General features: G+C 41.6%; 44 protein-coding genes and 2 pseudogenes (1 of these 46 cut by a window edge). 11 read left to right on the top strand and 35 right to left on the bottom strand.

Annotated features, from left to right (window positions below):
- Positions 1 to 171 (bottom strand): IS200/IS605 family transposase (gene tnpA / locus T497_RS16360; RefSeq protein ID WP_037324698.1); only part of this gene is annotated, 171 nt, incomplete at its 3' end.
- 181 nt (positions 172 to 352) lie between these two features.
- The gene (locus tag T497_RS0108730) at positions 353 to 4,948 is read right to left on the bottom strand and encodes a leucine-rich repeat protein (protein WP_028515281.1); all 4,596 of its coding nucleotides are present in this window, start codon (positions 4,946 to 4,948) and stop codon (positions 353 to 355) included.
- A gap of 319 nt (positions 4,949 to 5,267) precedes the next feature.
- Between T497_RS0108730 and T497_RS16355 the strand changes: the two genes are divergently transcribed.
- Complete coding sequence (locus T497_RS16355) at positions 5,268 to 7,259, top strand: serpin family protein (protein ID WP_051530596.1); 1,992 nt, start codon at positions 5,268 to 5,270, stop codon at positions 7,257 to 7,259.
- A gap of 151 nt (positions 7,260 to 7,410) precedes the next feature.
- Here T497_RS16355 and T497_RS0108720 read toward each other — a convergent pair whose 3' ends face one another.
- The 11 genes from T497_RS0108720 to T497_RS0108670 form a co-directional block, all read right to left on the bottom strand.
- Entirely contained in the window at positions 7,411 to 8,100 is a 690-nt protein-coding gene (locus tag T497_RS0108720; RefSeq protein ID WP_028515280.1) for a hypothetical protein, read from the bottom strand.
- A 3-nt stretch (positions 8,101 to 8,103) separates the two neighbouring features.
- Positions 8,104 to 8,412, bottom strand: coding sequence for a hypothetical protein (locus tag T497_RS0108715; protein WP_028515279.1), 309 nt, complete (start codon positions 8,410 to 8,412; stop codon positions 8,104 to 8,106).
- Positions 8,412 to 8,552, bottom strand: coding sequence for a hypothetical protein (locus T497_RS18295; protein WP_155266879.1), 141 nt, complete (start codon positions 8,550 to 8,552; stop codon positions 8,412 to 8,414). The genes T497_RS0108715 and T497_RS18295 overlap by 1 nt, the downstream gene beginning before the upstream one ends.
- Before the next feature lie 343 nt (positions 8,553 to 8,895).
- On the bottom strand, positions 8,896 to 9,846 hold the full coding sequence (locus T497_RS0108705; protein WP_028515278.1) for an alpha/beta hydrolase: 951 nt from the start codon (positions 9,844 to 9,846) through the stop codon (positions 8,896 to 8,898).
- Positions 9,847 to 9,907: 61 nt separating this feature from the next.
- The gene (locus T497_RS0108700; protein WP_028515277.1) at positions 9,908 to 10,114 is read right to left on the bottom strand and encodes a hypothetical protein; all 207 of its coding nucleotides are present in this window, start codon (positions 10,112 to 10,114) and stop codon (positions 9,908 to 9,910) included.
- 5 nt (positions 10,115 to 10,119) lie between these two features.
- A complete protein-coding gene (locus tag T497_RS0108695; protein ID WP_028515276.1) occupies positions 10,120 to 10,998 on the bottom strand; it encodes a DUF4097 family beta strand repeat-containing protein in 879 nt (292 codons plus the stop codon).
- Complete coding sequence (locus T497_RS0108690; protein ID WP_028515275.1) at positions 10,991 to 11,614, bottom strand: DUF1700 domain-containing protein; 624 nt, start codon at positions 11,612 to 11,614, stop codon at positions 10,991 to 10,993. The genes T497_RS0108695 and T497_RS0108690 overlap by 8 nt, the downstream gene beginning before the upstream one ends.
- On the bottom strand, positions 11,601 to 11,933 hold the full coding sequence (locus T497_RS0108685; protein WP_024860438.1) for a PadR family transcriptional regulator: 333 nt from the start codon (positions 11,931 to 11,933) through the stop codon (positions 11,601 to 11,603). Before T497_RS0108685 ends, T497_RS0108690 begins: the two co-directional genes overlap by 14 nt.
- A gap of 414 nt (positions 11,934 to 12,347) precedes the next feature.
- A complete protein-coding gene (locus tag T497_RS0108680) occupies positions 12,348 to 13,835 on the bottom strand; it encodes a PASTA domain-containing protein (RefSeq protein ID WP_028515274.1) in 1,488 nt (495 codons plus the stop codon).
- A 5-nt stretch (positions 13,836 to 13,840) separates the two neighbouring features.
- Positions 13,841 to 14,407 (bottom strand): RNA polymerase sigma factor, encoded by a 567-nt coding sequence (locus T497_RS0108675; protein WP_028515273.1) that lies wholly within the window; start codon positions 14,405 to 14,407, stop codon positions 13,841 to 13,843.
- Between the two features lie 191 nt (positions 14,408 to 14,598).
- Positions 14,599 to 16,677, bottom strand: a complete 2,079-nt coding sequence (locus T497_RS0108670) for an EAL domain-containing protein (protein ID WP_028515272.1) — start codon at positions 16,675 to 16,677, stop codon at positions 14,599 to 14,601.
- A gap of 985 nt (positions 16,678 to 17,662) precedes the next feature.
- Here T497_RS0108670 and T497_RS0108665 point away from each other — a divergent pair.
- Positions 17,663 to 19,084, top strand: coding sequence for an alanine/glycine:cation symporter family protein (locus tag T497_RS0108665; protein ID WP_028515271.1), 1,422 nt, complete (start codon positions 17,663 to 17,665; stop codon positions 19,082 to 19,084).
- A gap of 79 nt (positions 19,085 to 19,163) precedes the next feature.
- Here the strand turns inward: T497_RS0108665 and T497_RS0108660 are convergent, their stop codons facing one another.
- From T497_RS0108660 to T497_RS0108625, 8 genes are all read right to left on the bottom strand, one after another.
- Positions 19,164 to 19,784: a dockerin type I domain-containing protein gene (locus tag T497_RS0108660; protein ID WP_155266878.1), complete on the bottom strand. Its 621-nt coding sequence runs from the start codon at positions 19,782 to 19,784 to the stop codon at positions 19,164 to 19,166.
- A gap of 112 nt (positions 19,785 to 19,896) precedes the next feature.
- Positions 19,897 to 20,538 carry a hypothetical protein gene (locus T497_RS16350; RefSeq protein ID WP_051530595.1) on the bottom strand — a complete coding sequence of 214 codons (642 nt, stop codon included), beginning with the start codon at positions 20,536 to 20,538 and terminating at the stop codon, positions 19,897 to 19,899.
- Positions 20,539 to 20,706: 168 nt separating this feature from the next.
- Positions 20,707 to 21,066, bottom strand: coding sequence for a hypothetical protein (locus T497_RS16345; RefSeq protein WP_051530594.1), 360 nt, complete (start codon positions 21,064 to 21,066; stop codon positions 20,707 to 20,709).
- 144 nt (positions 21,067 to 21,210) lie between these two features.
- The gene (locus tag T497_RS0108645; RefSeq protein WP_028515269.1) at positions 21,211 to 21,555 is read right to left on the bottom strand and encodes a YolD-like family protein; all 345 of its coding nucleotides are present in this window, start codon (positions 21,553 to 21,555) and stop codon (positions 21,211 to 21,213) included.
- On the bottom strand, positions 21,548 to 22,801 hold the full coding sequence (locus tag T497_RS0108640) for a DNA repair protein (protein WP_028515268.1): 1,254 nt from the start codon (positions 22,799 to 22,801) through the stop codon (positions 21,548 to 21,550). Before T497_RS0108640 ends, T497_RS0108645 begins: the two co-directional genes overlap by 8 nt.
- Positions 22,802 to 23,085: 284 nt before the next feature.
- A complete protein-coding gene (locus tag T497_RS0108635; protein ID WP_028515267.1) occupies positions 23,086 to 25,197 on the bottom strand; it encodes an AlwI family type II restriction endonuclease in 2,112 nt (703 codons plus the stop codon).
- Between the two features lie 14 nt (positions 25,198 to 25,211).
- Positions 25,212 to 26,123 (bottom strand): Dam family site-specific DNA-(adenine-N6)-methyltransferase, encoded by a 912-nt coding sequence (locus T497_RS0108630; protein WP_037324695.1) that lies wholly within the window; start codon positions 26,121 to 26,123, stop codon positions 25,212 to 25,214.
- A gap of 5 nt (positions 26,124 to 26,128) precedes the next feature.
- Positions 26,129 to 27,364 (bottom strand): DNA adenine methylase, encoded by a 1,236-nt coding sequence (locus T497_RS0108625; RefSeq protein WP_196243030.1) that lies wholly within the window; start codon positions 27,362 to 27,364, stop codon positions 26,129 to 26,131.
- A 387-nt stretch (positions 27,365 to 27,751) separates the two neighbouring features.
- Between T497_RS0108625 and T497_RS0108620 the strand changes: the two genes are divergently transcribed.
- Entirely contained in the window at positions 27,752 to 30,784 is a 3,033-nt protein-coding gene (locus T497_RS0108620; protein ID WP_028515264.1) for a DUF4268 domain-containing protein, read from the top strand.
- A gap of 54 nt (positions 30,785 to 30,838) precedes the next feature.
- Here T497_RS0108620 and T497_RS17510 read toward each other — a convergent pair whose 3' ends face one another.
- From T497_RS17510 to T497_RS0108600, 5 genes and pseudogenes are all read right to left on the bottom strand, one after another.
- Entirely contained in the window at positions 30,839 to 31,738 is a 900-nt protein-coding gene (locus T497_RS17510) for a hypothetical protein (RefSeq protein WP_051530593.1), read from the bottom strand.
- A 55-nt stretch (positions 31,739 to 31,793) separates the two neighbouring features.
- A complete protein-coding gene (locus T497_RS18035; protein ID WP_196243031.1) occupies positions 31,794 to 32,363 on the bottom strand; it encodes an O-acetyl-ADP-ribose deacetylase in 570 nt (189 codons plus the stop codon).
- Positions 32,355 to 32,747 (bottom strand): annotated as a pseudogene (locus T497_RS18815) (SseB family protein); the annotation flags it as partial. The gene T497_RS18035 and the pseudogene T497_RS18815, both read right to left, overlap by 9 nt.
- Before the next feature lie 80 nt (positions 32,748 to 32,827).
- The gene (locus tag T497_RS16335) at positions 32,828 to 33,622 is read right to left on the bottom strand and encodes a macro domain-containing protein (RefSeq protein WP_037324725.1); all 795 of its coding nucleotides are present in this window, start codon (positions 33,620 to 33,622) and stop codon (positions 32,828 to 32,830) included.
- Between the two features lie 236 nt (positions 33,623 to 33,858).
- On the bottom strand, positions 33,859 to 34,494 hold the full coding sequence (locus T497_RS0108600; RefSeq protein WP_028515263.1) for a nuclease-related domain-containing protein: 636 nt from the start codon (positions 34,492 to 34,494) through the stop codon (positions 33,859 to 33,861).
- Positions 34,495 to 34,828: 334 nt separating this feature from the next.
- On the opposite strand from T497_RS0108600, the gene T497_RS0108595 reads away from it, so the two are divergent.
- From T497_RS0108595 to T497_RS16330, 4 genes are read left to right on the top strand one after another with little or no spacing between them, the layout of a single operon-like run.
- Positions 34,829 to 35,113: a DUF960 domain-containing protein gene (locus T497_RS0108595; RefSeq protein WP_028515262.1), complete on the top strand. Its 285-nt coding sequence runs from the start codon at positions 34,829 to 34,831 to the stop codon at positions 35,111 to 35,113.
- A 55-nt stretch (positions 35,114 to 35,168) separates the two neighbouring features.
- Positions 35,169 to 36,278 (top strand): amidoligase family protein, encoded by a 1,110-nt coding sequence (locus tag T497_RS0108590; protein WP_028515261.1) that lies wholly within the window; start codon positions 35,169 to 35,171, stop codon positions 36,276 to 36,278.
- Positions 36,278 to 36,421 carry a hypothetical protein gene (locus tag T497_RS18290; protein WP_155266877.1) on the top strand — a complete coding sequence of 48 codons (144 nt, stop codon included), beginning with the start codon at positions 36,278 to 36,280 and terminating at the stop codon, positions 36,419 to 36,421. The genes T497_RS0108590 and T497_RS18290 overlap by 1 nt, the downstream gene beginning before the upstream one ends.
- A 3-nt stretch (positions 36,422 to 36,424) precedes the next feature.
- Positions 36,425 to 37,003, top strand: coding sequence for a class II glutamine amidotransferase (locus T497_RS16330; RefSeq protein WP_242839994.1), 579 nt, complete (start codon positions 36,425 to 36,427; stop codon positions 37,001 to 37,003).
- Between the two features lie 191 nt (positions 37,004 to 37,194).
- On the opposite strand, the gene T497_RS18285 is transcribed toward T497_RS16330, so the two are convergent.
- On the bottom strand, positions 37,195 to 37,344 hold the full coding sequence (locus T497_RS18285) for a hypothetical protein (RefSeq protein WP_155266876.1): 150 nt from the start codon (positions 37,342 to 37,344) through the stop codon (positions 37,195 to 37,197).
- A gap of 234 nt (positions 37,345 to 37,578) precedes the next feature.
- Here T497_RS18285 and T497_RS0108575 point away from each other — a divergent pair, with 234 nt between their 5' ends.
- Together T497_RS0108575 and T497_RS0108570 are read left to right on the top strand one after the other, a co-directional pair.
- Positions 37,579 to 37,926 (top strand): hypothetical protein, encoded by a 348-nt coding sequence (locus tag T497_RS0108575; RefSeq protein WP_028515260.1) that lies wholly within the window; start codon positions 37,579 to 37,581, stop codon positions 37,924 to 37,926.
- Positions 37,919 to 38,416 carry a methylated-DNA--[protein]-cysteine S-methyltransferase gene (locus T497_RS0108570; protein WP_028515259.1) on the top strand — a complete coding sequence of 166 codons (498 nt, stop codon included), beginning with the start codon at positions 37,919 to 37,921 and terminating at the stop codon, positions 38,414 to 38,416. Before T497_RS0108575 ends, T497_RS0108570 begins: the two co-directional genes overlap by 8 nt.
- A gap of 27 nt (positions 38,417 to 38,443) precedes the next feature.
- Here T497_RS0108570 and T497_RS0108565 read toward each other — a convergent pair whose 3' ends face one another.
- Positions 38,444 to 38,803, bottom strand: a complete 360-nt coding sequence (locus tag T497_RS0108565; protein ID WP_028515258.1) for a hypothetical protein — start codon at positions 38,801 to 38,803, stop codon at positions 38,444 to 38,446.
- A gap of 570 nt (positions 38,804 to 39,373) precedes the next feature.
- Here T497_RS0108565 and T497_RS0108560 point away from each other — a divergent pair.
- Positions 39,374 to 40,846: a cache domain-containing protein gene (locus T497_RS0108560; protein ID WP_028515257.1), complete on the top strand. Its 1,473-nt coding sequence runs from the start codon at positions 39,374 to 39,376 to the stop codon at positions 40,844 to 40,846.
- Between the two features lie 18 nt (positions 40,847 to 40,864).
- Positions 40,865 to 42,124 (top strand): ABC transporter substrate-binding protein, encoded by a 1,260-nt coding sequence (locus T497_RS0108555; protein WP_028515256.1) that lies wholly within the window; start codon positions 40,865 to 40,867, stop codon positions 42,122 to 42,124.
- A 127-nt stretch (positions 42,125 to 42,251) separates the two neighbouring features.
- On the opposite strand, the gene T497_RS18810 is transcribed toward T497_RS0108555, so the two are convergent.
- From T497_RS18810 to T497_RS0108520, 7 genes and pseudogenes are all read right to left on the bottom strand, one after another.
- On the bottom strand, positions 42,252 to 42,494 hold the full coding sequence (locus T497_RS18810) for a transposase domain-containing protein (RefSeq protein ID WP_347491689.1): 243 nt from the start codon (positions 42,492 to 42,494) through the stop codon (positions 42,252 to 42,254).
- 12 nt (positions 42,495 to 42,506) lie between these two features.
- Positions 42,507 to 42,572 (bottom strand): annotated as a pseudogene (locus tag T497_RS18805) (hypothetical protein); the annotation flags it as partial.
- Positions 42,544 to 43,218: an IS66 family transposase zinc-finger binding domain-containing protein gene (locus T497_RS0108545; RefSeq protein ID WP_278244734.1), complete on the bottom strand. Its 675-nt coding sequence runs from the start codon at positions 43,216 to 43,218 to the stop codon at positions 42,544 to 42,546. The pseudogene T497_RS18805 and the gene T497_RS0108545, both read right to left, overlap by 29 nt.
- A gap of 508 nt (positions 43,219 to 43,726) precedes the next feature.
- Positions 43,727 to 44,128 carry a hypothetical protein gene (locus T497_RS0108535; protein WP_028515254.1) on the bottom strand — a complete coding sequence of 134 codons (402 nt, stop codon included), beginning with the start codon at positions 44,126 to 44,128 and terminating at the stop codon, positions 43,727 to 43,729.
- On the bottom strand, positions 44,121 to 44,903 hold the full coding sequence (locus T497_RS0108530; RefSeq protein ID WP_028515253.1) for a hypothetical protein: 783 nt from the start codon (positions 44,901 to 44,903) through the stop codon (positions 44,121 to 44,123). The genes T497_RS0108535 and T497_RS0108530 overlap by 8 nt, the downstream gene beginning before the upstream one ends.
- A complete protein-coding gene (locus tag T497_RS16320) occupies positions 44,875 to 46,734 on the bottom strand; it encodes a recombinase family protein (RefSeq protein ID WP_051530591.1) in 1,860 nt (619 codons plus the stop codon). The genes T497_RS0108530 and T497_RS16320 overlap by 29 nt, the downstream gene beginning before the upstream one ends.
- A gap of 20 nt (positions 46,735 to 46,754) precedes the next feature.
- On the bottom strand, positions 46,755 to 47,084 hold the 3' end of the coding sequence (locus T497_RS0108520; protein WP_196243029.1) for an AAA family ATPase. Its footprint extends 654 nt past the window's final position; 330 of the gene's 984 nt are visible here — the last part of the coding sequence; its start codon lies beyond the right edge, outside the window; it ends in the stop codon at positions 46,755 to 46,757.

Here is a 47,084-nt window from a genome sequence, read left to right as displayed (position 1 = left end):
TGCTTCTATTATTTCTACTCCTTTTTGTTCACATAACCTTCTTAGTATCTTTCCTATATCAGTTTTTATCTGACTATAAATCACCATTCGTCTATACTTCGGTGCAAACACTATATGATACTTGCAATTCCACTTGGAATGTGCTAAACTATTTATATCGTCTCGTTTCATGACGATACCTCCTTTGTTATTTTCAGTTTGGTTGGCAGACCATTACCATTATAACATGGGAGGTTTTCTTTTTCTACTCATAGCTAAAGCTTCTTTGAACCCCTGGCAGAGCCAGGGGTTTTCGGAATACAATAAAAAACAGGCATAAAGCTAAGCTTTATGCCTGTTTTGCATTTATGGCTCACTTATCGGACTTGATAAAATCCTTCATGTAATCCGTCATAGACTTTACCTTTTCCTTAGTTGTCTGTGCGTAAGCATAGTAACTGAGGATAAATGAAGCGTCTGTAGCATTAAGTGTGCCGTTTCCGTCAACGTCGCCTGCCGCAAGCTCCTCGGGCTTTACAGCGGCGTCCTTTGTGGTTGAAGCTATAGCGTAGTATGTGAGGACCATTGAAGCGTCAACTGCATTTACCTCTCCGTCGCCTGAGATATCGCCAAGGTCGTACTTGGTTTTCGGAGCTGTAGTAGTTGTGGTCACAGGTGCTGTCGTAGTTGCTGTAGAAGTTCCTGTTACCTTAGTTGCAGAAGTTGTTGGAGGAGTTTTTGTGGTAGTCGTAACAGGCTTTGTTGTGGAAGTTGTTACAGGAGTTTTTGTTGTTGAAGTTGTCTGATTTGCAGTTGTTCCTGTGCCTGTTGCAGTAGTAGTTGTTGCCTTTGTTGTGCGCTGAGTTGTAACGGTAGTAGTTGTGGTCATAGTACCCGTTGGCATAACGTAAGCACCGTCGCTGTTGAGCCACCTTACCTTGCCGTCGATAAGCTCGTTTTTATCACCAACAGTAACATCGTCCCACTTCTCCTTTGTATCAGGGAAGAACACATTTGCAACAGCCTCACAGCCGCTGAATGCACTGCTTCCGATATAGGCGATATTGTTGGGAACTGTGATATCAGTTGCCTGTGAGATATTTGCGAAAGCATAGTTTGGTATTCTTTCGCCGCCTGTGATAGTAATGGACTTGAGAGTCTTTGGAACATATCTTGTATAACCGCTTGGGCTTACAGTCTTATATGTTGAATCTCCTGCGTCGTCATTGAAAAGGTCAATGAGGTATGCGTTTGAGTTCTCCTTGTTTACATCGGTAAGCTTATAGCCTGCAAATGGAAGTGTAACAGCTTCAAGAGATGAACACTTGTTGAACATGAACGCGCCTATCTCATCAACTCCGTCGCTGATGACTGCATTTTTAAGGTTTGAGCATTCTGAGAAAGCATAGTTTCCCACAGTTGATACAGTTGAAGGGATAGTCACATCTGTAAGACCTGTACAGCCTGCAAATGCGCAGTTTCCTATGCTCTTTACGTTTGCGCCGATATAGATATCCTTCATGCCTGTGCACTTTTCAAATGCGTGTTCACCGATACTTGCAACCTTTTCGGTCATCACGTTCTCTTCAAGTGCCGCACAGCCGCTGAATGAGTAATTGCCGAAGCTTGATACGCTGTCGGATATCTCAAAATCCTTTACGCCGCTGAAGCCGAAGAATGCATAGTTGGGCAGCCTGTTTCCGCCTGTTATGACGATAGTTTCCAGCGATTTCGGAACATATCTTGTATAGCCCGAAGCATTTACTGTTTTATATGTTTCGTCACCGCAGTCTTCATCGAACAGGTCAATAACATTGGCGTTGGAATTCTCCTTGTTTACGTCTGTGAGATTATAGCCTGCAAATGGCAGAGTAAGCTTTTCAAGCGACTTGCACTTATTGAAAATAAATGCGCTGAGCTTTATATCCTTGCCCTTTATCTCGGCTGTTTTAAGAGCAGAACAGCTGTCAAATGCGTGTCGGTCCAGTGTCGTAACTGTTTCAGGAACAGTCACCTCGGTCAGAGCTGTACAGCCTGAGAATGCATAACCGCCGACATTTGCGAGCTTCTTGCCGAATACAGCCTTTTTAAGACCTGTACACTCTGAAAATGCATTATCGCCGATAGATGTTATATTATCTGTCATAACATTCTCGGTAAGTGCTGCGCACTTCTGGAACGAGCCAGAGCCGAAGGAAGTAACGCTGTCAGGGATAACGAATTTCTTAACGCCGCTGAAACCGTAGAAAGCATTGTTCGGTATCCTGTTTCCGCCAGTTATGACGATAGTTTCCAGCGATTTCGGAACATATCTTTCATATCCCGAAGCATTTGCTGTTTTATATGTTTCGTCGCCGCTGTCTTCATTGAAAAGGTCAATAACGCAGGTGTTGGAGTTCTCTTTGTTCACATCGGCAAGCTTATAGCCTGCAAAAGGAAGAGTAAGACTTTCAAGAGAAGCGCACTTGTTGAAAACAAATACACCTATACCGTTCTCACCGCCCTCAATAACTGCATTTTTAAGTCCCGAACAGCCGCTGAACGCATAGTTTCCGAGAGTGAGCACATTTGCGGGTATGGTCACATCTGTAAGACCTGTACAGTTCAAATATGCGTATTCTCCGACAGCCGTAACGTTTTCGTTCATGAAAATATCTTTAATAGCCTGACAGTGTGCAAATGCATAATTGCCGGCTGATGTTACGCTGTCTGCTATATCGAAGTTCTCAACGTTTGTAAAGCCGAAGAAAGCGCCGTTAGGAAGTCTTGTACCGCCTGTTATCCTGATAGTCTTGAGAGACTTCGGAACATATCTTGAATAGTTATTAAGATCAGCACTCTTGTATGCAGCGTCGCCGAAATCCTCATTGAAGAGATCGATAAGACAAGCTGTAGAACCTGCCTTTTCGACATCTGCAAGCTTATAGCCTGCATAGGGCAGTGTAATGCTCTCAAGTGAAGCACACTTATCGAAAACAAAAGCGCCTATACCGTCCTCGCAGTTTTCAATAACAGCGCTCTTCAGAGCAGAACAGCCGCTGAACGCGCTTTGTCCTAAAGATGTTACCGATGCGGGAACAGTTACCTCTTTAAGTGCTGTACAGTCTGCAAATGCAGAGGCACCTACAGACTCGAGCTTCTTGCCGAAAACAGCCTTTTTGATGCCTGTACAGCGCATAAACGCTCCGCTGCCGACAGAAGTGATATTATCTGTCATAACATTTTCGGTGAGCGACTGGCAATCGCTGAATGCGTTATTTCCGATCTCTGTAACACTGTCTGGGATAACGAAGCTCTTGACGCCGCTTAAACCATAAAATGCACAGTTAGGCAGTCTTGTACCGCCTGTTATAGTGATCTTCTCAAGAGACTTTGGAACATATCTCGTGTAGTTGCTTGCATTGGTCGATTTGTATGTATAATCGCCGCATTCTTCCTCAAAAAGGTCTATAACATAAGCATTTGAGTTAGCCTTTTCAACTCCCTCAAGTGAATAGCCTGCAAAGGGCAGAGTAAGGCTTTCAAGAGCGATACACTTGTTGAACATAAATGCGCCTATACCCTTTTCGCCGCCTGCAATAACAGCAGTTTTCAGCGCTGAACAGTCATCAAATGCATAGTTTCCTATGGAAGTGACCGTTTTGGCAATATTTATCTCGGTAATTGCTTTACAGCCTGAGAACGCTCTCTCACCTATTGAGCTGAGACTCTTTGGAAGCGGAGCTGATTTCAGTGAAGCACAGTTAAAGAATGCTCTTGCTCCTATAGTTGCAACAGTATCGGGAACTTTTATCGTCTCAACGCCTGACAAGCCATAAAATGCGAAACCAGGGACAACTTTTCCGCCTGTAACGGTGATAGTCTTCAGTGACTTAGGAACATAACGTTTATAGCCGTGGCTGCAGGTCGCAGCGTACATCATTTCTGCGTACTTCTCATCTTCGCTGTTTGTATTGAACAGGTCTGCGATACAGGTATTCTTATCTGCTTTTTCAGCCGAAGCTGCTGTAGTTGCCGCATACGGGAGAGTAAGGCTTTCAAGAGAAGTACACTGCTCAAAGCAGAAATCTCCGATAGTTTCAACTCCCTCTGCAATGACTGCTGTCTTTGCGGAATAGCACCTGCTGAATGCATTTTTTCCTATGGTCTTGACATTTGCAGGTACATTTATAGCAGTAAGACCTGTACAGCCCTCAAATGCGCGGTCACCTAAAGCAGTAACGCTCTCGGGGATAACAAGCTCGGTGAATGCAGCACAGTCCTTGAACGCACCTGCACCTATAGTTGTTACGGAAGCAGGCAGAGTAAGCTGTCCTGCCTCGGAAGGCTTGTCCTTGTTATATGTTATCTGAGCAAGTGACGAACAGCCTTCAAAAGCGCTTGCGCCTACGGTCTCAATGGTCTTAGGTATAGTTACCCCTGTCAGAGCCGTACAGCCCTTGAACAGGTTTACTCTGATATCTGTGATGCCGCCCTCAGCGGAGCCATCGTTCTCGATAACTACGCTTGTGATAGTCTCGGGATTTTTGAAGGGATTGCCCGAGCCCTTCATAGCGCCGTGACCTGTGATTATAACATTTCCCGACGAAAAGCGCTGAAATGTAATGTTCTCGCCGAGTGAGCCTGTCTGCGGAGCTTCTTCGTCCTCCGCAGCAACTGTGTTATAAACTTCGGTCAGCTTTTCTGCCGACGGGAGCTTCTTTACGTTTTCCTTGTCATGTACCTCTGCTGTCTCTGCGGAGACTGGGGACGCAAGCTGAGCGTTAGCCTTATCGTCTTTTTGCGCAGCGTCTGCTATTACTTCTCCGAGGGTATCTGCTGTTTGCAGCCTTGCGTCATAATCGACTGCACTGCTGCTGTCGTTTAGGTCTGTGCTCTGAACAGCTGCGGCAACTGCCGCAGTATTTGGCAGAGCTGCCGATACACACATAACTGTACTGAGTGCAGCGGCAGTAAATCTTTTCAGCATTTTTAAACGCTCCTCCTTAAAAAATTATTATAGGTATATTATAAACTGTAATATACATATAGTCAATCGTCTTTTTGTACAAAAAGTTACTAAGTTAGGCGATTATACCCTCGCAAATAATTAATTAAACTGCAATATTGCTGTTTTTCAGCGGAATATATGAGCTTTTAAGCCGATAGCTCAAAATATTGAGCACAATATGTCAATTTCACTGCTTTTCTATGCAATATAGCCATTTTTCATTGACATAGCCTTATAATAGTGTTATACTGATATTATGGATAATTTTCCAATTTCATTATGGGAGGAGTAATGTACTATGGGAAAAATGAAAAAACTGTCTAAGCTTACCGCAGGTGTTCTCAGCTTTGCACTGGCTATGGGAGCTGCGGGAACATTTCCGCCGTGCGTCAGCAGAAATCAGGCTTTGGCTTCTGCCCCCGGATATGCAAGCGAGACCGCATATGAGGTAACGATACCTGACGCTTATATCAACAGGATATACACCTATGACGATGTTGAAGACCTGTCACAAGCCAGTATTTTAAGGCTTACTGTTATTCCTAAGAAAACAGACTATTACGATTATTACGATGCTATTGAGATATCTATGTACTCTCCTTATATCAGAAGCAATACACTGGACGAGCTTGACAAGGAGTTATATGAAAAATGGGACAGTACTATCAGATACTGTGATATGTTCGGTCAGGACGACATCGTTACGCTGAAATTCACGACCTATGATAAGGAACAGGCTGACGCTTTGCAGGCTGAGCTTGATAAAGAGGGCGGCTACTGGGGCAGTTCTTCATCATCAAGAAAATATGAATTTGAAATGGACTTTATCTCGGGCGTAAGAGGTCTCGGCATACACTATTACGGCGATATCAACGACGACGGAGTTGTGGACAGCTTCGACTCTATCACCTACAGAAAACAGCTTGCAGGAACTCTTAAAACCGAGCTCACAGAAATACAGTTACTCAACGGTGATGTAAATATGAATGACAAGATAGACGAGGAAGACTTTAAAATGGTACAGGACTTCCTCCTCGGAAAAGCCAAGGAGATAAACGGCGCAGGCGAGATAGGCAGTGTCCGTCTTGACAATACCGTTGACGTAAAGGCTTCCGAGGGCAAGACGACCGACGCTGAGTTTGCTGCCGCTGAAATGAAATTCGGCGTGGATATACTGAAAAACAGCTTTGATCCTACAAAAAAGGACGAGGAAAATCTCCTTGTATCGCCAATGTCTATATCAGCTGCCCTTGCTATGACTGCAAACGGCGCTGACGGCGAAACAAAGGCTGAAATGGAAAAAGTCCTCGGCAACGGTCTTACTCTTGACCAGCTAAACGAGTATATGGCTTACTACATAAGCAAGCTGCCTAACGAGAAAAAGCAGAAGGTAATGCTTGCGGATTCTATCTGGTTCAAGGATAAGGAAACCTTCAAGGTATATGACGAGTTCCTTGAAAAGAACAAGAAGTTCTACAATGCAGAGCTTTACAAGGCTGCCTTTGACAATAATACAGTCAAGGACGTAAACAGCTGGGTAAACAGAAACACTCAGGGCATGATACCCTCTCTCCTCAAAAACGGCGACCTTACGCCTACAGATGAAAAGGAAATACTGATGATGCTCATCAATACCCTTTACTTTGAGGCTGAATGGTCTAACCCGTACACGAGTTCAAGAGACGAAAAGTTCACCGACCTTAACGGCGATAAGCACGCCATTAAGGCAATGCACAGCCAGGAGCGCTACTACTACGACCTCGGCGACGCAGACGCTTTCAAGAAGCCCTATGCAGGCGGCAAATACAGCTTCGTAGGTATTATGCCAAAGGAAAAGGACATCGTAAGCTACGTAAAAGACCTTGACGCCGAGAAGCTCTTTGAGGGACTCAAGGAATATGAGGATCCCGAAAAGATAGAGCTCAACGTTATGATACCAAAGTTCAAGTATCAGTACAGCAAATCAATGACTAAGGTACTTATAGATATGGGTATGCCGACTGCATTCGACTGGCGCAATGCTGACTTCTCGAAGATAAACGACCTTTCAGTCGAGGGAGCCGATCCCCTTTACATCGACGATGTTCTCCACAAGACCAAGATAGAAGTCACCGAAAAGGGCACAAAGGCGGCTGCGGTAACAGCTGTTATGATGGCAGCAGGCTGCGCTATGCCGGAGCCAAAGAAGGAGATAAATATCTTCCTCGATAAGCCTTTCGTTTATATGATAGTTGACGAGAACAACGTTCCGCTGTTCATAGGCGCAGCTACTCAGCTTGAAGAAAAATAAGCTGTATCTGAATACCTCTGAGTCAACTTTTATACTGATGTAAATATTTTGTTGAGAGAGCCCCTTTTTCAAAAGGGGCTCTCTCAATAATAAAAATAAACTCTCTACATAGGTATCAAGATCGGCTCAGTGGTGTTTCAGTTATGGCTTATCACTCGTCAAGTGCGAATACCGAGCCGCTCATGCGGTATGGTCTGCCGTTTATGGTAACATCGCCGAAATACCACGATGACACATTTTCGCAAAGAGACTGATAGACGTCCTTTGTAACGAATGCAGAGGCCGTATTGAAAAACGGCACGATATTGGTATTCTTGGCATTGACATTTTGATTTGCGTCCTGAGCAGAAATATTAATAGGCTGAATAACATCACTTGTAAACATTGCGCACTTATTATCTCCTGATGAGGAGCTTGAACCAAGATATATCAGTATCGTTTCCTCGTTCTCTGTATTGGTATTGACTGCGCGGCAGATGATGTATTTATCACAGAGATCAGCCGCAACATTGGAGCTTCCCGAAGCATCGACTCTCCACGCGCTGATTATCAGGGTGTTATCGCCTACCTTTTCAGCCTTGAGCTGGAGCTTTCCAACTGTACTCTGCGGACCTGCAAGGTAATAGTAGCTTGAGCCGAATATAACACCGATAGTAGTATAATTGACATTGCCATTATATACGAATAATCCTATCTTCTTGGCTGCGTCGATGGTGAGCTTAGTTCCTGCCGAAGTCTCCGCGCTGCTTGTCCAGTTCCATAAAGCTCTCAGGTCGGATACTATCGTTGAATATGAACTTGATGAATTTGGATAAACCTTATCTACAACTACTGTTCCCATTTTTTATACCTCCTCAATTTTTCCTGTGACCATAGTCACACTATTGTTCAAAACGGCGGACATATTTCCTGCGGTAAAAGCCATTCCGCCAAGCTCGGCTTCTCCGATATACTGCTTTACCTTGCCTCTTTCATCATAGACAAAGTACACCCTGTCGGCGTCCTTTTCGGCAAGGTCGTCGAAGTCCTCCTTGCTTATCTGCTCAAAGGAAAGACCGTTGAGACGCTCCTCTGAAAATACATCGGAGCTGTCAGCCTTTGCAAGCAGTCTGTCAATTTCAGGACCGCTGTAGGCTCCGCGATAAACTGCCATTATGTTCCCTCCCTTAAAAGATACATCTCGGTGCTGTCAGTGCAGTACCTCTGGTCATCTGTAGTAAAATAGCACCTGCGGATACAGGCTCGGTCAGTCATCAGCTTGACCAGCTTGAACACTTCATAAAGACTGTTCATTTATACTCCTTTCTGTGGTCAATGGTTTGCGGGTTGAATGTGAAGCTTTGGAAACGCTTTCATATATCCCCCCGTAAAGCGCATTTTTTCAACGCGAACACGTTGAATTTCAGAAAAATAATTTTTCGATTCGTATGGATAAACAAAAACGCAGCTGGCAAACCAACTGCGTTTTAGCAAATATAACAAAGATTTTTTGTAGGGGCGGATATTAGGCTGCTCTCCTTAGCGGAAAAAAGTGGGCTACCGAGTCGTAAAGTAACGGCTCATATTTGGTAACCTGCGAATCCGCCAAAGTGGGCTCCCCTTATCCGCCCCTGCTTAGTTTTTCTGTAAATATGATTCAGCTGTCAAGCTCTGCGATAAATTTTCTCATTTCTTCTTCTATCTTTTCAGGTTCGTGTTCTGCTACATTATGTCCGCAGTCAAGCTGTATTACCCTCGAATCTGTAAGGCCGTCTGAATAGTCGTTCATAGCGTCTATCCATAGCTTTCCGCTTGTTTCCTTGCCGTCAGACAGGAAAAGCAATGTAGGGATATCGGGCTTATCAGCGGAATTTATCTCGTCGATAGCGTCAGCAAGATGATCTCCCTCATCTGCTACGTCCTTGTTAGCAAACTTTCTGAAAGCAAGTGCCTTGTATATATCCTTTTCGCGGTCTGAAAAACTCTGACAAACATTCTTGTCTGTAAGAATGAGTCTTCCGACGCCTGATTCCCTGAGGAATTTATAAAAAAGCTCAATACCCTTGTCATCGTCATTAAGGTTTTCTTCCGTATAAGCCTTTGGAGTGCTCATATCCAATCCAACTATCGCTTCAACTTCATCGGGATACTTCTGTGCCCATAAAATAGCTTCTATTCCCGACATAGAGTGCGGACAAAGTACATAGGGAGCTTCTATGCCTGCCTTTTTCAGAGCTTCTCTGTCCTGACGAAGCAATGTGTCAAAATCCCTGTCACCGTCCACAACATCACTGAATCCGTAGCCGAATTTCTCTATGACAGCTATTTTATAGGTATCGCTCAAACGTCTGTACAGCGGACTGTAATCAAGTATCGGCGAGACCATTCCTGCGCCTGCCATAATGACGATAGTGTGTTCACCCTCGCCCTCGGTGTAGATACTCATATTATGCCCGTCTACCTCAACCATTTGTCCCAATGGTTCAAGATACTTCTTCTCTTTGTTAAGCATTATCCTGTGATAAACAAACATTATCAGCAGAAATACCAGAATTATGATAAGCAGACCAAGAAAAAACTTACCTATGATTTTTAACGCTTTTTTCATATTACAATATTCCCTTCAACGTTAAATAATGAACTGTACGCACAGGCAAAACGCCTGTTATTCAATCTATATCATCTATATCATGTTCGTTTGCTTCTGCGCTTTCAAGATTGGCTATCTCAGCGCAGAGCTTTCTTGTAGTCCCGTTGTCAAATTCAATGGTAACTACTGTGTCGCCCCCCAGCGGCAGTGTGTCGGTGACCGTTCCTGTGCCGAATAATCGGTGTCGGACACGGTCGCCTTTTTTTATTTTTGTGTGGTCAAGCATGGCTTTCAGCGTGAAACATTATAGTTTACCGTGTTTGAGCCTACGCCTGTATCTATATCTATTTTGTACTTGCTGCCGCTGCCCACAAAGTCGCTCTCGGGATTTGTGAGGTTTACGACTATCTCGCCTACGCCGCCGTCAATGTCGATATCGCCGTTTACTGTGCCTGTGAAGTTCAGCTCGCCTACGCCCTGATCTGCGTCCAAACCGCCGAGAACAGCGCTCGAAACTACTACCTCGCCTGCTCCGCCGTCGATATTAAGCTTGCTGCTGCACTTGATGCCATTTACAGTTACCTGACCTGCTCCGCACTCCAGATTGCCTTCCTCACAGTCGATATCCTCTAATGTAACATCGCCTGCTCCGCAGTCAACTCTGAATTTGCCGCACTTGAAACCAGCCATATCTGTCTCGCCTGCCCCAAGGTCGAGAACAAAGCTTTCGTACTCCTTATCAGGGAGCTTGATATCTACAACGGCATTGTTGCTATCACTGCCGTTGAGCCAGCTCGGAAGCATATAGAAGTGTATCTTCTTCTCGGAAAACTCAGTTGAGAATGTATCGCCCCTGACGCCTGCTGTAAAGCCCTCGGGCACGTTCTTAGCCTCTACATATATCTTGTCGTCATTGCTCTTGCTGACTGTAAGGTCTGCCCAGCCTATCTCAAGGTTGAACCTCTTTACGTCAGCTGCTCTGTAGCTCTCGCTGAAATCCTTTATCTTTGCGTATTTCTTGACATCGGTATTGTTGAAAAGGATAATTCCGATAACCAGCAGTGCTATGCCTACCAGCACGAATGATATCCATACCCAGTTGCCGCCGCTCTTCTTCTGAGGAGCTGCTGCCTGAACTTCCTGTGTTACCCCATTATTATTCTCATACATTTTCTTTTCCTCCCTTTTTGAATAATCCGCCTACCCATGTGAAAAGCTTCTTTATGCCTCTTCCGCAGGCAGGGATCGCTGCTCCGAATACAGGCTTGCAAAGAAGAATCACAAGTCCTGTGATGATAAGTCCTGCACCTAATGCCATAAGTGCTACTGACGGCGCTTCAAACAGCGCTGCGATACCGCCTACGATAAGACCGATACCTGCTGCGATGAACGCAAATATCAGTGAGAAGAGCACTACGATAATTACGAAAAGCATTACTACTGCCACGATAAGTACAGGCAGCCATATGGGGAATGTGAGCACTCCGATGATAATGCTTGCTGCTATCGCTCCGCCCGAAGGCTTTTTCTTCTGCTGCGGCTGAGGTGCCTGTGCAATGTTCTGCGGTACAGGCGGCGGAGGCGGTGTGATACCGCTCTCGCGGAGTATATTCACTGCTACGTCCTCGGGAGCTCCCATAGAAGCGGCAGTCTCCTCTTCCTTGCCGAAGCCTGCGTCCATGAATACTTCCTCATAATATGTAAGCGCGTCGTTTATATCCTCGACAGGCATTCCGCCTCTTTCAAGGCTGTTCCTTAATCTGGTAAGAAATTCAAGTTTGTTCATTGCTTTCAGCTCCCTCATTCAATAAAATACTGTCTATCTTCTTTTTGTGGCTCCGCCATTCCTCACGGTACTCCTCCAGCGAATCATTGCCCTGCGGCGTTATTCGGTAGTACCGCCTGTTCCTGCCCATGAACTCCTTATCATAAGTTTCAAGGAGCTCGCCTTTCTGCAAGCGTCTGAGGACGGGATACAATGTTGATTCCGAGATGTCCACAGCCTTTCGCAGATACTGGGTTATCTCATAGCCATAGGTGTCATTGTTCTGAACTATTGAAAGCACCATAGCGTCGAGAAGCCCTGCGTTGATAGAAAAACCCATAGTCATTCTCCTTTCATATTCAGTTATGCTGCTTGAACTTGTTTTGCCTGCAATATTTTATTGACTCCAATATTCAAGCTCTGACAATATTATACGTCGTATAATATTGTTTGTCAATACAATATTGTGATTTTTTAGTAACATTGTAGAGTTGCACAGTGAGAAGCTGATTTCGCTGTGCTTCGCATGGTAAATATTAACAAAAAGCAGTAAAAATGTAGGGGCTGGCGTCCCCGACAGCCCGTTAGTCTCACTTTATTTATGGGACGTCGAGGACTTCCAACAGAAGCCGCACCCCTCTGTCCTTCGGACATCTCCCTACACTGTAGGGAGTCACCGTCCCCTACAATGGGGTTATTTCATCGGCGCCCCTATAATGAAAAAAGGAAGCTTTCGCTTCCTTTTTTCTGTGTATTACTTTATCGCTTCAAATGCTCCCTCTATATCCTCTTCTTCTATAGTATATGTGCCATTGTCAAAGTCGAAAATATAGTGTCCAAGCTCTGCACGTTTATTTGTGTTCAGCTCTGAGATGTACGCAATCGCCTTTATACCGCTGCCTTCGCCTTTCAGATTGCAAAGTATAGCTGTTCCCGGGTCTAAGATACCTATCATTTCATTTGATGTATTACCGTTTCCTTCAAAAACAAATTCCACTGTCGAACTACCGTTTACAAATCCTGTATCATGTGGAACTACAAATTTGTAGGTTATTTCACCTGCGGTAAATTCGCCCTTAGAAGTAAATAGGGTTAAATTTTCTCCCGACACTGCCTTAGCTCCTGCTTTCGGATACTGTTCAACTACTGTGCCCTGCGGTTCATTGGAAGGTATCTCATAAGTGTATACCTTAAAGTTCTTGTAGCCTGCCATAACGGAAGCGTCCTCAGCCATTTTTCCGACGTAATCATCTACTGTGACCGAACCTGTGGCATCTGCGCCAAGACTTACATATAATGTCACGGTATCGCCCTTTCTCAGCTCTGTACCTGCTTCGGGCTCTGTTCTGATAACGTAGTTGGGCTGTACCTCATCATTCTTTTCTTTCTTGACCTCGTACTCATATCCGCGCTCTCTCAGCTCCTGCTTTGCAAGCTCAATGTTCTTATTGTACAGATCGGGCACAGAAAATGCTTCTTTGTTACCCACATGTACATATTTCCATATATCACTGCTGTTATTCTTTGCTGACAAATCGCCAATGGCATTTAAGAACTTCTCAGGATCTAATTCTATGGAGTTCAGAAACTGTATTATCTTTTCACTGCCGCTGTAAAGCTTAGTCTCTGTTTTGCCGTCGGCATCTTTACAATACATTATCGAACCGTCCAGCATATTAACTATGAGCAGATACGGATCGTTGTTATTATATATGTGCAGAAGCGAATTTTCGCCCTCGGCAGTCTGCTTATCGCTCAGCTCCTCCCACGGCAGATCGTAAAGCATGGTAACGAGCTCATTCAAATCTTCGCTTTCAAGCTCTATAGCCGCAGGTGCTATTGCAGGGCATAGCATACGCACCCTGTCTATCTCTCCGAATGGGTAATTGCTCACCTTGGACTCCGCATCGGACAGAGTTATATCACCGCCTGCAAACTGACTGTTACCGCCGCTGCGTCTTGCAAGCAAATAGCCGCCTGTGCCCAGTCCCGCAACAAGTGCAAGGGCAGCTGCCGCGGAAACTATCTTGTGCCATATGGGCTTTTTGTATTGCTCAACGCCTGATACTTCATCGGCATGAGCTTCATTACTTTCGTTTGTTCTTTCATTATATATCTTCTGGCTCAACTTGAACATCCTTTCCTTTTCTTCGGGTGAAGCAGGACAGTCAGCAGCAATGCGTTTTATTTCCTCGTCGTCTGCCATTTCAAAAACGTCGAGACCGAGTTCCTTATCATTCATATATTTCACTCCTTTATTCCAAGTTTTTCCAGCTGCTTTCTGAGCTTGTCCAGTGCCCTGCCGCTGCGCACGCGGACGTTTTCGGGCGTCATTGACACAAGCTCGGCTATTTCCTTTGAACTGCGGTCAAAGAAATACTTCTGCATGATTATGGTGGAATCCGGCTCGCCAAGCCGCTCTATACAGCTGAGAAGCGTACTGCGGAGCTCCCTGCGCTCAACGGTCTCCACGGTGTTGTCGGGAGCTTCGATATCCGCGGCTTCTTCGCTGTCGACCGAGACCGCAGGCACAGACCGCCGCGTAATGCGGTTAAAGACGTTTATTGCCTTACGCCGAGCAACAGTTCCCACAAATCCCGAGATATCGCCGTTTCCAGCCTTGTTCTCCTCGTAATATATGTATATGTCCGAGAAAACGTCTCCCACACATTCCTCAATATCCTCGCGGCTTGCACAGCTTCGGAGCTTGCTGAAAATTATGGTATAGACATAGCTGAAATACTGGTCGAATATGGCTCTCTGAGCCTTTTCTTTCGATTCACGGGCTGCATTCTGTAGTTCTTCATTTGTCATAGTTCATCACCTCTTGTAAAGCTTTAGCAATGCATTGTGTTGGCTTTCATACTATCTATTCACTTGCAGCATGGTCTGCGTAACACCTCGGGAAATATTTTTTTGTTTTTACAATAAAAACCGTCCGAACATCGAAAACAGGCATAAAGAAAACCTTTATGCCTGTTTCTGAAATAATTCCGCCCACGGATTTAATAGCCGTCGTTTGCAAGTGTAAGCTTTTCTCCGTTATACACGATATCAAACAGAGTTTTATCTATCATCATACGGTCACGGTCCATATAGTCAAGAATGTTGATATCAGTATCTACCTTTATATGTACCTCGGCTTCGTTATGGTGGATAGTGGTATCCTTTGTAAAGCCGCCTATTCCAAGAGCCTGCTTGCCCGTTACGGTAAGTCCTACAGCTACTCTGTCAAGCGAGGTATTTGTAGAGCCCTCAAGTGCCGCAAGAGCTGAGCAGCGCTCTCCCTTTATGGTTATGAAGCAGCTGGATTCTCTTATGGCAAACTCTGTCTTTTCGCCGTCAAGAGTTCCTATACCCACAAGCTCGGTGCCTGTCATGAATACCTTTATCGAGGTCTTGAAGATAGTGATAAAATCGCTCTTTCCGATAGAACCAATGGCAGCTCCTCTTGCAGAGTTCATCTCCATGCCGATATCACAGTCATGTATCACCATGTCGCTCTCAGCATAAAGAGCTCCGATGCCTACGTTGACGTCGCCCTGTACATTAAGTCGGTACTGACCTGCGTTGATATTGATAACGCCGCCGTTTCCCGAACCTATGGCAACTCCCTTCTCGCCGTCCGCATTGACAGTTATTCTGCCCGACTGCTCAAAGGTTATATCGCCGTGCCACATTCCTGCTCCGTTGCCTATGCCGTAGAATTCTTTGCCGTTTACGTTTATTTCAAGTCTGCCCTCGCCTGCTATGGTGAGCTTTGAGGACTGGGGAACACGTATTCCGCCCGTATCAAGCTTGTTATCACCGCTGAGTACAAGCGTTACTTCGTTGTCCTCTCCGATATCTATGCAGGGCTTGTTCTTTATACTGTTGAACCATGCGTTTTCAATAGTTATCCTGCCGCTGTAGCCCTTCCGCGTTTCTATGCGTATCTGGCTGTCAAGCTCGGAGCTGCCCTCGATACTGATATCGCCGCTGCCGTTTGAGCCGATAACTATGCACTTCATGCCCGACTGCATAAGCCTTTCGAGTATTATGCGCTCGGAAATATCAGCGATATATACCTGCTGTCCGATACCGTCCTCGCGCTCCTGATGATAGCGCTTTATCATCTGCTTGATGTCCTCGGGGATAGAATCAATTATCTCAGGAGACGGTCTTGCCGTAAAATAGCCCTGTATCAGGTCTGCTCCCAGAAGTATGACAGTGTGGAGCTCCTCAGCGGTCTCAACGCCCTCTGCAAGAGCAAGTATATCGTTTTCATGACAGAAGTGGATTATTTCTCTTACGAAATGGCGCTTTTTCGGGCTGTTCTGGATATCAGTCAGCAGCGAACGGTCTATCTTGACAAAATTCGGCATATAGCGCAGAAGATTTCCTGCATTGGAATATCCCGAACCGTAATCGTCAATAGCCATTTTTACGCCCATATTACGGTATCTCTCCTTGAGGAACTCAAGGCTCTCGTCGTCTATCTCAGACTGCTCGGTCATCTCAACTACAGCCGTATCTGAATGCTTGAGAAGCATTTTGGTAACTTTTCTGAAATCCTCTGTGCTCATTTTAGCTTCGGGGATACTGTTTATGAATACCGACTTGCCGAAGAAATCTTCCTTTCTCACGTCTATTATGCCGAGAACATTGAGGAATGTGCCGCGCTCGATGTCGGGAAGTCTGTTGACAAGCGAAGCGTACTTCAATATGTGATAGGGAGTGAGCTTCATATCGCTCTTAGGTCTCATAAGAGCCTCATATGAGTATATCTCGCCGTCCTTTGCGCTTACGATAGGCTGGAAATAGTAATCAAAGAGGTTTTCATCGATAATATGCTCTGTTTCCTGTAATTCTGCCAGTTCAGCCTCGGAAAGATTAGCCAGCTTATGGTCTGTGCCGCTGTTTTTCAGGCGTATGAGCATTTCAGCGAGAGTATCCGCGTCATCAATTACCGCATTCTCTATATCGCCGGTATGTTCGCGGCGGAATCGCTCGATAAGCGCCGTTCTTTCGCCGTCCGTTGAGACGTCTTTGAGCTCGCACAGCAGCTCGTGTATCCACAAGCAGTCATTGCTCTTTTCAGACATGGTACTCCCCCCTTTACTTACAGAATACAGCTTTGTACATATTATATCATTTTTTCTTTTAATTTTCAACCCATTTAAACAAAGTCATCTAAAATTTACAATCATTTAAAATTTTTATTGCGGTATCATGTAAAAGCTGCGCAAATCATTACAAAAAAACAGGCGGTCACGCAAATGCCGTGGACGCCTGTTAATCATTATTCTATTTTGGTGGAGCATAGGGGATTCGCCCCCCTGACCCCCACACTGCCAGAATAGAATGATTTAATTTCATTATGTTGCTTATAATCCGCAATCCCTGATATTTAGCCATTTTCAAACAGCAGCTATTCCATGATTTGTATCAAATACATATCTAATTTTATTGCAATAACGGAAATATAACGGAAACGGTTTTGCAGTAAGAATTCCCGGATTTTCACATTACCTTCACATTATCTAATATTATCATTCATACCATTTTGCACACAGTTTCGGCTGTGAAGATTTTGAGCTTCAGAAAAATAGTTTGCGTGAAAAAAGTGGTAAGAGCAGTACTTTCATTTACCGTGCGATTGTTGAAGGAGATATAATGCGAAGCTATGGTTTTTACTACCATTCTACTTTTATCTTCGTTTTTGAGTAATGGTTTTCAGGAATTGCATATTCGTATTCAACATTTATGTCATTTTTTCGTAATTTAGGTACTGATATTTACAGTGACAGCGAACATAATATGCTGACCAATGTGCTCAATTATTTCTATCAGAATCGTTCAGGTGCAGATATCGAGTCAAAATATATCACATCGGGTGAAAAAGATAAACTCGCACACGCAGGCGTTCATAAGACAGATATGGGCTATGTTCAGAATAAATGGAAAAATGAATATCTGTCAGACTATGGAAATACTACGGACAAAATCCAAGTCTGTACATTTATCCTGTTGACTTTCACGCAAAAGCATGATATAATTTTAACGAAGTTTAAGACAGGAGATGTGTCAATGGATAAGATCAACGATATAATCAGTCAGATCGACAGCTATGTATGGGGACTTCCGCTTATTATCCTCATCATGGCTTGCGGAATATTACTTACATTCAGACTGAGATTTTTGCAGGTACATAAACTTGGCAAGGCATTGAAGTACATGGTGAAGAATGAAGAGGAAGGCAACGGTGAAGTATCAAGCTTCGCGGCACTTTGCACCGCTCTCTCGGCTACCGTCGGAACAGGCAATATAGTCGGAGTCGCAACGGCTATTTCGGCAGGCGGTTCAGGAGCTCTGTTCTGGATGGAGCTTGCCGCATTTTTCGGTATGGCTACAAAATACGCAGAGGGAATGCTTGCGGTAAAATACCGTATCAAGGACGAAAACGGCAATATCCTCGGCGGTCCTTTCTATTATATTGAAAACGGACTCGGAAAGAAATGGAAATGGCTTGGTAAAATGTTTGCAATTTTCGGGCTCCTTGCAGGTATCATGGGAATAGGTACTATAACCCAGATAAACGGTATCACATCAGCTGCAAATAATTTTTTTGACCCGCAGCAAAGTCATACAGTTTCTGTATTCGGCATGGAATACACTTGGACTACCGTAATTGCAGGTGCTGTAATAACTCTGCTGACCGCACTTATCGTTATTGGCGGCATCAAGCGTATTGCCACTGTTTCAGAGATAGTAGTCCCCGTAATGATAATCGCTTATGCAGGCTGCTGTCTTATCATTATTTTCTGCCATATAACAGAGATACCCACGGCATTATCATCTATCATCAAAGGCGCATTCAGCCTTAAAGCTGCCGCAGGCGGTGCGGCTGGAACTGTAATGATGTACGCTATGAAAAGCGGTGTTGCAAGAGGTATCTTCTCAAACGAAGCAGGCCTCGGCTCTGCACCTATTGCAGCCGCTGCCGCCAAAACCAACGAGCCTGTACGTCAAGGTCTTGTTACTATGACAGGTACATTCATCGACACTATCATTGTCTGTACAATGACCGGTCTCGCCATAATCATGTCAGGAAGCCACAATACCTCTGAACTTAAAGGCGTTATGATAACTATGGATGCATTTGACTACGGGCTGCCGTTCAGCGAGAGAATATCCTCGTTCATACTCATGTCCTGTCTTGCAGTGTTTGCGTTTACCACCATACTCGGCTGGAACTATTATTCGGAGCGCTGCCTTTCTTATCTGACAGGCGCTAACAAAAAGATAACAGGAATATATCGCTGGGTGTACATCGCCGCTGTTTTCATAGGTCCTTACCTTGCTGTTGAAGCAGTCTGGAATCTGGCGGACATATTCAACGGTCTTATGGCAATACCTAATGTTGTAGCGATAATCCTGCTCTCGGGAGTAATATCCTCCGAGACAAAAGATTACTTAACAAGACTAAAAGCAGGAAAAGTAAAGGAATAAAAAAGAGACCTCACAGATGAAACTGTGAGGTCTCTTTTTAAGTCATATCCGCATGGAGATAATTTTTGTATGGCTTGTATCAGCCATTAACTGAATTTGATGCGTAAGTTGAGAGTATCTCGGAAGCATCCACACTGTTTACAGCACCGTCTGAATTGATGTCTGCCATATACTCCATATGAGCCACAGTAACATTGCTGATCTCTGCATTTACAGCTGTTTCTGCATAGTAGCTGAGAACATAGCTTGCGTCGATTGCGTTTACACTGCCGTCAAAGTCAACGTCGCCCACTTCCTTGTCCTTGCAGAGCTTCTCGATGTAAGGTCTGATGTCGCTGAGATCTACAAGTCCCTTCTTTTCAAGAAGCTGGAGATAGTAGATATCAAGCTTGTACTGAGGCTGTTCATGTGCCAGACCGACAACACACTGATAGATCATGTAATCGCCGAAGGTTCCCGGAATATTGTCATTGTCAAGCTCTACATTCTGATCGATGAGGTTCCACATATCAGCAGGAAGTATGCTTTCTTCAGCTGTTCTGCCTGCACTGAGGTCGTCAACATATAACTCAAAGACATATGTATCCAGGTAGTTTATCTCGCCGTCCTTGTTTATGTCAAACATGTCATTCTTGAGACCGCCTTTCAAAACAGTCTTTCCATCATTGATCAATGAAATAAAAGCATCATTATCACTCATATAATCGTGATCCTCAATAGCCAAATGGCGCTTCTTCGCCTTCTGCTCATAATTAAAACCTCCGAAGTAGTGTCTCTTCTATTATACACTACTTTGGAGGTTTACACAAATTTTAGGATAGACTCTTTATTTTTAGATCATTATAGAATACACGGTATTCGTTAGTTCTATCTCCATATCTTTTCAATGTAAGATATTCTTTTATGCAAATACCTCCAGTATAAAGATCTCCCCGATAATTGAAGAACTTTTCCATGTGCTTGTCAAATTCTTCCTGCGTTACACTGCTATCGAAGTATTTGGGGAAAGATGTTCCCTTTACAGATTTGACATAGTCCTTAACCATAAAACGGTTGAACATCTTTTTTATCTCATCAACATTAAGACTTTTGCCTTCTGGGAACACTGCCATTCTTGCTGTATCAGTAATAATCTCAGAATAAACATTAGGAAAAATATGAAAATGCTCATACTCGTTCGGAGCGGTTATAAGCGTTATTCCTTTTTCAATCAGCTGAACGTAAAAATTGGTATATATCTCAGGCTTCATCATCCAGCCACGATATATGGCAGTACATGGCTCTGAAATCAGATGATCTAATACGAGCTTTCCTTCATTGAACCACTTATCGTAAGAAAAAAGAACAATGTTAAACAAGCCTGTTTCGGTAGCTGCATCATATTCAGCTTTCAAGTCTTCATCAACATTTCTGATTGAAAAGTAGCTTGAAGGAAATAAAATCGTTTTTATCATATCATCACTTCCTGTCGTTTTTCTCATTATAGCACACGAAACAACCTTTGGCAATATTTTGAATACTATCTCAGAAAAAACTTTTGCGTGAAAAAAGTGGTAAAAGTGGTAAGAACAGGTTTGTATGCTCCCTGTTTTGAATGCATTAGTATATCTCTTATAATGTCATTACTGTTTACTTTCTATGAAATGATTTTTGCAATTACTGCAGTAGAGTTTGATCTGACCGTGATCCCAATTGATTCTGTCCATTTGAACCAGTTTACGTTTTTTTCCCCAACAGACAGCACAGTAGCATGTCTTGGGATTTTCTCCGTCTAATGTTAAATACGGCTGTTCATGCCTTATAAAGCTATTCTCTATATCAGTACCTTTTTTCAACTCCGCATTTTCTTCCCGTAATTTTGCTATCTCTGTCTGCATATCTAAAGCCTGTGAGCTCAAATCAATCAACTGCCTATACAGTTCGATATTGTCAACTTTTTGCGCTATTCCGATTGCGTCTTTTATTCCTTCATATAGTCCCATGGTAATTCTCCTTTCACGTTTTGCGATTGTTGCTTCATTTTTGTATCGACATATTTTCATTTAGTTATGCGTTGCCGCCCCACAAAGGGGCGACTGATCATTTCTTCTATATTATGATTGTATCAGGAGGAAACTGATGATGCTTTAAAAGCATACGTCTTTGCTGAGCATTTCTATTGAATAGATATCATCAAAAGGTATAGTTGTCTTAATAACCTTAAGTCTACGGTACGGAAGATTGATCTCAGTCACTACTCCTTCTATGTTTGTATATGCATCAACGTCGTAGTATCGTATCTTTACAGTTATACCTACTCGCAGTTTGTTAAGTGTACCGGATATTTCTTCAGCCTCATCCTCTCCGAGTTCTTTCTTGGTTTCGGTTATACGCTCCTGCATCCTGACACATTCATAGTACCCTTTAAGAGCCGCAAAGGGAGCGAACTGAACGGCTCTGTCAGCGTGTCGCTGTATATTAGACTTATCCATTATGACCTCCCACCATCGTATTTCGCTTCATACCTGTAGCTTTGTCAAATAGGTTGAATCCTTTTAGCAGGGCATTCTTTCCATATTTATTGCGAATATCAACCATAGCGACCTCCATCTGCTTCTCTTTCTCATCATCCTCAAGATCATCGAAGAAGCTGAGCTGCATATCGGGTTCATATGTCAAATTAGTCAGAGAAATCCCTATCTGACGTATTCCATAGCCTATTCTTACCTTATCTATGAATAGTTTACCGAAAGCTTCCTGTATCTTTTTTATGGAGCAGGTAGCTTGTGTAAGCTTCATAGCTCCGCCTGTTGCAGGTATACAGTCCTTTGAATATCTGATATATAGAGAAATTCCCTTAGCATAGAGGTTTTCTTCAACAAGCTCAAGTACGAGATTTTCTACCATTTCTTTCATTACTATACGAGCGCCGTCCACGTCATAGTCCGAGAATAGTATCTGACTGTTGGATAGTGAACGACTCTTGCCTCTGTAATTATGGATATCTTCCATAGTGCAGGACTCCCGTCCCCAGGCATGGTCTATTATGAATTCAGCATTAACACCAAATTCCTTGTATAGTAGAGCCTCTGGCAGCATGGTGATACCCTGCATATCATAGACTCCGTATTTTGCAAGTCTTGCGGCTTTACCATGTCCAAAGCCCCAGAAATCAGTCAACGGTTGATGATTCCACAGCAGCTTCCTATACAGCTCTTCAGTGAGGATACCGATATGCTCCGGGACATGCTTTGCTACAATATCCATAGCTATCTTGGCAAGATAAAGGTTAGTGCCGATACCTGCAGTAGCGCAGATGCCAGTCTTGTTCATAACTGCGTTCATTAGCATCTTAGCGAAATCTGTAGCTTTGCAGTTATATGTCTTCAAATATGGCGTAGCATCGATAAATACTTCATCGATGGAGTAAACATGGATATCATCAGGAGACAGGAACCGCAGATAGATACCGTAGATTTGAGCAGATACCTCTATGTATTTACGCATCCGAGGCATAGCTATCTCATATTGTATCTGCTTAGGGATCTCAAATATACGGCATCGGTTCTTAACTCCAAGCTCTTTTAATGCAGGAGAAATAGCCAGTGTTATTGCGCCATCGCCTCTTGTCGGATCAGCTACAACAAGAGGAACCTTGAACGGATCATAGCCTCTGGCAATGCATTCAACAGAAGCATAGAACGATTTCAGGTCAATACACAAGTAAACTCGTCCCATATCTTTGCCTCCCTTAAAATGATACCTTCTGTTTGTATCAACAATTCTATCACGAAACAAACGTTCTGTCAATAGCCTAGATGCATTTTCTAAAAACTTCATCATCCTTGACAATGAATACGAACATATTTTCGACAACATAACCAAAACGATATCCCAACTGAGTATAAGAAGATCCGCCCAATGGGCGGATCAAAGACGTATTTTCAGCTTTTGCGTTTTTTAAAGATATATCGCTAATTACTTGGGATAATCAGTAATATGAACAACTTGTTTAGTTAGGTTTATAGAACTGATGCGATGAACTTATCGCGCCAACTTTCGTCAAACTTTGTGATATCCTTTAGGAATAGTTCGCGCACTTGCTTAATAATCTTATGATATTCATGTTTATGCTCTTCCATTAACAAAACTAATTCATTGGTGTTAATGGGCATAATTATTACACTGTCAGTGTACTTAGTTTTGTCGGTTGAAGACTGCAGTGGAACAGACGATATCGCCTTCCAAATATTAATTGTGTTGAAGTCAAATGTATCAGCTACAAAGAATGTTGTGACATCTCTTCCCTCGCCATTTTCTTCTTCAATTTTTAAGTTGACAGAGTGACGGAGTACCGGTTCCCATTCGCCTCGCTTTTGACTGTTGGCGTTCATTAGTGTTGCTTCAAGCATGACAACTTGAGATTTTTCACGTATTACAATATCACCCATTCCACCGCTAGCATGTGTAAGCGGTTCAAAATCTGCTGACAGTGTTAGATTATAGCTATTTAGCAAATCAATTGTCTTGTTTGAAAAGTAATACCAGGCAAGCCCAACAATATATTCATAGATTGTTGGGACAGTAGAGTCTGGACATACTTCTTCTTTTATTGCCTTATCATTGGTGCGGTCAGCAAACATACACATTAATTTTTTTACACGAGTTTCGGGATATTTTTCCTCAATGAAGTGAACAAATTCTTCTTTGCGTTTTTCATTAACAATGTCATGAATTTCCGATATTTCATGTCCTTCAAATTCGTTCTGTACTGCAATGAGTATGTCGCTTATTAGTTCCTCAGAATAGTTAAGGATTGAAATAATCGAATGGTTCGTAAGATAATAGCTATGAGTTTTTTCTTCATAATCTTCTACGTTATTTACGGACTCAATAGAAATATCACCGAATATTTGAGCTTTAACAGAATCTATATTGAAGATGTGCTTACATAACTCTCGACACGTCAGTTCTACATAGCCCTTATCAAAGCTGATTATACCTGTTGCCTTGAATATTCTCATTGTTGTATCAGAATACTCTCGAATGATATCAATTGTCTTGGAACGTACAAAGCGAAGATATATGATAGAATTGAGGTTTCCCTTGAATATGTCAAGATCTTCTTTTTTCAAAAAACTCTCAACACTGGGCCTTTCTCCACGCTTACTCTTAAATATTCCGCTACCATAGCCAAAAGCCTTGCACAGTGCAGACCTATTATCTTCATATGTAGTCAACATTTTATCAAGAGTTGCTACATCTTTCTTGGCAATAAAATCTCTGATGGCCTTGTAAAATTTGTAATAATCTGCAATAGTAGCACTACTTTTTTGATTTTTGAAATGTTTGGAGAATACTTCAAATGAAATGATATCGTCATTATTGATGTCCGCCGGAATATCAAAACTGTATGATTGAATAATTGAGTCTTTTGCATAGTTATCTAAGAATACATCATAGTCATCAATTCTATGATATGGGCTTAAACCTTGTATGATTTCAAAAAACTCATCTTGTGATATACGATCTTTATGTAACAAAGCATAAAGCGCCATACAGAATGGTGAATAGTACTTTACCCCTGCTATATCAAAAATACGCAATTTCAATAATTGCCTCAGATATACTATATTTGTGTCATTCAAAGGAAGCATTGCTTCGAATTCATCTTTATCAAGCGCGACTTTACCGAGAAGGACATCACCGACTATTGAAATATGACGATAATCATCCGTCAAGCCTAATTTAACAAGATTGCTTGTATAGTGTCTTGCTCGTGCCTCAACGCTCTTGTCTAATTCATCAAACCAATCATGATTACTAGTTAGGCAGCCTTCAATTCCTTGGATGTCTTGATTTAATACAGCCTGCTTCAAAACAGGATTCTTATCAAGTTGAGAAATCAGATTATCATATTTATCATGTTTTTGAAACACATCTGGTGAAAGAGCGATTGCCTGCTGATAAAAATTGAGTTGAGAAAAGCTTTCTGGAAGATGGTTCCATGTCATTTTCTTGTTGCGTAATAAATCATCTAATATCGTTAAATACCCTTGCAGAGCATTTATGACATCATTTCTTCGACCATTGGTGTCCATTAGATTGAAGATTTGTTTTTCTTTAACTCTCAAAGTGCAGCTCCTCCTTAATAATTCGTGATTAGCACTTCTTCTGAACTGCTTGATTTGTCCTTCGTCTGATAATTGGAATTGGCATAGTTAAACTTCAGCTGATGTACAGTATATGTTTTCTTGTGTGCTTCAAGCCAATCTATTAGTATTGCATTTTCCTTCCCTTTACTTCGTAGCACATTTGACAATGCACAGCGTATATTCCGTGCAGTCAGCGATTGGATAAATTCAAGCAAGCGCACTTCATCATTCTCATTCCAACCATCTTGCTCGTTGTATGTAGCACAGGTTATCAAATATGGCGGATCTATATATACAAAATCTTCAGATGATAGTGTATCAATATCAAATTTAGCAAAATCAATACTGGTAAACAATGAATCTTGAGTCTTTATTATATCGATGAAAGATAGTAGCTTTTCTTCCATCTTTTTGTTGAAATCACGCTTGCCTACAGGAAGGTTGAACTCACCGTTTCGATTGAAACGGATTTGATTGTTGAACGAGTATATGATTAGTACATATAGTAGTATACAGTGTAAGTAGTTCTCATTCTTATGTAAGTTATAATCATCTCTCATTTTTAGGTACTTTTCCTTGTTATAGCTACTTAGACCTTTGCTACTATTGCAACCGTAGAAATCATACCCATTTTTACTTACAAGAGATAAATCATATTTTTCAATTATTGCATATATGGTTTTAAGTGTTACGTCTTTGTCGTTGCTTTTCAACGCGTTGTAGAGAGAGAGTAAGTAGGTGTTCGTATCATTGTAAATATGATGATTAGCCTTCACATTAATGCCAACATTACAGCCACCACAGAACAAGTCAACAAAGGTATTAATCTTATCAGGAAACAGTGGTAAAAGCTGCGGTAGCAACTTATACTTACCCCCAGTATAGTTAAGTGGGGATTGAATCATAGCTATCACCTATCACATGTGCAGAGAAAGAGTCTCTCTGCATTATCTTTAATGTCAGACTTACCAGCAGAGAACGCCTTGTAACTCTCCTCGAACACCTGCAATCGACCTTTTTTCTGCAATATTTCATTTATCGCCTCGTCCGAAATTTTGGCATTTGAACGATCATTTCCTTTTGTTGCCATGTTGTTGTAAGAGAAAAGAATGTATCGTGCATGAATATTATCAATCAACTCTCGAAAAGCTTGTTCAGCAGAACGAGTGCAATATCGACTTTTCATAAATGTTCTATCCATCTTTTTTGCCACACCGTAGACTTCTGGCTTTTCCCATCGAGCAACATTCTCTAAGAGATGATAGGCGTCACAGTATTGCCGCGAATTATATGGAGGATCAATATACATTAAGTCAACTTCAATTCGCTTTACCAGTTCATTAGCATCCTCATTATAGCATTGATTTAATGGATTATTCAGTTTACTTACATTAGGCATACTCAATGTCAAGTGCTTATCAAATGTACTCCCTTGAATAAAAGCATCATAGTGACCACAAGTGTTCGCAATCCTATCCATTGCATAAAGAAGTGACATAATAAGAATAGCCTTTTCACGTTCATTCAGCTTGTGTTCTTTGTACTTAGTTTCTATATCTTCACGTATATAGCCTATTTTAGCACAGTCTTCACGGCTGAAATAAGTATTTGAAAAATTACGTGTCATATAGTTTTCTTCGGTAATGTTCAAATCATTGTAACCGGCGATAAGCCCTATCAATTTTGAGCAGTCATATGGCTGACTGCTAAACCAAGCATAGTTGCATACAAAATTGCTGTACATCAAGTCATTTGTGATGATCTGCCTATCTGTAAATGCCGAGGCAACTGCACCTGTGCCTGAAAAAATATCAGCAATCGAGACGACATTCTTGCAATGTGAATTAACAACTTCTGTGATGAAAGGTATTAACTTATACTTGTTTCCAAGATAGCGACGATTGTTAATACTGATCGTGCCAACATCATTGAGCATAGGTGCATCATCTGGGGCATAAGTGATCAAATCTCCGTAGTCACATCCGAGCAAGGAACAAATCTTTCCAAGTACTGATAAAGCTACTTCTTCATTTCTGCGTATCTTAGTCATTGTGTTAGGTGCTATTCCTGTATACTTCCGTAAGTCTGCAGCACTCATTTTGTGGTATGAGAGCATATTCCATAAGCCATCATATGTTACAGACATTGTCATCACTCCAATTCATAACTTCATATCTCATATTATACCACATGGCAACAGATTTCGCAAGACCTTAAGACGTTTTTTTAAAATAAAAGAAATATGTGTGTAAAGAGTGTCACTCCATCTTGAACAATGTTTACAGTTTCTTCATTTTTATGAGGCGCAAATATGTTGATATCACACACAATGCATGGTATAATTGGTTTATGATAACTTGTATTGTTCGGAAGGAAGATTTCTATGAAAGCAAAAATGGTATCTTTCCTTTTAACAGTTATTAAATAAATAGCATTATGTAGTCGCAATTGGCTATGGAATGTGTAAACGTTGTAATCCATGATACGTCGTCTAAACCAACAAAAGAATTATTAGCATAGGGGGAAAAGTCAAATGCAAGGTTCAGAAGCAAAAATGATTGCCTTTATGGAAGGCGCTGATAAACGATATATCATTCCTGTTTATCAGAGAAAGTATGACTGGAAATATGATAACTGCCGTCAACTCTATGAAGACCTGAAGAAAATTATGCTAGATAAACGTAATAGCCATTTCTTTGGCAGTATTACATCTCAGGTAGTTGCTAATGGTAGTAAAATTGAATATCATATTATTGATGGACAGCAACGACTGACCACAATTACTCTTTTACTTCTGGCTATGCGTAATTTGACCGCTAAGGGGCTCATTTCATCCGATGAAGGGAATCTGGGTGAACAGATAAATCAGCGCTTCCTTGTTTCACCTTGGGCAAAAGAGGATGACAAAATTAAGCTACGACCTGTAAAGAGTGACCGTGAAGCTTTTCTCAAACTATTTGGAGAAGAGGAAGATTATGATCCCGTATCAAATCTTACCCTTAACTATCAATTTTTCTGTGATTGTTTATTAAAGCAAGAAATATCTGTTGATGATTTGTATAGTGCGATTGGAAAGTTAGAAATAATCAGTATTACGCTTGAGCACGATGATAATGCACAATTGATCTTTGAAAGTCTGAATTCTACGGGCTTGGCTTTGACCGAAGGTGATAAGATCCGCAACTATATTCTGATGGGACAATCGCCGCAAAATCAGACTAAGCTTTATGATTCATATTGGACAATCATTGAAAAATGTACCAATAATGATGTTAGTGGCTTTATTAGGGACTATTTGAGCGTAAAGCAAAAGGTAACACCAACAATCAACAATGTTTACCGTGTGTTCAAGGCTTACGCAGAGAACATTCAAATCCCCATTGAATCGCTGTTAGAGGACTTGCGTCGATACGCTCGCTTCTATGAGAAACTTCTTTCATGTAAAAGCGGATTGAAAAATCAGCGACTTGATGATTGTTTGTATCGAATGATGCGGTTAGAAATTATAGTCACACGGCCATTCCTTTTAGAAGTGCTTAGGTTGAATCAGGACGGCAAACTGTCAGTTGATGATGTTCTGGAAATATTCTTAATAACCGAAAACTACCTATTCCGCCGAAACATCTGTGATGTACCTACAAACGCACTCAACAAGATATTTCTGAATTTGAACAAAGAAATACTGCGCTACGACAATACGGCGGATAATTACGTGAAGAAGTTTATCTATGCGCTTCTTTCCAAGAAGGAAAGTGGACGTTTCCCGTCTGATGAGGAATTTACAGCAGCATTAGCTACAAAGCAGATATATCAGATGCGCGGTAAATACAAAGCTTACCTTTTCGAGCGCTTTGAGAATTACGGAACAATTGAAACGAAAGACGTTTACACGCATCTGGATAATAATGTTTACACCATTGAACATATCATGCCTCAGCATCTTACTCCTGCTTGGGTAGAATCGCTTGGCGTAAATGCAGCTGACATACACGCAACATGGCTGCACCGTCTAGCTAATTTGACTTTAACAGGATATAACCCCAACCTCAGCAACAAGTCATTTATAGAAAAACGTGATACTGAAGAAGGCGGATATAAAGCCAGCGGACTGAAAATGAATCAAAAAATAGCCAATAAGGATTCTTGGGGATTGGTTGAGCTAGAAGAACGTAATACTGAGATGATTGCTCTGTCAACAAAAATATGGGCTTTACCACAGACTGATTTCGTACCTGCTGAAAAAGAATTCGATTCCTGTACACTGGATGATGAAAACTTCGAGCTTACAGGAAGAGATATTGCAAAATACAGTTATCAAAATACTGAGCAACCTGTTTCAAGTTGGGCGGATATGTTTGAGCATATTGTCAAATTCTTACATCAGAAGGATAAGAGCATTCTATCTGGATTGGCATATAGTTCCAGTTCAAGTACAGACTTATTCAAATATGTTAGTAGTACGGAAAACAATCTCCGTAGTGCTATGAAAATCGATGATAGCATTTTTGTAGAGAGAAACACAAGTACATCTCTGAAAATGTCTATACTACGCAGGTTATTTGTGCTTTATGATGCAGATCCTATGGATCTTGTATTCTATCTTAAAGATGAAGAAAATGAGAAAGCCGCTGAAGAAGGAAGGCATCAGTTACGAAAAAAATACTGGACATATGCAATTCCGATAATACAGCAGAAACATCAGTTACGCGGTAGCTTCAATAATTCTAATCCTACTACATCAAACACTCTTTCAGGTGGAGTAGGAATAAGCGGACTTCGTATAGATTGTGTTGCTAATTACGATTTTGCTCGCATCGATTTTGTTATTAGTAAAGGCGATGTTAAGCAGAATAAAGAGATTTTTGATATACTTTACAGCCATAAATATGAAGTCGAATCTGAGCTTGGTATCGCTCTTACATGGGAACGAGCTGATGAAAATAAGGCATCATGGATTTCATATTACTCAAGAGATGTAAGCATCACTAACGAAGATGATTGGGAACATATGGCTAATTTCCATGCTGAGTGGAGTGATAAGATTTGTTCTGCTTTATTACCATACTTACAGGAGAATGATGAGGAGAAAACAAGACTACAAAACCGAGCTTCGATACTGAGACAATGGACTATAGAACATCCTGCTGTAAACGAAAACCCAGCCAAGAGTAATAGAACATTTACCCGCTTCACAACAGATGCCATGACAGAGCTGCTACCAGATTTACCGAATGCTCCGAGTGGTTGGAATACAGACAATCATTATTTCTATGAGATTGTCAACCGTGCAGGAAATGGTGTCTACATGCAGTTTGCCCTTAGTTCACGTAACGCAAATCCCGAATTCCTTGATATTTGTGAGAGAATAAATGAATTCTACAAAGCCAAAAAGGGAAAGAAAAATTGGCAATGGAGACTACCGTTCAGAACAAAAACTGTTTGTATATCAGATGACCTCTCTAAAGAACAGATATTTGAAAAGCTCGATGAGTGCTACGAGGAAATTCAGAACTTTGAAAGAGATTTGAAAAACAAGCTATCAATAGATGAATCAGCAAAAGCTTAAATTTTCTTTTAAAGAGATAAAGTAAAACGGCCTCCCCATACGGGGAGGTCATCTTTATATCTCGGCAAATTGCCTGAATACCTTTAGCAGTTCCTTCCAATATGGCGGATAATCATTACTGCCGTGATATGAGCGCTTTAGATTGTTTTTGAGCTTAATATCAAGACTCCACTGTGTACCGTCAAGAATATCATTATCAGAATAATCTTTTTTCCATTCATTAAGGTACAATGGCCCATACAGCGTATTTACGATTTTATTCCACTTAGCAGAGGATATCTTTGTTTCTACTGGTTGTTCGCTATATCGAATCTGTTCGACAGTTACAACAGCACCTTTATCGTTCCTTTTGATGATTATATCTGTAAATCCCTGGAAGTATCCACCTACAGAGAATTTGATTGAAGTAACAATATCACGGATATCTTCAATAGTCTCTTTCTTTTTTGAAATAATGATAGGTGGTTTGCCGAAGTCTTTTTTGCAGTCATTGCATCTTCGTGTCGGATTTGTACTGAATACCTGACCGTTGATCTCAACGCCGCTGATACAACAACCGCCGAGCTCCCATTTACCAGAATCAAGCTTTCTCTGCATTCTTTCACTGAAGGCAGGATAACCGAAAATGTATCTGGCAGTGTTAATACTCCCGCAATATGGGCATTTGATCTGAGCACGTTTGTTTTTGACGATATAATCCAGGTTATATGACAGACCTTCAAGCTTGTTCTTATGCGCTGACATATCAAGAGTGATGTGTTCAGCTCTCGCTGCCTTGAACAATGCGCTGTGTATATCAAACAAATCAAATTGCTCGAAGTCATTAATATCGTATCCTGCAGCTTTCAATAACTGCCATGTGGTTATAACAGTACCGTTATCGCATTCGCGCAGTTCTTCCACAAGATCTTCTACAATTTGCTTTATATCAGCCTTTGAAAACCGTTCACTCATTATCTGCAGCTCCCTTCCTGTTGGAGTAATTGACCATTCTTAGCCAATATCGATATCATTGATGATGTACATCATCAAGTACGCGCTGATAGCTGTCAAGCATTTTCTGGTCATAGCAAACCATAATAACTGCCATACCATAGTCAGGATTTTCAGAAAGCCATGTAGCTATTGTTGACAGCGCTATTACAGCCGCTTCATTTATTGGATATCCGTATGCTCCTGTAGATATTGCAGGAAAAGCAATGGTATGAATATCATATTCCTTAGCAAGCTCAAGAGACTTATAGTAGCAGCTCTTAAGCAGTTTCTCACAAGACGGATCTCCAGCTTTGTATATCGGACCTACAGTATGTATCACATATTCAGCTTTAAGGTCATATCCTGCTGTGATTTTGGCATCACCGGTATCACAGCCGTTAAGCTTCCTGCATTCTTCAAGTAGTTTTGGTCCTGCTGCGCGGTGTATAGCACCGTCTACGCCTCCGCCACCAAGAAGAGAGTTATTGGCAGCATTTACGATAGCATCTACCTTAAGTTCAGTAATATCGCCTAATTCAAAATAGATGTGATTATCCGGCTTATCAGCATCGAGGATAACATTGATAAGCTCTTTGGACAGCATAAACGAATTGCCCCAGGGATTGATAATGATACCTTCTTCGCTCATATTACGACAAGATTTTAGCATGCTTTTTATGCTTTCAATGATTGTAGACGTAGGATCGCCCTTATCATGCTCTTCATAACTGGTAAAGGCTGCAAGCCATGTTTTACCATCAGCAGTATCAAGATGCTGCATCTTAAAGTGTAAATATCCGTCACCGGTTTCGTCATCTTCAAATGAAAAGGTTTCTCCGATTTGAATTTTATTGACATCAAAAGACTGGAACTCCGGTGGAAGAGTAACAGGTATTATCAAATCACCATCTTCGTGTATTCTGGCACGTATCGCCTCAAGAACGGCAATTAAGTTTTCTTTAGTTTTATCATCATTAAATCGAGCTATCGCTGCATCGATGGTATTGTTACCGTCAAGAGAGTTATCATTATCTTCAGAGATCTTGCCACGTACAATGTCAAAACGATTCAGAAGAGCTTTCTATCGATATTAGCCTTCTTATAGATCTCAACTTCATCAACGCCGCTTTCGCGTATGAGTCTTAACAGGCACTGTTGGAATGTTTCACCGGTGTTATCGAGAATATCCTCAAGACTACTGTCATCATTCTCAGCAATTATCGGTGCATATGCTGATGATATTTCTTCATCAATTTCATAATCAGCCTGCTCCTGCAACCGTCTCCGACGATACATATCGGTTCGTTCAGTATATTCGTCAGTATAAAGCTCCTTGATACCGAATTCATCGATGTATTGGTCGATTTCTCCCATCAACTGTTCAGATATCTGAAATGACTCCTTATCGAATACAACGAGAATGATCTCCATATCATGTGTCAACAAAAACTTCCCAATCTCCGAAAGGGCTATATCAAGGGCTTCATTCTTCGGGAAGCCATATACTCCCGTAGCTATAAGCGGAAAAGCAATGCTTTCAGCATTAACCTGCTCCGCTAATAAGAGAGAATTCGAGTAACAGGAGCGGAGTATATCGTCTTCTCCCTGCTTTCCGTCTTTCCAGATCGGCCCAACCGTATGTATTATATACTTCGCAGAAATATCAAAGGCAGGGGTAATAGCGGCTTGTCCCGGAGAGAGCTTGCCGATCTTTATGCGTTCCTCTAAAAGGTTTTCTTTCCCAGCTGCTTGATATACGGCACTATCAGTTCCATCTCCGACAACAGGTTCGGGATTTGCAGTATTTACTATCACATCAGCCTCTACCTTTGTGATATCATTCCTTATGATCTTAAACGGCACATTATCGCCTCTTTCCCTTTTCTTACTTGCATTATAGCACAAGGACAAAATGATTTCTATGCAAAAATGTAAACTATTGATTGGAACACGCTATCGTCAGGCGGCGCGTGATTGTTGTTCTTTCTGATTTTGAAATATGGAAATATTCAGTTCTTTCGTATATTGAGATCTAAGTGGTGATAACAACAATCGCGCGCCGCCTATCCCAAAGGGAAAGCTTATTGATGATAAGCTTTTCAAGAAAGTAATTTAGATATAGCATCTATTGTTTGCTTATTCAGCATCTTTCGGTCAGGTGTATGGATAGCTCTATCAATATCTTGAATACTCCATAAGACATATTCACTTTCGACCGGGCTGTTGCCGTGAATAAGAAGAGCATATCCCCGAACCCATACCTTTGAACCATAATACTCAAGGTATCGGGCCAGAATATATATCTGGCGTTTCACTTGTTTGATTGGATTTTTGACAGTATTTCCGTATGTATTACCTGCATCAGTAGTCTTGTACTTTATCCAGTCATAATCATCTTCACCGCCGGTAATATACCCAACATAGTTCTTGACTTCTATTATGAAAACACCGTATTTGTTGACGATTACGGTATCAAGCTCTGTTTCTTTTCCATCATATTCAACATGAACATTAGTAAACAACCTATCATCATCTCGTAAAATGGACATGATAGCTCTTACAGCGGTCGCTTCTCCCTGCATACCGACTTGTTTGTACTCAGGAGTAGGATTCCAGTCAAAAATGTTAGGATCATGGTAATTACCACCGCTACTACCGCTAGAACTTGCAGAATCAATAAGGTACCAAATACCCCAAATAATCAAGGCAATTATTCCCAGAACTAAAAAGACCATTTTTCATCCCCCCATCTGCTATGAGTATACCTATATTATACCATGTCATTGTTAAGATTTCCTAAATGCGAGTATAGGATTCGATAAATCTCTTTTTTGTACAATAAGAAGAGGGTGTTTTTGTGCTTATGGCCAGTACAAATACGGTTTGGAAAGGCGCAATTCCGATTATTTCATTTTTTGATATATACATCATTATCATGTAATGATAATTGTTGTTACATTTTTGGCCAATTCACAGCCACCTTCCTATTATTCTCCTTTTGCATATGTATATTGTTAATGTGACAGAAGCTTTTGTCACCAACAAAATGTGAAAGGAGGAAATGATACCGTGTTTGATAACGAACGTTATCTGACCTGTGGAGTTGATAGTACGATCCCATTGGAACTGCAGCTGTTTCTATGGGAGTGTGTTGAGAGTATGCCTGCTCCGAAGGACTATCTACAGGTCTTTGAACTGAGTGCAGCTGGTCCTATGCAAGCTATAACACATAGCTCGGAAGAGCCTGAATACCGTATGACGTATCTTATACCGTCAGATACACCTATTACAGAAAAGCTGTATATCATAGATGACGGAGACCACAGCACGATGCTTTTAGCAGAGGAATATTGAATGTAAAGCCAGCCCCTTAGGGGGCTGGTTCTTTCTATTTACGGAGGTTTTAACAATGGAAGAAAAGAATGAAAACGTCCTGTATTGCTCCCACTGCGGAGCAGTTATAAGCGAAGACGAAGACTATGAGACTATTGACGGTGAAATCGTTTGTACAGATTGCGTAGAACAGCACACTACCACATGTGACAGGTGCGGTGCTATAATCTGGACAAGTGAAAGCTATGGTGATGATTATACAACGCTCTGTAGTCACTGTTATCACAACCATTACACCCGATGCAGCTGCTGTGATGCTCTTTTACACGAAGATGATGCTTATCATCTTGACGGTTACGATTACTGCTCGGAATGCTACCACGATGAAGTCGATAAGAACCGCTCTATCCATGATTACGGTTACAAGCCTGAGCCTATCTTTTACGGTGATTCCAAGCGATATTTCGGCGTTGAACTTGAGATTGACGGAGCAGGTAAAGACAGCGATAATGCTGATGAATTGCTCTTAATTGCCAATAAAGACGATGAACACATATACATCAAAGGTGATGGCAGTCTCGATGATGGTATGGAGCTTGTTACACACCCCATGAGCCTGGATTTTCATAAACAGTTTCAGTGGGAAGATATCATGAAAAAGGCTATATATCTGGGATATCGCTCACATCAGACAAGTACCTGCGGACTTCATATTCACGTCAACAGAAGCTGTCTAGGTGATAGTCGTGAGGAACAGGATGAAGTTATTGCCCGTATCTTGTACTTTATCGAACATCACTGGAACGAGATGCTTAAGTTCAGTCGCCGAACTGAGTACAGTATGAACCGCTGGGCTGCGCGATATGGCTTTGAAAAGACAGGTCGTGAAATTCTCGATAAGGCTAAAAAGGGTAATAACGGCAGATATGCAGCTGTGAACTTAATGAATTACACCACAATCGAGTTCAGACTTTTCAGAGGCACGCTCAAGTATAACACTCTTATTGCAGCGCTTGAGCTTGTAAACGCTATCTGCGATCTCGCTATCAGTCTGACAGATGAAGGCATAGCGAATATGAGCTGGAGTGAGTTCGTAGATACGGTAAAAGAACCTGAATTGATCCAGTACCTGAAAGAGCGTAGGCTTTATATCAACGAAGAAATTGAAACACAGGAGGAAATGTGATGGGACTTTTAGCGGATATTTTTGATATCGAACCTGAGACAGAACAGGACATAAAAGACGTTTTGAAGGCTGTTGGCACGATAGCAACAATACTGATTGCAGGCGGTGCTATCGGCTGTAATGACGATAAGGAGGAGAAATGAACTATGTGTGCATTGTTTGGATGGCTCGATTATAAAGGAATAGTACCTTACAGGGTTCTGAAGAAACTTACCCAGGCACTGGCGAATGCAGCTGAAGAAAGAGGGACAGATGCAGCAGGTATCAGCTACGTAATAGATGGCAAAGTCACTATATTCAAACGGCCCAAGCCTTCACATAAGATACATTTCAATGCGCCTGACGGCACAAAGGCGATTATGGGACATACGCGGTTAGCAACGCAAGGCGACAGGAAGCAGAATTACAACAATCATCCTTTCGCCGGCCATGCTGATAAGGAGTTTGCTTTCGCTCATAATGGAGTATTATGGAATGATAAGGAACTTCGAAAAGACGGAACCATACCTAACACATATATTGACACAGATAGCTACATTGGCGTTCAACTGATAGAGAAGCAAGGTAAGCTTGACTTTGACAGCTTACAGTACATGGCTGAGACTGTTGAGGGCAATTTCACATTCACTGTGCTTGATCAGTTCAATAGCCTATACATTATAAAGGGGAGCAACCCAATGTATCTTCTTCACTTTGAGACAATAGGACTACATCAGTCACCTTGAGTCCTTTGCCTTTTATCAATGCTCTGATGTTAGCGCCTGTTGCTATCATATCGATAGTCGGAGCTGCTATGGGCATAAAAATAACCACCTTTCTGAATAGAATAATAAAAACCGCCTGTGTGAGTTTCCATACTGCACACAGACGGCTCTGTTCTATCAGAAGATGGTCAACAATGCAACACTATCTCTGCTCACCCTGTCAGGGCAACTGAACAAGCACTTTTCTGATCTGTGCGCAGCAAAACTGAGCCATTATCTTCCTGCTGGAAGAAATAGCTTGACTGCTGGAAATCAAAAGCACAAATGTATGCAGACATAGCGTTGTTCATGATAGTGTTCATTGTTTTCACCCTTTCATTAGTTAGAATTTCGGGAACTTTCCCTTTCAGTGAACTCATTATATCACGTCAATATGGAAATGTCAAGTAAACCTGTGGTATATTTTTATCGGCAAGATTTTCTTTGAATTGTTGTTGATTTCTTGCCGATAATGCAGTAAAATAAAACTATGGAGATGTTGGTATGGAATATAGAAGCATTGCTGAAATGCACTAAAGCTATGATTGGAGTATAATATGGATAAGAATAAAGGCAGACTCATAAAGATAAGCGAAAAGGCCTTAAAGGAACTGATTTATGAAACATTTGTTGAGAAGCAAGCTGATTTTTTAGATGTTGAACCAACTGAGGTTTCAGATTATTTTGAGTTCGATATTGAAAACGGAGAGTTTATCTTCTGTGCAATAAAGTCGGAAGATGAAGAAGGAAACTTTTTATCATTGCCGCGGGAAATCGATTTGAAAAAAGTCATGAAGAATATACCCGATACAACGGATTCCGTGTTTTCTGCAAACAGATATAAAGAGTACACAATGGACGAACTGATAGAAATATCAAGTCAACAAAACAAACACCATGAATAACATATTCCGCTACACCTCTCCCCTCAGTGGAATAGCCCTCGCCAGTGACGGCGAAGCTCTCACAGGCTTATGGTTCGACGGGCAGAAATACTATCCCCATAAACTTGTTGAAGAAAGTATCGAAGCAGAGCTGCCTATATTCGCGCAGACCTGCAAATGGCTCGATACCTATTTCAATGGGAAAGCTCCCGATTATATTCCGCCTATAAGTATGCAAACAACACCATTCCGCAAGGCTGTGTATGATATACTTCTGACGATACCTTACGGGCAGACAATGACCTATGGTGAGATAGCCCGTATCATTGCAGAGCAGCAAGGAATTGAGCGTATGTCAGCTCAGGCAGTCGGCAATGCTGTGGGTCATAACCCTATCTCGATAATCATTCCTTGTCACAGAGTAGTCGGAGCGGACGGAGATCTGACTGGCTACGCAGGCGGACTGGATAAAAAGAAAACATTGCTTCAACTTGAGAAATACAGCATATAATGCAAAGGCAGCCGTATGGCTGCCTTCTTACTTATTCCGGATTTTGTATGCTCCACGGTCTTCGGGATGTCTAATTATATTGGGGTCACAGTTTTTAATAGTTATTGTTTTTGGGGTTTCTTCATTTGGATTTTTCTTATACAACTTACAATTACTATTTCCTTTTTCGGTAACAAAATATATTATGTTATTGTACATTCCCATACCTTGAGCAAATTCATCGGTTTTCAATTTTATAGACCCTTTATTATCATAGTCTTTAGTTCCAGCATTTGCAACAATAGTATTATTTGATTCAGGCAAGATAGTCCTTGTTACATTTGTTCCTGTTCCCAAGAGAGTAAAAGCCATAGCAATACTAGCAATCTTTTTGATTATGTTTTTCATTTCCATCATTTCCTTTTTGTAATATTTAAGATTGTTTATACAATCTTATTGTTAAATTATACTATCATCTATCATTTGTGTCAATTCGATTATTGCTATCATTTTTACATAAGCTCTTTGTTCTACGATATAACGTGATATATTGTATTGATTTGTGTCACTTATGACTTTTCAGGTTCACAAGACTATAATTTCCGCTCAATTTTTGTGATTATGCCAGTGCAACCTTACGTAAAAAAGCGTGAACGTTTCAGTTATCAATTGGGAAAACAATCGCTGTTTTCTTTTACGTTTGCTATCCACTACTAAGATAAATAAGGCCTCTCCGCACAGTCACGGACATCCCAGACAGTTATCCATGTCAAGGATTTGCAGTAAATACCCGATAAAAAGGTAACATAATGTGCAAAAAAAATTTATTTATATAAATGTATGGACAAAGTAAAAAATATATGGTAAAATAAATCTGCTTACATAATGGATTCCGGATCATGCGCCGATTTTTCGGACGTCCTTTGTGCTTTGGAGCGTTACAGACAAAAAGGGATATTAAAAAACAGGAGGAAAAAAATGACAAGGGATCAAATCCAGACTATTGGTCTTGAGAAGATCAAAAAAATGAGCGTACTTATGATAATAGGCTACGCTGCTATCGTTATTGCGGCGATCATTGGCATTACAGCCTTTATTGTCACAAAATACGATGAGCTGACAAAGGAAAAGGTCAGCTCAATGACTTCAACGCTCAATGTTCAGCTCAAGCTGAATCTTGAAGCATACCTCAGCAGAATGGAAACTATCGGAACTCTGGCTTATTCGGTGGATAATGCCTACAGCTACGATGCTTCCGCACCTGAAAACGATGAATACGAATCCATAAATATAGAAAAGCAGATTGCATCAGATCTCAGCAGTCTGTGTCTTATGGAGAATTTCGTTGACTATGGCATCGTTTATGCAAACAACAAAACGATAGGAAAGGTTTCAAACGGTACTATAAAGCTTTTCGGCGACAAGCTTTACTCTGAGCTTTCCACAATGATCACCCGACGCCGTACTCACGACGGCTGGTTCACCGGCTATAACGACGACTATGAGCGTATCTACTATGTAAAACAGATGAACGACAATATTATCTTTCTTATCTCGTTTTACACCGCTGAGCTTGATTCCGTCTTTGAGAATCCCGAGAATCTCAGTGATATGGAGATACGTCTGACGGACAGAAATTACAAAATGATATACTCATCTGTAAAGGGCGACAGCAGCGGTTCAGTTATCCCTGACAAGCTCCTTGATGATATCAGGAACAAGGACATGGTAGTCATAAACGGACGTGAGAACCTTTCTACCTTAAATACCATAAACGACGACTGGTATATAATATGCTCCATACCTACAAAGGTCATTCTCAGGGAAGCAATAGATATAAGAAAATATATCTATCTCTTTGCAGGTCTGGTAGCGCTGATAGCAGTCTGTGCAGGTGCGCTTTTCGTAAGACGTATGGCGGATCCTATTGGTACAGTTACCTCTGGTCTGTCAGATGAGATAAGCGAGGATGGATTCGAGAATATATTGGGAAGAAGATTTTTCCGCGACAAGGCTGATAACCTTATGAAGAAGAATCCTAATCATTGCTATGGAGTTGTGCTCGTTGCCATTAATAACTTTGATGACATAATCGAAAAATTCTATCCGACGTTCCCCGAAAAGCAGAAGGGTAAAATGATAACCATATTGAAAGAGGTATTCAGCGACGCTGAATGTATCGGAAGGATCGGCGAGAACTCATTCTCTGTACTGCTGAAAAACAATGAAAAAGACGAAGAGACCTTCCGTTCTGATTCCGAGAGCAGAGCAAAAGATGTCTGCAACAAGTTCAGAGAGTCGGAATACACAAGCACTATGGGACTCCTTGAGCTTACTGCGGATTCCGCCGCTGCTTTTGGCAAAGGTGATTTCCGCGAGACCTACTATAAAGCATATGCTGCACTTTGTGCTTCCGTAAAAAACGGTCACAATGTATCAAGTGTGATGTGAGAACGGAGGGCAATGTTTATGAAGATATTCAGAAGAACAACAGCACTTATGCTTTGTGCTGCAATGATATTCTCCGCAGGCTGCTCTGAAAAGACTACTATGTCGAGTCAGAAAACACAGGTTGAAATAGAGTTTTCATGGTGGGGAAATGACGCAAGAAACAGATATACCCTTAAAGCTGTGGAATTGTTCGAGGAGCTGCACCCTGAAATAAGAGTCAAGTGCAGCTATTCCGAATGGTCAGGCTATGAAAAAAGAAATAAGATTTGGATGGCGTCGGATACAGAAGCCGATGTTATGCAGATAAACTACGGCTGGCTCACGGATTATTCAGCTGATGGTATGGGATATTATGATCTCAACGCTCTTTCAAAGTATATTGCTCTATCGAATTTCACTGAAGAACAGCTGAGCTACGGCACGAGAAACGGCGTTCTCAATGCCCTTCCCATAGCTATGAATTCCGAGACGGTATATATCAACAAGACCTTATATGACAGATACGGGGCAGATGTACCCCAAACATGGGACGACCTGTTCAGAGCAGCAGATGCGATGAAGTCTGCAAATATCTATCCGCTCAGTGCTTCAAGCAAGTCAATGTGGCTGTATCTCATTTCATATGCAGAACAGGCACAGGGCAAAAGTATCCTTGATCAGAACGGAAGTCTTAACTTTACTGAAAAAGATTTTGCAGTAATGATGGATTTCTACAAAAAGCTTGTGGACAGTAAGGTAATGCCCCTTGTTGAGCATTATGAGCGTATAAAGCTGGATAACGAAAATTACGCAGGTTCTGTTGCATGGGTAAGCGACGCTGAAAGCTATTTCGGCGAAGCTGTCAGCAAAGAAAGAGAGATAGTAGTTGCAGACCAGACCACGATCAGCGGAAACAATACAGGCGAGGGCTGGTATGCAAAGCCTGCCACCATGTACGCTGTCAGCAAGAACACTGACCGTCCTGCCGAAGCAGGAATGCTCCTTGATTTTCTGCTCAACAGCAGAGAAATGGCTGAGCTTCAGGGCATTGAAAAGGGCATCCCGCTAAGTGCCTCTGCAAGAGAGGTACTCAATGAGCAGGGAATGCTTCAGGGCATACAGTTTGAGGCTTCGGAGAAAATGGCAGAGCATACCCTTCCGCAGCTGTCACCTGTTCTGGAAAACGGCAAGCTGATAGACGATTTCTTTGCGGCTGCAACTGATTATATCTATGATAAGACCGATCTTGACAGTGCAGCTTCTTCTTTCGTTGAAAAGGCGAAGAAGGAGTACTTCTGACATTGATCGCTGTTTAAAGGCACTTCCGAGTAATCGGAAGTGCCTTTTCGAAAGCGCCAAATATCACTGTTTTAAGTAATTTAATTGTTTTACAATAAAAGATTATATTTTTGAATGACATATTTTTTTAATGTATCTCACTATACATCTGCCTGCAATATGCAGGCAAAGTCATACTCCAAGGCATGACAGCTTCGAGCTGTGTTTCTGTAGGATCATTGCCCAATTCTGGCAGAATTGTCAGAAGATAGAGCAGATAACCGTAGACATCGAGGGTATTTCTCTTAGCCGTTTCTATGATACTCATTACTGCTGCACTTGCAGCAGCACCATTCTCGGTATCGCTGAACAGGAAGTTTTTACGGTTGATAACATAGGGCTTTACTGTTCGCTCAGCAAGATTATTGGTCATTTCGACTTTAGGATTGCTCAGGAACAGATACAGTTTTCCTTTCTGCTTTAAGGCATAAGTAACCGCCGTGCCAAGGGCAGAGCCTTTGCTCGGTCTTAGCCAGTGATGTTCGGTTCAGATAGATACCTCTCAGCTTCCAATACTGCTCCTGACGGTAAAGCGGTTCTCCAAGCTGATATTTTCTCTGCATAATACCTGCAACAAGGCTTGCGTCAGGAAGCCCTTTTTTGATAATACAGACAGGAGTTTTGTTTTCAGCTGCGATAATATTAGCCTTTGTACCGTTTTTATCGCAGTTTACGCAATTGTAGACCTTGCGGTAATACTCGATTTTATACACCTTTTCTGGTGTTACGGCAAGTCTTGTAGTAATGTATTCCTCTGCATATTCGGTCAGAGATCCTCCGCACACTTCACATATCGGCTGTTCCTGCGGAAGTTCATATACTATTTTTTTAATTTCAAGGTCAGCTCTTATCTCTTTTCTGCCACGATGCTGTCCTGTTTTCTTAGATTTCGGAGCAATTGTTTCAGCTGTAGGCTCAGGAGCAGAAGTATCAGCTTCTGCTTCGGCTTCATTGAAAACTCCATCAAAAGCAAGCTGTCCATCGTTGATAAATTTCGATTTCTCACTCTTTTGTCCGAACAGCATCTTATTGCGCTTCACAACAAGCTCGGTCAGATGTTCGATACGGAGGTCTTTATCCTCATTGGATTTCTTTAATTCATCAACTTTTTTTCAAGGGCGGAGCATTTCTGTATTACCAGATCATATGCTTTTTTCAGCTCAGCATAATTCATAATGATACGCTCCTTTCCTTGTATTAGGTGATTTATGATACTTAGATTATATCACAAATCGCCCGATTTTTCAAGGAAAAGAGCGTATTTCAATTGAGAAATATCTTCCACATTTATGTGCATATCCGCTGTGCAAAACTCAGCATATATCAACGCCGCCTTCAAGCTTTTTTATTGCTTTGGGCTGATCTATAGATAATCCCTGCATAAGCCATAGCATCTACTTGTGCCAACTTTTTAAGAAGGGTAAACACTTGGTATAGAACATATGTTCTTTTAAAAAATATAAGTTAAGCGTAAAAGAGCAATCTACGCACCTGTAGAAGGCTTTTTTACGCTTTTTTGACTTTATTTTTGTTTATAAGTATGATATACTATTTATAATAGTATTATGAGCCTGCTTTTTCCATCATCTTGAGTTCACGCAGGTCCTTCGACTTTATTGCTTGTGATAGGTCAAATATCACCATATTACGTATAGGTACTATTATCCCTTTGATTCTATACGTGTAGTTTTCATCCCAGTCACAAGCATGATATATAAACTGTACCAGATCCATACTCTTTAGCTGATATGTTTCATCAGGTATTATCTCTGCTAACGTATGAGATCCACAGGCATCATAACTGCAGCTCTCTATAGCAAACTGTTTATGATCCTCATCAAATAGGAAGCGGAAATTCGCTGGATAACCTAAGGCTTCTATCGTTGTTTTGAATATGGTTATCCTTCCATATGCTTTTTCAAAACTGAGACCTAGGTCTTCATTATCCCATGATATGTTATTCATAGTGCGCCTCCGTTTCTTCGGCTACGCCTTTCTGAACTGTTTCACCATAATAAAGAGTCGGAATATACTGTGATGCCTCATTTGTCTCCGGCAAGGTAAGCTGTTTCTCTTCAACAGGCTTTTGATTGCCTGTAAGCATTGCAACGTTGATATATCCGTTATTTTCAGATACCAGAGTCTGTTTCCTATGTTCTTCAAGTGGGATACCAAATGTATTGGCAATATCATCTGAATAATATCCTTTTCTTGTATCAATAGGCTCTGTAACAACTTCGCCCTTCTTAGGCTTTTCCCTGAAGGTCTCCTTGACGATAAGGTCAAATACATAATAGGCCTCATCTTCGAAGTCTATCTTGTATCCCAGTATCTTGTAACGGCACCTTGTATCCCAGTTCATAAGCTTAAAAAGCTTTTTTGTAAAGTCCGGACACGTCATTTTACGGCTTTTTCGCTTATCTGGCTTCTCTATACACCAGCGGAGTGCATCCTTGTCATTAGCGTGACAGGCTTTGACAGCGAATTTCTTTTCTTCTTCGCACATCAGGAGCTGCACATAGACGACATCTTCCATATCATTGATACACGCTGTATTAAAGGTTATGCTGCCGTTTCTTATGACTACTGCAGGATCACGTAAATGAGCGAACAGCTCCTTACGGATTACAACAAAATGATAGTTGCCGAAAGCCTGTTCAAGTTCAAGTCTTCTCAATTCCTTTGCTGAGGCTCTCTCTGCAGTTGTCATTTTATTGGTCTGCTGACTCATCTCCTCCATTATCATCCCATCCTTTCATGATTTCTTCCGCTTCAGACATCAATTCTGATATCCTACCGGAAGAGAGTGCGTTCATTTCTTCGATTATTGTTGCAGGTCTTAGTACGTCCCAATCTCCTGCATAATGTACTTGACTTAAAAGATTTCCATGGGCTACGGACATTATCGGCATACCGAATGCTGCTGCCCATGATGCTGGATAAACCTTTACTGTTTCCTGTACAACAATTTCTTCAGCCTGCTCTCCATCGGGACGATCAGGAACTACGACCTGCTCCATGATTTTCGTAATAACCGGCTCTTCCAGTTCAAATACAAGAAGTTTATCATTACCTTTCTCCATAAACCGGCCTTTGAACCTGTATTTACCGTCATCTTCCCATGACATAAGGCTGAATAATACCTTTGCAAGTCCACGGCAACTGGAAGTTTTAACTACCCACTTGTTATTTCTGAGGTTTCCCCAGTGTATAGCATTGGGATTATCCTTCTCACATGGACGGATCGCAAGTCTGTTATTTACGGTATTTATGAGCAGTTCAACATACTCTACATCTGAGAACTTCCTCAGGCAGGCTGTACTGAACCACATTTTACCGTCTGAGATCGTAAGGTTGAGATCTTCAGAAGACGGAAACATTGTCGAATTTACAAGCTGATATCCTTTTAGGTTCAGTTTTCTATTTGTTTCTGTATCAGCCTGTAATCCAATATTGCTGATACTTTCACATGCCATCTGGTAATCTTTTGTTGAAAAGCCTTCCCAGTTCCTGTCTATTGGGACATATCCGCGGAGTATTCCATCTTCAACCACGCTCAGTACGGGAAGGGCGTGCTTTTTTCGTTTATAGAGAGAAGAAGCTCTGACAAGCATTGCTGCGTTATATACTTCTCTATCCACAATAGATTCATGATGATCCCGCTTCCTGTATTTAGGAAGCTGACCTGTATTCTTTACAGCCTTATGAGTCTTAAAATCCGGAGTCAGTGTCTTCTGAGCCACTACATCTCCGCAGTGACGCTCATTATCAATAATACCATTAATAGTGGACGGATCCCATTCTGTATTGCCCAGCTTTGTTGTACGTCCGTAGGCTGTGAGAATATCTGCGATTTCTCGTGTTGACCAGCCGTTAACGTACAGATAGTATATTACCTTTACTGTCTCAGCTTCACTTGGGTTAATTACCAGCTTTCCGTCCTCGTCCTTATCATATCCGAGAAGCTCAGGAGTAAGGAATATACCCTTCTGGAATCTACGCTGTACAGACCATTTCATTATAAATGACTTTGAACGGGATTCCTCTTCTGCCACTGATGCAAGAAGAGTAAGGACCATAACGCCGGTGGCGTCCATTGTATAGAGATTGTTCTCATCAAATCTGACACCGACGCCGTTTCTCTTCAATTCTTCTATAACCGAAAGGCAATCCACGGTATTTCTTGCAAAACGTGCTATAGATTTAGCAAGGACAAGCTGTACTTTCCCTGCTTTTACATCTTCTATAAGCTGGAGCATACCTTTTCTATGGGATAATTCCGTACCGGAGATGCCTTCATCACTATATATTCCGGCAAATTCCCAGTTAGGATTATTATTGATCCTGTCTGTAAAGTCATTGACCTGCAATTCAAAAGAGGAAGTCTGCTCATCATTTTGAGTTGAAACACGAACATATGCAGCAACCTTGAGCTTCTGTTCAGCCAGATTCACTTCATCCGGAACAGTTGCAGGGATAACTTCGATATCTGACGGATCTGCGCCTTTATATCGGTCTTTTATCTTCTTTTTACGTTCCGAAGCTGTTGCTTTCTTTTCCGATACGTTCATAGTGACTCCCCTTTCATAATTTAATTATTCGATCCCGGCAGTATCCAGTACCATGCCTTTCTCTTACGATATGGCTTGATACCAAGCTCCGCCTTTACCTCATTCATAGTTTTTTCGCCTATACGGTATTCTGCCATTATACGTCTTATCTCCATTGACTCTACCGCGCCTTTTCCCAGAGCACGCTTAATCAGGAGGGCTGCAAGTTCATGCTTATTCTTCGGCAGAGCTTCAAATGCAGCTACAGTCTGGCTTTCTTCCATATCTGATTCCTCTGTTGCAACTCCCAGCCACTTAAAGCCGGTATGAGGCCGTATCTCAAAAGATAGGTCAGCTCCATTGGAATCAAG

The organism is Ruminococcus flavefaciens MA2007 (assembly GCF_000621845.1).
Taxonomy (GTDB): domain Bacteria; phylum Bacillota; class Clostridia; order Oscillospirales; family Ruminococcaceae; genus Ruminococcus; species Ruminococcus flavefaciens_E.
The sequence above is the reverse complement of the archived record's forward strand: the minus strand, read 5'-3'. Positions and strand labels throughout refer to the sequence as shown.

Coding starts and splice junctions, on each gene's coding strand:
- T497_RS0108700 (WP_028515277.1), bottom strand. CDS start 10,114: ATGCTTGACCACACAAAAATAAAAAAAGGCGACCGTGTCCGACACCGA.
- T497_RS18295 (WP_155266879.1), bottom strand. CDS start 8,552: ATGAACAGTCTTTATGAAGTGTTCAAGCTGGTCAAGCTGATGACTGAC.
- T497_RS0108715 (WP_028515279.1), bottom strand. CDS start 8,412: ATGGCAGTTTATCGCGGAGCCTACAGCGGTCCTGAAATTGACAGACTG.
- T497_RS17510 (WP_051530593.1), bottom strand. CDS start 31,738: ATGAGTGAACGGTTTTCAAAGGCTGATATAAAGCAAATTGTAGAAGAT.
- T497_RS0108570 (WP_028515259.1), top strand. CDS start 37,919: ATGAATAACATATTCCGCTACACCTCTCCCCTCAGTGGAATAGCCCTC.
- T497_RS0108575 (WP_028515260.1), top strand. CDS start 37,579: ATGGATAAGAATAAAGGCAGACTCATAAAGATAAGCGAAAAGGCCTTA.
- T497_RS0108660 (WP_155266878.1), bottom strand. CDS start 19,784: ATGAGTGATAATGATGCTTTTATTTCATTGATCAATGATGGAAAGACT.
- T497_RS18290 (WP_155266877.1), top strand. CDS start 36,278: ATGGGACTTTTAGCGGATATTTTTGATATCGAACCTGAGACAGAACAG.
- T497_RS0108695 (WP_028515276.1), bottom strand. CDS start 10,998: ATGTATGAGAATAATAATGGGGTAACACAGGAAGTTCAGGCAGCAGCT.
- T497_RS0108600 (WP_028515263.1), bottom strand. CDS start 34,494: ATGGTCTTTTTAGTTCTGGGAATAATTGCCTTGATTATTTGGGGTATT.
- T497_RS16350 (WP_051530595.1), bottom strand. CDS start 20,538: ATGATAAAAACGATTTTATTTCCTTCAAGCTACTTTTCAATCAGAAAT.
- T497_RS0108640 (WP_028515268.1), bottom strand. CDS start 22,801: ATGGGACGAGTTTACTTGTGTATTGACCTGAAATCGTTCTATGCTTCT.
- T497_RS0108670 (WP_028515272.1), bottom strand. CDS start 16,677: ATGTCTGAAAAGAGCAATGACTGCTTGTGGATACACGAGCTGCTGTGC.
- T497_RS0108530 (WP_028515253.1), bottom strand. CDS start 44,903: ATGGAGGAGATGAGTCAGCAGACCAATAAAATGACAACTGCAGAGAGA.
- T497_RS0108565 (WP_028515258.1), bottom strand. CDS start 38,803: ATGAAAAACATAATCAAAAAGATTGCTAGTATTGCTATGGCTTTTACT.
- T497_RS0108665 (WP_028515271.1), top strand. CDS start 17,663: ATGGATAAGATCAACGATATAATCAGTCAGATCGACAGCTATGTATGG.
- T497_RS0108675 (WP_028515273.1), bottom strand. CDS start 14,407: ATGACAAATGAAGAACTACAGAATGCAGCCCGTGAATCGAAAGAAAAG.
- T497_RS0108705 (WP_028515278.1), bottom strand. CDS start 9,846: ATGAAAAAAGCGTTAAAAATCATAGGTAAGTTTTTTCTTGGTCTGCTT.
- T497_RS0108730 (WP_028515281.1), bottom strand. CDS start 4,948: ATGCTGAAAAGATTTACTGCCGCTGCACTCAGTACAGTTATGTGTGTA.
- T497_RS0108680 (WP_028515274.1), bottom strand. CDS start 13,835: ATGAATGATAAGGAACTCGGTCTCGACGTTTTTGAAATGGCAGACGAC.
- T497_RS0108645 (WP_028515269.1), bottom strand. CDS start 21,555: ATGGATAAGTCTAATATACAGCGACACGCTGACAGAGCCGTTCAGTTC.
- T497_RS0108620 (WP_028515264.1), top strand. CDS start 27,752: ATGCAAGGTTCAGAAGCAAAAATGATTGCCTTTATGGAAGGCGCTGAT.
- T497_RS16355 (WP_051530596.1), top strand. CDS start 5,268: ATGGGAAAAATGAAAAAACTGTCTAAGCTTACCGCAGGTGTTCTCAGC.
- T497_RS0108690 (WP_028515275.1), bottom strand. CDS start 11,614: ATGAACAAACTTGAATTTCTTACCAGATTAAGGAACAGCCTTGAAAGA.
- T497_RS0108720 (WP_028515280.1), bottom strand. CDS start 8,100: ATGGGAACAGTAGTTGTAGATAAGGTTTATCCAAATTCATCAAGTTCA.
- T497_RS0108535 (WP_028515254.1), bottom strand. CDS start 44,128: ATGAATAACATATCATGGGATAATGAAGACCTAGGTCTCAGTTTTGAA.
- T497_RS0108685 (WP_024860438.1), bottom strand. CDS start 11,933: ATGGGTTTTTCTATCAACGCAGGGCTTCTCGACGCTATGGTGCTTTCA.
- T497_RS16320 (WP_051530591.1), bottom strand. CDS start 46,734: ATGAACGTATCGGAAAAGAAAGCAACAGCTTCGGAACGTAAAAAGAAG.
- T497_RS16330 (WP_242839994.1), top strand. CDS start 36,425: ATGTGTGCATTGTTTGGATGGCTCGATTATAAAGGAATAGTACCTTAC.
- T497_RS0108590 (WP_028515261.1), top strand. CDS start 35,169: ATGGAAGAAAAGAATGAAAACGTCCTGTATTGCTCCCACTGCGGAGCA.
- T497_RS0108555 (WP_028515256.1), top strand. CDS start 40,865: ATGAAGATATTCAGAAGAACAACAGCACTTATGCTTTGTGCTGCAATG.
- T497_RS0108630 (WP_037324695.1), bottom strand. CDS start 26,123: ATGATTCAATCCCCACTTAACTATACTGGGGGTAAGTATAAGTTGCTA.
- T497_RS18035 (WP_196243031.1), bottom strand. CDS start 32,363: ATGCTGTCCAAAGAGCTTATCAATGTTATCCTCGATGCTGATAAGCCG.
- T497_RS16345 (WP_051530594.1), bottom strand. CDS start 21,066: ATGGGACTATATGAAGGAATAAAAGACGCAATCGGAATAGCGCAAAAA.
- T497_RS18285 (WP_155266876.1), bottom strand. CDS start 37,344: ATGAACACTATCATGAACAACGCTATGTCTGCATACATTTGTGCTTTT.
- T497_RS0108560 (WP_028515257.1), top strand. CDS start 39,374: ATGACAAGGGATCAAATCCAGACTATTGGTCTTGAGAAGATCAAAAAA.
- T497_RS0108625 (WP_196243030.1), bottom strand. CDS start 27,364: ATGTCTGTAACATATGATGGCTTATGGAATATGCTCTCATACCACAAA.